This window comes from Sphingomonas sp. (genome assembly GCF_036731925.1).
In the GTDB taxonomy this organism is placed as follows: Bacteria; Pseudomonadota; Alphaproteobacteria; order Sphingomonadales; family Sphingomonadaceae; genus Sphingomonas.
Genome location: NZ_DAINDJ010000002.1, coordinates 1044982 through 1100192, shown reverse-complemented (window position 1 = coordinate 1100192; position 55211 = coordinate 1044982). Strand labels below are relative to the sequence as shown.

At 66.1% G+C, this 55211-nt stretch carries 58 protein-coding genes and 2 tRNA genes (2 of these 60 only partly in view); 35 read left to right on the top strand and 25 right to left on the bottom strand.

From position 1 onward, the window contains the following. On the top strand, positions 1-42 hold the 3' portion of the coding sequence (locus V7E00_RS14700) for a sensor histidine kinase (RefSeq protein ID WP_333573370.1). The gene continues 1104 nt to the left of window position 1, outside the view; only the last 42 of its 1146 coding nucleotides appear in the window; the start codon falls outside the window, past its left edge; the stop codon is at positions 40-42. Positions 43-45: 3 nt separating this feature from the next. Here V7E00_RS14700 and V7E00_RS14695 read toward each other — a convergent pair whose 3' ends face one another. Both V7E00_RS14695 and V7E00_RS14690 read right to left on the bottom strand, forming a co-directional pair. Beyond that, positions 46-690, bottom strand: a complete 645-nt coding sequence (locus V7E00_RS14695) for a DJ-1/PfpI family protein (RefSeq protein WP_333573369.1) — start codon at positions 688-690, stop codon at positions 46-48. 86 nt (positions 691-776) lie between these two features. Next, positions 777-1589 (bottom strand): cold-shock protein, encoded by an 813-nt coding sequence (locus V7E00_RS14690; protein WP_333573368.1) that lies wholly within the window; start codon positions 1587-1589, stop codon positions 777-779. A 345-nt stretch (positions 1590-1934) separates the two neighbouring features. Between V7E00_RS14690 and V7E00_RS14685 the strand changes: the two genes are divergently transcribed. The 6 genes from V7E00_RS14685 (at position 1935) to V7E00_RS14660 (ending at position 7059) form a co-directional block, all read left to right on the top strand. After that, positions 1935-2555 (top strand): ribonuclease D, encoded by a 621-nt coding sequence (locus V7E00_RS14685; protein WP_066721237.1) that lies wholly within the window; start codon positions 1935-1937, stop codon positions 2553-2555. A 53-nt stretch (positions 2556-2608) separates the two neighbouring features. Continuing rightward, entirely contained in the window at positions 2609-3253 is a 645-nt protein-coding gene (gene lptC / locus V7E00_RS14680; protein ID WP_333573367.1) for an LPS export ABC transporter periplasmic protein LptC, read from the top strand. Beyond that, positions 3253-3795 carry an LptA/OstA family protein gene (locus tag V7E00_RS14675; protein ID WP_333573366.1) on the top strand — a complete coding sequence of 181 codons (543 nt, stop codon included), beginning with the start codon at positions 3253-3255 and terminating at the stop codon, positions 3793-3795. The genes lptC and V7E00_RS14675 overlap by 1 nt, the downstream gene beginning before the upstream one ends. Before the next feature lie 125 nt (positions 3796-3920). After that, on the top strand, positions 3921-4703 hold the full coding sequence (lptB, locus tag V7E00_RS14670) for an LPS export ABC transporter ATP-binding protein (protein WP_168846492.1): 783 nt from the start codon (positions 3921-3923) through the stop codon (positions 4701-4703). A gap of 5 nt (positions 4704-4708) precedes the next feature. Further along, entirely contained in the window at positions 4709-6217 is a 1509-nt protein-coding gene (gene rpoN, locus V7E00_RS14665; RefSeq protein ID WP_333573365.1) for an RNA polymerase factor sigma-54, read from the top strand. Continuing rightward, on the top strand, positions 6217-7059 hold the full coding sequence (locus V7E00_RS14660) for an endonuclease/exonuclease/phosphatase family protein (RefSeq protein WP_333573364.1): 843 nt from the start codon (positions 6217-6219) through the stop codon (positions 7057-7059). Before rpoN ends, V7E00_RS14660 begins: the two co-directional genes overlap by 1 nt. 5 nt (positions 7060-7064) lie before the next feature. Here V7E00_RS14660 and V7E00_RS14655 read toward each other — a convergent pair whose 3' ends face one another. The 3 genes from V7E00_RS14655 to V7E00_RS14645 form a co-directional block, all read right to left on the bottom strand. Next, positions 7065-7532 (bottom strand): hypothetical protein, encoded by a 468-nt coding sequence (locus V7E00_RS14655; protein WP_333573363.1) that lies wholly within the window; start codon positions 7530-7532, stop codon positions 7065-7067. Between the two features lie 201 nt (positions 7533-7733). Further along, complete coding sequence (locus tag V7E00_RS14650; protein ID WP_333573362.1) at positions 7734-8339, bottom strand: SOUL family heme-binding protein; 606 nt, start codon at positions 8337-8339, stop codon at positions 7734-7736. Positions 8340-8352: 13 nt separating this feature from the next. After that, positions 8353-9348 carry a ligase-associated DNA damage response exonuclease gene (locus V7E00_RS14645; protein ID WP_333573361.1) on the bottom strand — a complete coding sequence of 332 codons (996 nt, stop codon included), beginning with the start codon at positions 9346-9348 and terminating at the stop codon, positions 8353-8355. Between the two features lie 76 nt (positions 9349-9424). On the opposite strand from V7E00_RS14645, the gene V7E00_RS14640 reads away from it, so the two are divergent. Next, on the top strand, positions 9425-9598 hold the full coding sequence (locus tag V7E00_RS14640) for a hypothetical protein (RefSeq protein WP_294251193.1): 174 nt from the start codon (positions 9425-9427) through the stop codon (positions 9596-9598). Positions 9599-9647: 49 nt separating this feature from the next. Beyond that, a complete protein-coding gene (gene gyrB, locus V7E00_RS14635) occupies positions 9648-12140 on the top strand; it encodes a DNA topoisomerase (ATP-hydrolyzing) subunit B (RefSeq protein ID WP_333573360.1) in 2493 nt (830 codons plus the stop codon). Positions 12141-12355: 215 nt separating this feature from the next. Here the strand turns inward: gyrB and V7E00_RS14630 are convergent, their stop codons facing one another. Further along, entirely contained in the window at positions 12356-12625 is a 270-nt protein-coding gene (locus tag V7E00_RS14630; RefSeq protein WP_333573359.1) for a hypothetical protein, read from the bottom strand. Continuing rightward, on the bottom strand, positions 12622-12909 hold the full coding sequence (locus tag V7E00_RS14625) for a DUF1488 family protein (protein ID WP_333573358.1): 288 nt from the start codon (positions 12907-12909) through the stop codon (positions 12622-12624). Before V7E00_RS14625 ends, V7E00_RS14630 begins: the two co-directional genes overlap by 4 nt. A 161-nt stretch (positions 12910-13070) precedes the next feature. On the opposite strand from V7E00_RS14625, the gene V7E00_RS14620 reads away from it, so the two are divergent. Both V7E00_RS14620 and V7E00_RS14615 read left to right on the top strand, forming a co-directional pair. After that, positions 13071-13805 (top strand): SDR family NAD(P)-dependent oxidoreductase, encoded by a 735-nt coding sequence (locus V7E00_RS14620; RefSeq protein ID WP_333573357.1) that lies wholly within the window; start codon positions 13071-13073, stop codon positions 13803-13805. A 37-nt stretch (positions 13806-13842) separates the two neighbouring features. Then, positions 13843-15105 carry a DUF445 domain-containing protein gene (locus V7E00_RS14615; RefSeq protein WP_333573356.1) on the top strand — a complete coding sequence of 421 codons (1263 nt, stop codon included), beginning with the start codon at positions 13843-13845 and terminating at the stop codon, positions 15103-15105. Positions 15106-15138: 33 nt separating this feature from the next. On the opposite strand, the gene V7E00_RS14610 is transcribed toward V7E00_RS14615, so the two are convergent. After that, positions 15139-15357, bottom strand: coding sequence for a hypothetical protein (locus V7E00_RS14610; RefSeq protein WP_333573355.1), 219 nt, complete (start codon positions 15355-15357; stop codon positions 15139-15141). A gap of 38 nt (positions 15358-15395) precedes the next feature. Beyond that, positions 15396-16382: an SDR family oxidoreductase gene (locus V7E00_RS14605; RefSeq protein WP_333573354.1), complete on the bottom strand. Its 987-nt coding sequence runs from the start codon at positions 16380-16382 to the stop codon at positions 15396-15398. Between the two features lie 149 nt (positions 16383-16531). Here V7E00_RS14605 and V7E00_RS14600 point away from each other — a divergent pair, with 149 nt between their 5' ends. Then, on the top strand, positions 16532-17362 hold the full coding sequence (locus V7E00_RS14600) for an amidohydrolase family protein (RefSeq protein ID WP_333573353.1): 831 nt from the start codon (positions 16532-16534) through the stop codon (positions 17360-17362). 60 nt (positions 17363-17422) lie between these two features. Continuing rightward, positions 17423-18430: a zinc-binding alcohol dehydrogenase family protein gene (locus V7E00_RS14595; protein ID WP_333573352.1), complete on the top strand. Its 1008-nt coding sequence runs from the start codon at positions 17423-17425 to the stop codon at positions 18428-18430. Between the two features lie 11 nt (positions 18431-18441). Here V7E00_RS14595 and V7E00_RS14590 read toward each other — a convergent pair whose 3' ends face one another. Next, positions 18442-18786, bottom strand: coding sequence for an L-rhamnose mutarotase (locus tag V7E00_RS14590; protein ID WP_333573351.1), 345 nt, complete (start codon positions 18784-18786; stop codon positions 18442-18444). Between the two features lie 106 nt (positions 18787-18892). Between V7E00_RS14590 and V7E00_RS14585 the strand changes: the two genes are divergently transcribed. Then, the gene (locus V7E00_RS14585; RefSeq protein WP_333573350.1) at positions 18893-19957 is read left to right on the top strand and encodes a LacI family DNA-binding transcriptional regulator; all 1065 of its coding nucleotides are present in this window, start codon (positions 18893-18895) and stop codon (positions 19955-19957) included. Positions 19958-20483: 526 nt separating this feature from the next. Here V7E00_RS14585 and V7E00_RS14580 read toward each other — a convergent pair. Next, a complete protein-coding gene (locus V7E00_RS14580; RefSeq protein WP_333573349.1) occupies positions 20484-21464 on the bottom strand; it encodes a DUF6236 family protein in 981 nt (326 codons plus the stop codon). Between the two features lie 299 nt (positions 21465-21763). Between V7E00_RS14580 and V7E00_RS14575 the strand changes: the two genes are divergently transcribed. Next, complete coding sequence (locus V7E00_RS14575) at positions 21764-22441, top strand: recombinase family protein (RefSeq protein ID WP_333573348.1); 678 nt, start codon at positions 21764-21766, stop codon at positions 22439-22441. Here V7E00_RS14575 and V7E00_RS20105 read toward each other — a convergent pair. Continuing rightward, complete coding sequence (locus V7E00_RS20105) at positions 22438-22629, bottom strand: KTSC domain-containing protein (RefSeq protein WP_443019202.1); 192 nt, start codon at positions 22627-22629, stop codon at positions 22438-22440. The two genes, V7E00_RS14575 and V7E00_RS20105, sit on opposite strands and share 4 nt — an antisense overlap. 855 nt (positions 22630-23484) lie before the next feature. Here V7E00_RS20105 and V7E00_RS14570 point away from each other — a divergent pair. The 3 genes from V7E00_RS14570 to V7E00_RS14560 all read left to right on the top strand — a co-directional run bounded on the left by V7E00_RS14570 (position 23485) and on the right by V7E00_RS14560 (position 25681). Then, complete coding sequence (locus tag V7E00_RS14570) at positions 23485-23748, top strand: hypothetical protein (protein ID WP_333573347.1); 264 nt, start codon at positions 23485-23487, stop codon at positions 23746-23748. Between the two features lie 26 nt (positions 23749-23774). Next, positions 23775-24284, top strand: coding sequence for a hypothetical protein (locus tag V7E00_RS14565; RefSeq protein WP_333573346.1), 510 nt, complete (start codon positions 23775-23777; stop codon positions 24282-24284). A 563-nt stretch (positions 24285-24847) separates the two neighbouring features. Further along, positions 24848-25681, top strand: coding sequence for a hypothetical protein (locus V7E00_RS14560; RefSeq protein WP_333573345.1), 834 nt, complete (start codon positions 24848-24850; stop codon positions 25679-25681). A gap of 119 nt (positions 25682-25800) precedes the next feature. Here the strand turns inward: V7E00_RS14560 and V7E00_RS14555 are convergent, their stop codons facing one another. From V7E00_RS14555 to V7E00_RS14545, 3 genes are all read right to left on the bottom strand, one after another. Next, positions 25801-26100, bottom strand: coding sequence for a hypothetical protein (locus tag V7E00_RS14555; RefSeq protein ID WP_333573344.1), 300 nt, complete (start codon positions 26098-26100; stop codon positions 25801-25803). 57 nt (positions 26101-26157) lie between these two features. After that, on the bottom strand, positions 26158-27699 hold the full coding sequence (locus V7E00_RS14550; RefSeq protein WP_333573343.1) for a site-specific integrase: 1542 nt from the start codon (positions 27697-27699) through the stop codon (positions 26158-26160). A 90-nt stretch (positions 27700-27789) separates the two neighbouring features. Continuing rightward, positions 27790-27876: transfer RNA gene (locus tag V7E00_RS14545), tRNA-Leu, on the bottom strand. 144 nt (positions 27877-28020) lie between these two features. Here V7E00_RS14545 and V7E00_RS14540 point away from each other — a divergent pair. The 6 genes from V7E00_RS14540 to gltB all read left to right on the top strand — a co-directional run bounded on the left by V7E00_RS14540 (position 28021) and on the right by gltB (position 37439). Then, on the top strand, positions 28021-28956 hold the full coding sequence (locus V7E00_RS14540; protein WP_333573342.1) for a complex I NDUFA9 subunit family protein: 936 nt from the start codon (positions 28021-28023) through the stop codon (positions 28954-28956). Between the two features lie 70 nt (positions 28957-29026). Then, the gene (locus V7E00_RS14535; RefSeq protein WP_333573341.1) at positions 29027-29833 is read left to right on the top strand and encodes an undecaprenyl-diphosphate phosphatase; all 807 of its coding nucleotides are present in this window, start codon (positions 29027-29029) and stop codon (positions 29831-29833) included. Positions 29834-29955: 122 nt separating this feature from the next. After that, the gene (locus V7E00_RS14530) at positions 29956-31416 is read left to right on the top strand and encodes an NAD(P)-dependent oxidoreductase (RefSeq protein WP_333573340.1); all 1461 of its coding nucleotides are present in this window, start codon (positions 29956-29958) and stop codon (positions 31414-31416) included. Further along, a complete protein-coding gene (locus V7E00_RS14525; protein ID WP_333573339.1) occupies positions 31413-32102 on the top strand; it encodes a hypothetical protein in 690 nt (229 codons plus the stop codon). The genes V7E00_RS14530 and V7E00_RS14525 overlap by 4 nt, the downstream gene beginning before the upstream one ends. After that, a complete protein-coding gene (locus tag V7E00_RS14520; RefSeq protein ID WP_333573338.1) occupies positions 32102-32872 on the top strand; it encodes a DUF2059 domain-containing protein in 771 nt (256 codons plus the stop codon). The genes V7E00_RS14525 and V7E00_RS14520 overlap by 1 nt, the downstream gene beginning before the upstream one ends. A gap of 46 nt (positions 32873-32918) precedes the next feature. Continuing rightward, positions 32919-37439 (top strand): glutamate synthase large subunit, encoded by a 4521-nt coding sequence (gene gltB / locus V7E00_RS14515; RefSeq protein WP_333573337.1) that lies wholly within the window; start codon positions 32919-32921, stop codon positions 37437-37439. A gap of 3 nt (positions 37440-37442) precedes the next feature. Here the strand turns inward: gltB and V7E00_RS14510 are convergent, their stop codons facing one another. Both V7E00_RS14510 and V7E00_RS14505 read right to left on the bottom strand, forming a co-directional pair. Then, complete coding sequence (locus V7E00_RS14510; protein ID WP_333573336.1) at positions 37443-37838, bottom strand: type II toxin-antitoxin system VapC family toxin; 396 nt, start codon at positions 37836-37838, stop codon at positions 37443-37445. Further along, entirely contained in the window at positions 37835-38080 is a 246-nt protein-coding gene (locus V7E00_RS14505; RefSeq protein WP_333573335.1) for a type II toxin-antitoxin system VapB family antitoxin, read from the bottom strand. Before V7E00_RS14505 ends, V7E00_RS14510 begins: the two co-directional genes overlap by 4 nt. Before the next feature lie 99 nt (positions 38081-38179). Between V7E00_RS14505 and V7E00_RS14500 the strand changes: the two genes are divergently transcribed. Both V7E00_RS14500 and V7E00_RS14495 read left to right on the top strand, forming a co-directional pair. Next, positions 38180-38851, top strand: coding sequence for a glutathione S-transferase family protein (locus V7E00_RS14500; protein WP_333573334.1), 672 nt, complete (start codon positions 38180-38182; stop codon positions 38849-38851). Between the two features lie 55 nt (positions 38852-38906). After that, on the top strand, positions 38907-39521 hold the full coding sequence (locus V7E00_RS14495) for a YbhB/YbcL family Raf kinase inhibitor-like protein (protein ID WP_333573333.1): 615 nt from the start codon (positions 38907-38909) through the stop codon (positions 39519-39521). A 17-nt stretch (positions 39522-39538) separates the two neighbouring features. Here the strand turns inward: V7E00_RS14495 and V7E00_RS14490 are convergent, their stop codons facing one another. The 5 genes from V7E00_RS14490 to V7E00_RS14470 all read right to left on the bottom strand — a co-directional run bounded on the left by V7E00_RS14490 (position 39539) and on the right by V7E00_RS14470 (position 43877). Continuing rightward, a complete protein-coding gene (locus V7E00_RS14490) occupies positions 39539-40396 on the bottom strand; it encodes an SDR family oxidoreductase (protein WP_333573332.1) in 858 nt (285 codons plus the stop codon). Between the two features lie 96 nt (positions 40397-40492). Further along, a complete protein-coding gene (locus V7E00_RS14485; RefSeq protein WP_333573331.1) occupies positions 40493-40621 on the bottom strand; it encodes a hypothetical protein in 129 nt (42 codons plus the stop codon). A gap of 270 nt (positions 40622-40891) precedes the next feature. Beyond that, complete coding sequence (locus tag V7E00_RS14480) at positions 40892-41953, bottom strand: GGDEF domain-containing protein (protein WP_333573330.1); 1062 nt, start codon at positions 41951-41953, stop codon at positions 40892-40894. 256 nt (positions 41954-42209) lie between these two features. Beyond that, positions 42210-42761, bottom strand: coding sequence for a peroxiredoxin (locus V7E00_RS14475; protein WP_333573329.1), 552 nt, complete (start codon positions 42759-42761; stop codon positions 42210-42212). 54 nt (positions 42762-42815) lie between these two features. Next, on the bottom strand, positions 42816-43877 hold the full coding sequence (locus V7E00_RS14470) for a phospholipase A (protein WP_333573328.1): 1062 nt from the start codon (positions 43875-43877) through the stop codon (positions 42816-42818). 70 nt (positions 43878-43947) lie between these two features. Here V7E00_RS14470 and hisN point away from each other — a divergent pair, with 70 nt between their 5' ends. Beyond that, the gene (gene hisN / locus V7E00_RS14465; RefSeq protein ID WP_333573327.1) at positions 43948-44730 is read left to right on the top strand and encodes a histidinol-phosphatase; all 783 of its coding nucleotides are present in this window, start codon (positions 43948-43950) and stop codon (positions 44728-44730) included. A 7-nt stretch (positions 44731-44737) separates the two neighbouring features. Here hisN and V7E00_RS14460 read toward each other — a convergent pair whose 3' ends face one another. Next, positions 44738-45853, bottom strand: a complete 1116-nt coding sequence (locus tag V7E00_RS14460; protein WP_333573326.1) for an acetylxylan esterase — start codon at positions 45851-45853, stop codon at positions 44738-44740. 43 nt (positions 45854-45896) lie between these two features. Then, a complete protein-coding gene (locus tag V7E00_RS14455) occupies positions 45897-48029 on the bottom strand; it encodes an AsmA family protein (protein ID WP_333573325.1) in 2133 nt (710 codons plus the stop codon). A 152-nt stretch (positions 48030-48181) separates the two neighbouring features. On the opposite strand from V7E00_RS14455, the gene rpmI reads away from it, so the two are divergent. The 7 genes from rpmI (at position 48182) to V7E00_RS14420 (ending at position 53617) form a co-directional block, all read left to right on the top strand. Continuing rightward, positions 48182-48385: a 50S ribosomal protein L35 gene (gene rpmI, locus V7E00_RS14450; RefSeq protein WP_010543145.1), complete on the top strand. Its 204-nt coding sequence runs from the start codon at positions 48182-48184 to the stop codon at positions 48383-48385. A gap of 14 nt (positions 48386-48399) precedes the next feature. Further along, on the top strand, positions 48400-48765 hold the full coding sequence (gene rplT / locus V7E00_RS14445) for a 50S ribosomal protein L20 (protein ID WP_010543146.1): 366 nt from the start codon (positions 48400-48402) through the stop codon (positions 48763-48765). A 90-nt stretch (positions 48766-48855) separates the two neighbouring features. Further along, positions 48856-49473, top strand: a complete 618-nt coding sequence (locus tag V7E00_RS14440) for a LysE family translocator (protein WP_443019201.1) — start codon at positions 48856-48858, stop codon at positions 49471-49473. Positions 49474-49544: 71 nt separating this feature from the next. Continuing rightward, on the top strand, positions 49545-50636 hold the full coding sequence (gene pheS, locus V7E00_RS14435) for a phenylalanine--tRNA ligase subunit alpha (RefSeq protein WP_333573323.1): 1092 nt from the start codon (positions 49545-49547) through the stop codon (positions 50634-50636). Further along, positions 50633-53056, top strand: coding sequence for a phenylalanine--tRNA ligase subunit beta (pheT, locus tag V7E00_RS14430; RefSeq protein ID WP_333573322.1), 2424 nt, complete (start codon positions 50633-50635; stop codon positions 53054-53056). Before pheS ends, pheT begins: the two co-directional genes overlap by 4 nt. 4 nt (positions 53057-53060) lie before the next feature. Next, positions 53061-53477, top strand: coding sequence for a hypothetical protein (locus V7E00_RS14425; RefSeq protein ID WP_333573321.1), 417 nt, complete (start codon positions 53061-53063; stop codon positions 53475-53477). 63 nt (positions 53478-53540) lie between these two features. After that, positions 53541-53617: transfer RNA gene (locus tag V7E00_RS14420), tRNA-Arg, on the top strand. Positions 53618-53718: 101 nt separating this feature from the next. On the opposite strand, the gene purD is transcribed toward V7E00_RS14420, so the two are convergent. After that, positions 53719-54984, bottom strand: coding sequence for a phosphoribosylamine--glycine ligase (gene purD / locus V7E00_RS14415; protein WP_333573320.1), 1266 nt, complete (start codon positions 54982-54984; stop codon positions 53719-53721). On the opposite strand from purD, the gene xseA reads away from it, so the two are divergent. Continuing rightward, positions 54983-55211 carry the start of an exodeoxyribonuclease VII large subunit gene (gene xseA, locus V7E00_RS14410; RefSeq protein ID WP_333573319.1) on the top strand. Its footprint extends 1280 nt past the window's final position, so the window shows 229 of its 1509 coding nt (coding positions 1-229); it begins with the start codon at positions 54983-54985; the stop codon falls past the right edge of the window. The genes purD and xseA overlap by 2 nt on opposite strands.

Below are 55211 nucleotides of genomic sequence, written 5' to 3'. Positions count from 1 at the left end.
GCGCCTGCGTTGTTCGAGGGCCCCGTTATACCCGCGCGATAGCGTTCAGGCTGCCTGCGGGCATGTCTGGCCGGGGACAGCGTTGCGCGTCGTCGGGAGGAAGGGCGCGATGACGCCGAGGACATGCGCCACCATGGCATCCTTCTCGCCTACCGGCGCGACATAGTGGAGTGCCTCCCGCGCCGCTTCCAGCCCGCCGCCGCGCGCGAGCATCCAGGCGGCGAGATATTGCGAGGCCATGCAGCCGCCCGCGGTCGCGACATTGCCATGCGCGACAAACGGCGCGTCGATTACCGCGACACCGGCGTCGATCACCCAGGGCTTGGTGGTGAGATCGGTGCAGGCAGGCAGCGCGCCGATCAGCCCCAGCTTCGCGAGCAGCAAGGTGCCCGAACACTGCGCGCCGATGAACTGGCGCTCGGGATCGAGCCGGATCTGGCCGAGCAGGTGCGGATCGGCGGCGATCGCGCGGGTCTTGCTGCCGCTGCCGAGGATGACGGCATCGGCTTCGGCGGCGAAGGCCAGCGGGCGCTGGCGCCGGATCGTCACGCCGTTGAGCGAGGTCACTTCCTCGCTGGGGGAGGTGATGTGCGCCGCCCAGCCACGCGCGTGCATCCGGTTGAGAATCGCAGCCGCGATGAAGCTGTCCAGCTCGTTGAAGCCATCGAAGGTCAGGACGGCGATCTGCACGGGGCATACTCCAGCGCGGGTTCTCCAAAAAGGAAAAGGCCGGACGTTGCCGCCCGGCCTCTCCAATTCGTCAGTACCCGTTCGGGTTACTGCTGCGGCGAAAGGTTCACCGCCGCGTACTTGCCGCGACGATCGACCTCCAGCTCGAACTCGAGCCGGTCGCCTTCGTTGAGCGTCGGCATGCCGGCGCGCTCAACAGCGGAGATGTGCACGAACGCATCGGGCTGTCCATCGTCGCGCTGAATGAAGCCGAAGCCCTTCATCGCGTTGAAGAACTTGACCGTGCCGGTCGCCTTCTCGCCGGTCAGCTGGCGCTGCGGGCCGCCACGCGGAGCACCGCGGTCGCCGCCGAAGCCGCCACCCTGCGAATCGTCGCGCGGTGCGCGCTCGGTGACCGCCATCGGCTCACCGTCGATCTTGAGCGTGGTGGCCGAGATGCGGCCGCCACGATCGACGAGGGTGAAGCCGAGCGGCTGACCTTCCGCCAGCGCGGTCAGGCCCGCCTGCTCCACGGCCGAGATGTGCACGAACACATCCTCGCCGCCGTCATCGCGAACGATGAAGCCGAAGCCCTTCTGCGCGTTGAAGAACTTTACGACGCCGGTGCCTTCGCCGATGACCTGGGGGGGCATGCCGCCACCGCCGCCGCCGCGGAAACCACCGCCGCCGCCGCCGCCGAAGCCGCCACCACCGCCGCCGCCGAAGCCGCCGCCGCTACGGAAGCCACCGCCGCCGCCGCCGCCGAAGCCGCCGCGATTGCCGCCACCGAAGCCGCCGCGATCTTCGAAGCCGCCGCCGCCGAAGCTGCTGCCGCCGCCGAAGTTATCGTCGCCGAAACCATCGCGCTTGTCTCTGCCGCGCCCACCGCGCTCGCCGCGACGTCCTCTATCGAAACTCATGCCCTGTTCGTCTTCCCGGTTCGCCCTCAAACTACCAATCAAAACCGAGCGCCGGACGAAAAACGCAGGTCTTACGGCACTAACGTAGTGCCACAGTGCAGGTCATACCCCAAAAAAATCGGGTGCGCGAACGAAAATCGCGCGCATGGCCGCTTTACGGCAGGAAAGTGTCCGCCACGACACGATATCGAGACCTGTCGTCGGTGAAGCGGGCGATTTTCGCGGCGGTTGGACCCAACCGGGCGCGGGACGACGGGGCTCTTAGTCCGCCGAATCGACAATTGCAAAGGCGTGCAGGCGCGGCAAAGCATTGAGGTACGGCGCCAACCTCGCTACGCGGACGCGATGACCGTCCATTTCCACGAAGAAGACCTGCCCGAGGGCGTGTTCGCACCCGGCGCCTCCATCGCCGTCGATACCGAGACGATGGGCCTGATCACGCCGCGCGACCGGCTGTGCCTGGTCCAGCTGTCGGACGGTTCCGGCGACGAGCATCTCGTGCGCTTCGGCCCGCAGTCCAACTATGCCGCGCCGAATCTCCGCGCCGTGCTCGCGGATCCCGAGCGGCTGAAGCTCTATCACTTCGCGCGATTCGATCTTGCGGCGATCCGCTTCTATCTCGGCGTCACCGCCGGGCCGGTCTACTGCACCAAGATCGCCTCGCGGCTGGTGCGCACCTACACCGATCGCCACGGCCTGAAGGACCTGGCGCGCGAGCTGGTCGGCGCGGAGATCTCCAAGCAGCAGCAGTCGTCGGACTGGGGCGGTCCGGATCTTTCGGACGCGCAGCGCGACTATGCCGCCTCCGACGTGCGCTTCCTCCATGCAATGAAGGTCGAGCTGGACAAGCGGCTCGAGCGCGAAGGCCGCGTGGAAATGGCACAGGCCTGTTTCGACTTCCTGCCCTGGCGCGCCGAGCTCGACATCGCCGGCTGGCCCGAGGTGGATATCTTCGCCCATGCGTGATTGCGCGGATCGAGTGGTTGTCTCGGCCGTTTCGGCTTCCCACAAGGAAGCCCATGTCTGAGATCGCCGCCCGATTGACCACGCAGAAGCGCGCCTGGGCCCATCCCGGGAGCAGCCATGATCGTGCCGTGCGCCTCGCGCTGGTGCTGTTGCCGATCCTGATCGGCGCGCTCGCCGCCTTTCTGGTGAGCGCACCGCTGTTCATGGGTGGCGACGTGAGCTTCGTGCTCGACAAGAACAAGGTGGCGATGTCGCCCGAGCGGCTGAAGATCGTCGCGGCGGACTATCGCGGCGAGGATGCCAAGGGCCGCCAGTTTGAACTGCATGCGGGTTCCGCGGTGCAGAAGAGCTCGGCCGAACCGGTGGTGCAGCTGAACGAGCTCAACGCACGGCTGAGCCTGACCGACGGCCCGGCCACGCTGGTGGCGAATCACGGGCGCTACAACCTCAATACCGACCAGATGATGATCGACGGGCCGATTCGCTTCCAGACGAGCGACGGCTATCTGCTCAACACCCATGACGCGACGATCGACCTGAAGACGCGGCAGCTGGAAAGCGGCGGGGCGGTGACCGGCAACACGCCCACCGGCACCTTCCGCGCCGATCGCCTGCGCGCCGATCTCGACAAGAGGCTGATCTCGCTCGAAGGCAATGCGCACTTGCGGATGACGCCGAAGCCGGCAAGGAGGCCCTGATGACCCGCGCTCTCGCCCCGTTCGCCCTTGGCCTGCCGCTGCTGCTCGCCGCTGTCCCCGCCGCGGCGCAGGCACGGCACGATTCCAATGCGCCGATCGATTTCGACGCGCGGAACATCCAGCTCGACGACAAGGCGAATCGCGCGATTCTGAGCGGTGGCGTGGTCATCAAGCAGTCGGACATGACGCTGCGCGCCGCGCGCGTGACGGTGGCGTACAGCGGCAGCGCGCTCAACGGCTCGCCCCAGGCCTCGCGGCTCGATGCGACCGGCGGCGTGACGGTGACGCGGCCCAACCAGACCGCGCGCTCCAGCTATGCGGTGTACGACGTCGACCGGCGGATCATCACGATGATCGGCAATGTCACGCTGCAGCAGGCAGGGTCGAACGTCGCCAACGCGGCGGGTCCGCGACTGACGATCAACCTCGACACCAGCCGCGCGACGTTCGGCGGCGCACCGGCCGGCCCGGCAACGCAGAACTCGGGCGGCCGCGTGACCGGCCGCTTCTCCGTTCCAAATCGCGACGCCTCGAAGCAATAGGCCGGGGCATTGCCACGGTACGCCGTGCAAAGCCTTTTCTTCGCGCGCGTTATCATGCAGGAACCTTGCCAAGCGACCACGCTTCGGGCGGGGACCAGACCAGCGTTCACCTAGCAGGAGCCGTCATGACCGACGTCGCCATCGCCGCCCCCGAAAGCTCCGCCCCGGATCCCGTGCCGCTGCCCGATCGGGGTCTTGCGGTCGTTTCGATCGCCAAGTCGTACGACAAGCGCACCGTCCTCACCGACGTGTCGGTTTCCGTCGGCCGCGGCGAGGTCGTCGGCCTGCTGGGCCCCAACGGCGCGGGCAAGACGACCTGCTTCTATTCGGTGATGGGCCTGGTGAAGCCCGACAGCGGCCGCATCATGCTGGACGGAGAGGACATCACCCGCCTGCCCATGTATCGCCGCGCGATTCTGGGCCTTGGCTACCTCCCGCAGGAAACCTCGATCTTTCGCGGTCTGAGTGTCGAGAAGAACATCTCGGCCGTACTCGAACTGGCCGAACCGGACCGCGACGCGCGCCAGGCCCGCCTCGACGAGCTGCTCGACGAATTCGGCCTCACCCGGCTGCGGACCTCGCCCGCCATGGCGCTTTCGGGCGGCGAGCGTCGCCGTGCCGAAATCGCCCGCGCGCTGGCGGCCAACCCGACGATCATCCTGCTCGACGAGCCGTTCGCCGGCATCGATCCGATCTCGATCGCCGACATTCGCGATCTGGTGAAGCAGCTCAAGCAGCGCGGCATCGGCGTGCTGATCACCGACCACAATGTGCGCGAGACGCTGGAAATCGTCGATCGCGGCTACATCATCTATGACGGCCGGGTGCTGTTCGCCGGTTCGCCCGACGATCTGGTCCGCGACGAGAATGTGCGCCGCCTCTATCTCGGCGAGAGCTTCTCGCTCTAAATGCGATGAGTCTCGCGCCTCGCCTCGATCTGCGCCAGTCGCAATCGCTGGTGATGACGCCGCAGCTCCAGCAGGCGATCAAGCTGCTGGCGCTGTCGAACCTCGAGATCGAGACGTTCATCGCCGAGGAGGTGGAGCGCAACCCGCTGCTCGATGCGCAGGGCGGGGACGACGGGCCGCCCGACCCGCCGGGCGAGGGCGGCGAGGACTTCGAGCCGCGCGACGGCCCGGCCGATGCCAGCGAACTGATCCTCGGTGGCGGCGAAGCGGCGGGCGAGGCGGCGCTCGACGTCGACCTTGCGACCGAAGCCTTCCACCATGATTCGGCCAGCGACATGATCGGCGGGCTCGACGGCAGCCTCGGCATGAACGGTGGCGCCGGCGGCGGATCGGAGGATGGACCCGATCTCGACAGCCTCGGCACCAGCGACCTCAGCCTGGCCGATCATCTGCTGGCCCAGGCGGGATCCACCGTTGCCGGGCCCGACCTGTTCATCGCCCAGCACCTGATCGATCAGATCGACGAATGCGGCTACCTTACCGTTCCGTTGCGCGAGATCGCCGAGCGGCTGGGCGTGCCGATCGCCCGGGTGGAGGCGGTGCTGATGGTGATCCAGACCTTCGATCCCACCGGCGTCGGCGCGCGGGATCTTGCCGAATGCCTCGCGCTCCAGGCCAAGGAAGCCGATCGCTACGATCCCTGCATGGCGCGGCTGATCGACAATCTCGAGCTCGTTGCGCGCGGCGACCTCGGCCGGCTGCGGCGGATCTGCAATGTCGACGACGAGGATCTCGCCGACATGATCCGCGAGCTGCGGAACTACGATCCCAAGCCCGGCTGCCGCTATGGCGGCGATCCGGTGCCGGCGGTGACACCGGACATTTTCGTCGCGCGGCGGGGCAGTGGCTGGGCGGTGGAAATCAACGCGGCCACCCTGCCGCGGCTGCTGGTCAACCGCGCTTATTATGCCGAGGTTTCCGGGGGCAAGCAGGACAAGGCGAGCAAGGCCTGGCTCACCGACATGCTCGCGAGCGCCAACTGGCTGGTCAAGGCGCTCGACCAGCGTCAGCGCACGATCATCAAGGTCGCCAGCGAGATCGTGAAGCAGCAGGAAGGCTTTTTTCTCAAGGGCGTCGCGCACCTCCGGCCGCTGACGCTGCGCCAGGTCGCCGATGCGATCGAGATGCACGAATCGACGGTCAGCCGTGTCACCAGCAACAAATATCTCAGCTGCGCGCGCGGACTCTTTGAACTGAAATATTTCTTCACTAGCGCGATCCAGTCGGCGGATGGCGGCGAGGCGGTGTCGGCCGAGGCGGTGAAGAGCGCGATCAAAGCGCTGATCGCCGCCGAGGATCCGAAGAAAATTCTTTCGGACGACACGCTCGTGGAAATGCTCAATGCGAAGGGCTTCGATATCGCCCGCCGCACGGTTGCGAAATATCGCGAGGCGATGGGCATTGGCAGCTCGGTGCAGCGCCGGCGCCAGAAGGCACTCGAAGGAGCGGGTTGATGCAGCGTATTTGGGGTTTGGTGGCGGCGCTTGCCGCGATGCTGGCGTGCGCGCCGGCACTGGCGCAGGGCGCGCCCGAACTGACGGTGATGAGCCTCAACATCCGCATGCCCAGCGACGGCGACGGCGCGAATCTGTGGGAAAAGCGCCGCGACCTCACCTTCGCGACGATCCGCGCGGCAAACCCGGACCTGATCGGCACGCAGGAGCTGTTCCAGCGCCAGGGCGACGACGTCGTCAAGGCGCTGCCGCAGTATAGCTGGTTCGGCACCGATCGCTATGGCGGCCATGCCAATGAGCACATGGGCATCTTCTACCGGCACGACCGGCTGAAGATCGTCGAGCAGGGCCAGTTCTGGTTGTCCGACACGCCCGAGGTGCCGGCCAGCATCAGCTGGGGCCACCCGCTGCCGCGCATGGTGAACTGGGCGACCTTCGAGACGCGCGAGGGACGCCGCTTCCGCTTCTACGACACGCATTTCCCCTATCGCGACGAGGATGAGGATGCGCGCACCCGCGGCGCGCAGCTGCTGTCCGATCGGATCGCAGCAGGGCCCAAGGATATGCCGGTCATTCTAACCGGCGACTTCAACACCACGGCCGACAAGCCCGCCCATGCGGTGCTGACCAAGACGCTTGCCGATGCCTGGGCGTCGCGGCCGGACCGGCAGGGCCCGGACTTCACCTTCCACGGCTTCACCGGCAAGGGCGACCGTCGCATCGACTGGATCCTGACGCGCGGCTTCAAGGTCGAGCGGGTCACCACCGTGGACAGCCATCGGGGCGAGGTCTACCCGAGCGACCATTATCCGGTGGTGGCGCGGGTTCGCTTCGAGCGCTGAGCGGCTCAACCGCCGGGGCGCAGGCCGCCTTCCATCAGCATCATCGTGATGCTGCCCATGTCGGTGTACTGGAGCACGCCGGCGAGCGTGCCGACCACGTTGGGGTCCTGCGCCAGGTCCATCAGCGCGACGCGGCCGAGCGCGGTGAAGCTGTTCTGCAGCGCGCCAGGGTCGCTTTTCATCCGGTCCATCGCCTGGGCGCGGCAGTCGCGGGTGACGAGGCGGGTGATCAGCTGGCCCGCCTGCTGGCTGGCCTGGACGCGGCGGCCCTCATCCACCTTCACCATGTCGCGCACCGCGGCGCTCTGCGCGACGGCGGCGAACACCCAGCGGATCAGCACGTCGCGATCGGCGCGGCTGGTGCGGGCACGCAGGCACTCGCCGAACGGGTCGCGCGCCTGGGCCTGCGCGGCGGCGGGGGCGAGGAAGGAGGCGAAGGCCGTAGCGGCGGCGAGGAGCGGGCGAATCGTCATGGGGGTTCGGTAGAGGACGTCCGCGGCAAGATCGCGGCACTTGTTGGACATCTCCGCCGTCCAACCATGCGTTCCCCTCCCGCTTGCGGGAGGGGCTAGGGGAGGGGGTGACGTGGAAGTTCTTGCTGTGTCGGTGGGACGCGCGACCAGCCCCTCCCCCGACCCCTCCCGCAAGCGGGAGGGGGGCGCAAAATCTCGACGTTACAGCGCGATCAGCACTTCGTTCCGCCGCAGCGGGCCTGGAATGAACGGCGAGTTGTAGAAGGCATATTCCACCGCGCCGCCGTTGATCCCCTTGGCCGCCAGCCAGCTGCGCAGCTCGGCCTCGCGCTTCTCCAGCGCAGCGTCGTCGGGCGAACCCGAGAAGCGCAGCACCGCGACGCGCCGCGCAGGGCGGGTCGCCAGATCGACATTGTCCGACGGCTTGGGCAGCGTCGCGAGCGTGAACTTGGAGGGCATCACGAACTGCGTGCGCCAGCTGGCATCCTGCTTGGTGCTCAGCACCGGGGCGGTCATCGAAATCTTCTCGCCGCCGCTGCCGCCATTATCGCCGCGCCGCTTCGCGAAGATATAGTCGGCCAGGCGCGAGAAGCCCGCGTTCAGCGCCGCTTCCCGCGTGCCGATCGCCCGCGTTTCCGCCACCACCAGCTCGGGATAGTCGCGGATCTCGAAGGCGCCGTCCTTTTCCACCAGCGTGAAGGGCGGCTGCTCGCTGGCCTTCTCGAACGCATAATAGGCCGCCGCACCCACGACCACCGTGCCGCCCAGCAGGCCGCCCACCCAGGCCCAGGTCTTGCCCTTTGCCATCGTCACATCTCCCTCAATCGTCTTCATCCTCGAACCCGGCGAGATCGAGCGCACGGGCGCGTATCTGCCGCAGCCTGCACCAATGTACCAGCGCATCCTCGCGGCCATGTGTCACCCACACTTCGCGCGGGGCCAGTTCCTCGATGGTGCGGGTCAGTTCGTCCCAATCGGCATGGTCGGACAGGATCAGCGGCAGCTCGACATTGCGCTGGCGGGCGCGCTGGCGCACCCGCATCCAGCCGCTCGCCATCGCGGTGATCGGATCGGGCAGCCGCCGCGACCAGCGATCGTTGAGCGCGCCGGGCGGGCAGAGGATGATCCGCCCCTCCAGCTCCTTCTTCGCGACGCCGGTGGCGGGGCGCAGTTCGCCCAGCGCCACGCCCTGCTCGGCATAGAGGTCGCACAGCGCCTGCAAGGCGCCATGGATGTAGATCGGATCGTCAAAGCCCATGGCGCGCAGCTCGGCGATCACGCGCTGCGCCTTGCCCAGCGCATAGGCGCCGACCAGCACGCAGCGCTCGGGCTCGGCGCGCAGGGCGGCCAGCAGCTTGTCGATCTCGTCGGTGGTTTCGGGGTGGCGGAACACCGGCAGGCCGAAGGTCGCCTCGGTGACGAATACGTCGCACTTCACCGGCTGGAACGGCGTGCAGGTCGGGTCCGGGCGGCGCTTGTAATCGCCCGAAACGACGATCCGCTCGCCGGCATGATCCAGCACCACCTGCGCGGAGCCAAGCACATGCCCGGCGGGCACGAAGCCCACCTCGATCGGTCCGAGCTGAATGCTCTGGCCATAGTCCACCGGCCGCCCGTTCTGCGGGCCATAGCGCGCCGCCATGATCGCCAGCGTGCCCGGCGTCGCCCACACCTCGCCATGCCCGCCGCGGGCATGATCGGCATGACCGTGCGTGATGATCGCCCGGGCGACGGGCTTGGAAGGATCGATCCACGCATCCGCTGCCGGAAGGTAGATCCCGCAAGGATCGGGGGTGAGCCAGCTGCCGAGCGTCATGGCGGCGATATGGGGGCGCGGGCACGGATCGAAAGGGGCGCAGGCTTCGTTGGTCCGGGCAAAACGGAGAGATGCCATGGACTTGTCGAGCATGCAGGGGCTGATGGTGATCGTCGGCCCGATCGTCCTCGCCGCGGCGCTGATCTGGGCGATCGCGCGCAACCGCACGTCGAAGCGGCAGCTGGACGAAACCGAGGATGCAACGCGGCGCAATTACGACGCGCACGACGAAGCCGACCGGAAGCGCTGAACCGCCCATTTTGCTTTCGTTCCGTGCCCTGAATCCCTATATCCTCGGCATGGCAGACACTCCCAAGACGAACGATCCCAACGCGAACGAATATGGCGCGGACTCGATCAAGGTCCTCAAGGGCCTGGATGCGGTCCGCAAGCGCCCCGGCATGTATATCGGCGACACCGACGACGGCTCGGGCCTGCACCACATGGTGTTCGAGGTTTCCGACAATGCGATCGACGAGGCGCTGGCCGGGCATTGCGACCTGATCCTGATCACGCTCAACGCCGACGGATCGGTTTCGGTCGAGGATAACGGCCGCGGCATCCCCACCGGCATCCACTCCGAAGAGGGCGTGTCCGCCGCCGAAGTGATCATGACCCAGCTTCATGCGGGCGGCAAGTTTGAGAACACCTCGGACAGCAATGCCTACAAGGTCTCGGGCGGTCTGCACGGCGTGGGCGTATCCGTGGTGAACGCGCTCAGCGAGTGGCTGGACCTCAACATCTGGCGCGACGGCGAGGAGCACTACATGCGCTTCCGCCACGGCGACGCCGAAGCGCCGCTCAAGGTGATCGGCCCGGCGAACGGCAAGAAGGGCACCCGCGTGACCTTCCTCGCCAGCCCGGAAACGTTCAAGATCACCGAATATGATTTCGAGAAGCTTGAGCATCGCTACCGCGAACTCGCCTTCCTCAATTCGGGCGTGCGCCTGAAGCTGCGCGACGCGCGGCACGAGGAGGTGAAGGAAATCGACCTGTTCTACGAAGGCGGCATCGCTGCGTTCGTCCAGTATCTCGATCGCAACAAGGTTGCGCTGATGCCCGAGCCGGTGGCGATCAGCGGCACCCGCGACGACGTGACGATCGACGTCGCGCTGGAGTGGAACGACAGCTATTACGAGAACGTCCTCGCCTTCACCAACAACATCCCGCAGCGCGACGGCGGCACCCACCTCGCGGCGTTCCGCGCGGCGCTGACCCGAACGCTGAACAATTATGCCGACAAGTCGGGGATGCTGAAGAAGGAGAAGGTCTCCCTTACCGGCGATGACATGCGCGAGGGCCTCACCGCGATCGTCTCGGTCAAGCTGCCGGACCCCAAGTTCAGCAGCCAGACCAAGGACAAGCTGGTTTCCTCCGAAGTCCGCCAGCCGCTCGAGAGCCTGATGGCCGACAAGCTGGCCGAGTGGCTGGAAGAGAATCCCGCCGTCGCGAAGCAGATCATCCAGAAGGTGATCGACGCCGCCGCCGCGCGCGAGGCCGCGAAGCGCGCCCGCGAGCTCACCCGCCGCAAGGGCGTGATGGATATCGCCTCGCTCCCCGGCAAGCTTGCCGACTGCCAGGAGCGCGATCCTGCCAAGTCCGAACTGTTCTTCGTCGAGGGTGACTCGGCCGGCGGATCGGCCAAGCAGGGCCGCGACCGTCACTTCCAGGCGATCCTGCCGCTGCGCGGCAAGATCCTCAACGTCGAGCGCGCCCGCTTCGACCGGATGCTCGCCAGCCGCGAAATCGGCACGATCATCACCGCGCTCGGCACCGGCATCCGCGACGATTTCAACATCGAGAAGCTGCGCTACCACAAGATCGTCATCATGACCGACGCAGACGTGGACGGCGCGCATATCCGCACGTTGCTGCTGACCTTCTTCTACCGCCAGATGCCCGAGATCATCACCAACGGGCACCTCTATATCGCCCAGCCGCCGCTCTATAAGGCGACCAAGGGCCGCTCCGAGGTGTATCTGAAGGACGATGCCGCGCTGGACCAGTATCTGGTCGATGCCGGGGTCGGCGGCACGGTGCTCGATACCGCGGGTGCGCAGCGCAGCGGCGAGGACCTCCGCACGCTGGTCGAACATGCCCGCCGCATGCGCACCCTGATGCGCTACGTGCCCCGCCGTTACGATCCGATGATCATCGAATCGCTGGCGCTGGGCGGCGCGCTCGATCCGTCGGTGAGCCGAGAGCGGCATGCCGAGGAGCTGAAGACGGTCGTCCACCGCCTCGATGCGGCCGACACCGAAGCCCGGTGGAGCGCGCGCATCACCGAGGATGGCGGCTATCATTTCGAGCGGCTGTGGCGCGGCGTGACCGACCACCACATCGTCGAGGCCAGCTTCCTCGTCTCGGCCGAGGCGCGCAAGCTGCACACGCTGGCGAGCGAGCAGGCGGCGGCCTATCTCACGCCGTCGAAGCTCGTCTCGAACAAGGGCCTGGCGACCGAGGTGGATGCGCCGGTGCCGGAGGAAGAAGCTCCCGTCGCGGTCGGCAAGGGCGAGGCGCTGGTCTCGCGCCCCTCCCAGCTGCTCGACGCGATCCTCGCCTTCGGGCGCAAGGGGCTGGCGATCCAGCGCTACAAGGGTCTGGGCGAGATGAATGCGGAGCAGCTGTGGGAGACCACGCTCGATCCGCAGAACCGCTCGATGCTGCAGGTGGCGATCGACCAGGCCGACGTGGCCGACGCGATCTTCACCCAGCTGATGGGCGACGTGGTCGAACCGCGCCGCGACTTCATCCAGGAGAATGCGCTCAGCGTGGCGAATCTCGACGTCTGATCGGAAGCGCGGAGGCTCGTCCCGGCCAGCATCTTATCCTCCCTCTGGCGGGGGAGGATCGGCCTTTCCCTCTCCCCCTGCGGGAGAGGGAGGGAGCCGCCGTCAGGCGGCGGAAGGGTGAGGGTGTGTGGGGCGAATGCGGCCCTCTCCTTCGCCCGACTCACCCTCACCCCGGCCCTCTCCCGACTGCGGGAGAGGGAGAGACGGATGCCGCTTTAGTCGGAAAGCCGCTCCGCGAGCGCCGCGATGCCTTCGCCTTCAAAGCGATTCACTGCTGCGCCGTCGAGGTGCACCGGATGGTCGAGGATCAGCACGGCGTGTGTCCGATGCTCGGGATCCAGGTCGCGCCATGCGCGAACCGCCGCGCCGAGATTGGTGACCTCAGCCACGTCCTCACCGCTGCGCACGACATTCTCCAGCGCCGCGCTCATCGTCCAGTCGATCGGCGGGTTTTTGGCGTCGTCGCCCCAGCGCGCTTCGGTCATGCCTGTGCCTCCTGGTCCAGGTCGTTCTCGCTGACCACAATGATCGGGCGGTCGGGGCCGTTGGCAAGCGCGGCGAGGGCGGCTTGCGCGATCGCGGCGCGATAGCGGCGGAAGCTTTCCTCCGCATCGCCGTCGGGCTGGCTGCCGCTCAGCGCCTCCAGGACGCTGTACTGCACCGCGAACTGATAGTCCTCGCCGTCAACCCGGCCGCCGAATTCGACCTGCCGATCGTCAAGATTGTCGAACAGGGTGGTGTCGTCGATTTCCAGCTGCTGTGCGGCCATTTCAAATCCTCCATCGCTCGGGGGATCGAAACCGCACGAGCATAGGCGCGGTTCCGCGCGGCTCGGCGTTCCGCCTCGGTTGCTGTGCCCCCCCGCAAAAAGCTGATCCAAACCACCCCGGCGCGCGTATAGACAGGCGAAACGTCATTCCAGGAGTTGCCATGCCTACCGTACTCATCACCGGCGCCACCGCCGGGATCGGCGAAGCTTCGGTCCGCGCCTTCGCCGATGCCGGCTGGCATGTGGTCGCCACCGGCCGCCGCGCCGATCGGCTGGAGAAGCTCGCAGGCGAGCGCGTCCACACCCTCGCCTTCGACATTCGCGACGATGCCGCGCGTGACGAAGCGCTGGCGAGCCTGCCTGCGCCCTTCGCCGACATCGACCTGCTGATCAACAATGCCGGCCTGGCGCTGGGCCTCGAGCCTGCGCAGAAGGCGTCGCTCGACAACTGGCAGACGATGATCGACACCAACATCACCGCCCTGGTCTCGATCACCCACAAGCTGCTGCCGGGCCTGGTTGCGCGCAAGGGCGGGATCATCAACCTGTCGTCGGTCGCGGCGACCTATCCCTATCCGGGCGGCAATGTGTACGGCGCGACCAAGGCGTTCGTCCGCCAGTTCACGCTCAACCTGCGCGCCGACCTGATCGGCACGGGCGTGCGCGTCACCTCGATCGAGCCGGGCATGGTCGAGACCGAGTTCACCCTGGTCCGCACCGGCAGCCAGGAAGCCTCGGACAAGGTCTATGCCGGCGTGAACCCGATGACCGCCGAGGACATTGCCGAGACGATGCTGTGGGTGGCGACGCTGCCGCCGCACTTCGCGGTCAACACGCTGGAACTGATGCCGGTGAACCAGGCGAACGGCCCGTTCGCGGTGCAGCGCGAAGGCTAAACGGAGCGCACGCGGCCTTCCCGGCGTTGCACCAGCCATGAGCCTTGCCCCCCGCTTCCGCAGCGACCCTCCGCCCGCCGCCCTGCGCCGGATGCGGATGGTCGCCACCGGCCTGTTGCTGGCGATGGCGGCGCTGTTCCTTGCGGCGCGCCATTTCCAGGGACTGCACCCGGCCTTGCCCTTCGTCCGCGCCTTTGCGGAGGCGGCGATGGTAGGCGGGCTGGCCGACTGGTTCGCGGTGACGGCGCTGTTTCGGCATCCGCTGCACCTGCCGATCCCGCACACCGCGATCATCCCGCGCAACAAGGATCGCATTGCCGATACGCTCGGCCAGTTCCTCCGCGCCAATTTCCTGATCCCGCGCGTGGTGGCGCGGCGGATGCAGCGGCTGGATGTGGCGGGGGCGGCGGGGCGCTGGCTGGCATCGCCCTCGCACGGCACCGGGCGGATCGGCGCGGGGGCCTCGCGGCTGGCGGCGAACATTCTCGAGTCGCTCGACCAGGAGCGGCTGGGCGGCATGGTGAAGGGCGCGATCGCCGGCCGGCTGCGCGCCATCGACGTGGCGCCGCTGTTCGGCCAGGCGCTGGCGGCGGCGATTGCCAATGGCCGGCACTTGCCGCTGCTCGACTCGATGATCCGCGGGGCCGCGCGCATCCTGGAGGCCAACGAGCATCTGATCCGCGAGATGGTCCATGCCCGCGCCGGTTCGGTGATGCGCTGGACCGGGCTCGACGAGACGCTGGCGACGAAGATCATCGAGGGGCTGAAGAAGCTGATCGACGAAATGGCCGAGGATCCCGAGCATCCCGTCCGCGCGAAGGTGGAGGAGGGGCTGGAGAGCCTCGCCGACCGGCTGCAGCATGATCCCGAGCTGCAGGCGCGGGTGGAGAGCTTCAAGCTCGAGATGCTGGAGAATGAAGGCTTCCAGCGCTGGGTGGAGGGGCTGTGGGAGCAGAGCCGTGCGGCGATGCTGCGGCTCGCGCGCGATCCCGAACGGGCGCTGGGCGGGCGAATGGGCGAGGCGCTGCGCCAGTTCGGCGGCACGCTGCAGACCGATGCCAGGCTCGCGCGGACGATCAACCGCTTCGTGCGCCGCTCGGCGGTGGGCGCCGCGTCCGACTATGGCGACGGCATCGTCCGGCTGGTCTCCGACACGATCCGCGGCTGGGATGCGCAGACCGTCACTTCGCGGCTGGAAAATGCCGTGGGCCGCGACCTGCAATATATCCGGATCAACGGCACCGTGGTCGGCGGGCTGGTCGGCGTGGCGATCCACGCGGTGGATGTGGTGCTTCGCTAAGCCCCTCTCCTGAAGGGGAGAGGCTTTAGATTTCTACGACGGGTGCGCTTCGGGCTCGGCCTGGGCGTCATCGCCCTCGGCCAACTGCTCCGTCTCGACAAACGGATCTTCCTCCCCGGTCATCGGGATGCCGTCCGGATCTTCTCCCGCCAGCGCATCCAGGCGCCCGTCGCGCGGTGGGGCGCCTTGCGCGTCGATTTCATGGGCGTGGCGTTCGGCTTCGGTGCGGTCGCGCGTCGGATTGGTGGTCATTGCTATTCCTCTCTCAACGCCGAGGCGACGAACCTGGCCTAGGTTGGTTCCGCTCGCGAGGTGTGCCGCCGAAGAAGCGCGGCACCGCCCAACGCTAGCAAGGTCCCGCCGGCCAGCAGCAACGGCAGCCGTCGCGTCACCGGCTTGCGAAAGCCGCCGTCCACCCGTGGCCGGTCGCCAGGCGGGTGAAAGAGGTTGCCGGAGGTGACCGCCGCCGGCCGCGCCTCAGCGAAATAGCTTTCGAACCAGCGGTCGATCAGCTTCAGGCTGAGCGTCGGCGCCAGCGCGTGGCCTATCCGCGCCGCCCAGTTCTGCGCGCCGACCAGCGTCGTCGGCCGCGGATGGTCGGCGAGGCGCACCACCGCTTCGGCCACGCGGCGCGGGTCCAGCAGCGGCGCCGGCGGGTGGATCGCCTTGCCGGTATAGTTGCCGGCATGCTCCAGCGCCGGCGTGTCGACCAGGGCCGGATAGACGTCGCAGATATGGATGCGCGGGTGCGGCGCCATCTCCGCGCGCAGAGCTTCGGAAAGCCCCTTGAGCCCGAACTTGCTCGCCGAATAGGCCGCGGCGAGCGGCGCGCCGGCGAAGCCGATCATCGAGATCATGTTGACGAACACGCCCTGGCCCTGGCGCAGGAAGATCGGCAGCACGGCATGCGCCTCGTACAGATGGCCAATAAGGTTCGATCGCAGCACCTGTTCGTGCGCCGCGATCGGCACTTCCTCGAATCGGCCGACGGCGCCGATCCCGACATTGGCGAACCACAGGTCGATCCTGCCGCCGAATGCCTGCGCCGCCTCGGCAAGCGCCAGCACTGCGGCATGGTCGCCGACATCCACTGGCACGGCCTGCACCGCCGCGCCGGTGGCGCGCAGGTCCCTTGCGAACGCCTCCAGCGCCTCGGCGTCGCGCGCGGCGAGGACCAGCCGCCATCCGCACCGGGCGAATGCCTCGGCCGTGGCCCGGCCGATGCCGCTCGATGCGCCGGTGATCACCGCGGTGCGGTGGGAAGTCTGCGTCGCCATGAACCATCCCCTGGCAGCAGGCGCGGGAGAGCGCCGTGTCACTGGACCAACCGGATTGTGGAGCAGGGGTTGCAAGCCGTTCAAAACAAAGCCTCGCCCGCGACTACGGGTCGCTTTCCGAGGCGCACCGCGTTCGGCTATGCAGGGGCATGCGGATCGATGCCCACCATCACCTCTGGCACTACACCCCCGAAGCATTTGGCTGGATCGCGCCCGGCAGCGCCATTGCGCGCGACTTCGATGCCGAGGATCTCGTCCGCGAGATGCAGGCCGCCGGCGTGGACCATGCGATCGCGGTCCAGGCGCGGCAAAGCGAGGCGGAGACGGACTTCCTGCTGGCCTGCGCCGCGCGCCAGCCGCGGATTGCCGGCGTGGTCGGCTGGATCGACCTCCGCGCGCCCGGCGTCGCCGAGCGGATCGCCGCCCGGCCGGCGGGGCCGATCCTCGGCTATCGCCACATCGTGCAGGACGAGCCCGATGCGGATTTCCTGCTCGACGCGCAGTTCGTGGCGGGAGTGCGCGCGGTGCTTGCGGCCGGACTCAGCTACGACGTGCTGGTCAATGCCGCACAACTCGGCGGCCTGCCGATTTTTCTCGATCGCTGCGGCGCAGGACGCCTGATCCTCGACCATGCCGCCAAGCCCAATATCGCCGACGGCGCGTGGCAGCCCTGGGCAGACCAGATCGCCGACGCGGCGCAGCAGGAATCGCTGTTCTGCAAGGTCTCCGGCCTCGTCACCGAAGCAGCACGCGATTGGCGGCCCGGCGACTTCGAGCGCTATCTCGACCATGTCTTCACCTGCTTCGGTGCCGAGCGCATCCTGTGGGGATCGGATTGGCCGGTCTGCGCGCTCGCCGGAAGCTATGGCGACACCCGCGACATCGTGCTGCGCTATGTGGAGCGCCATTGCCCTGCGGCCGAAGCGGCGGTGTTTGGCGGCAATGCCGTCCGCGCCTATGCGCTGGACGTTCGCGCCTAGGAAACCTGGCTTGCGCACGCGCGCTCGGCGGTGGCAGGGCTGGCACGGGAGATCCATGCCATGCGTACCATCCTCTGCAACGCGCCGTTCGAGCTGACCCAGATCCAGCGTGAGGCGCCGAGCCCCGGCCCGGGCGAGGTGCTGGTCCGTATCCACCGCGTTGGCCTGTGCGGCACCGATTATCACATCTTCGCCGGCCGCCACCCGTTCCTGCAATATCCGCGCGTGATGGGGCACGAACTGGGCGGCGAAGTGGTCGCGCTGGGTGCCGGCGCCGTGCTCCCGCTAGGCCGGACGGTGGCGATCAACCCGTACCTCGCCTGCGGCCACTGCGTCGCCTGTCGCAAGGGAAAACCGAACGCCTGCGTCAACATCCGCGTGCTTGGCGTGCACAGCGACGGCGGCATGGCCGAGTTGCTGGTGGTGCCTGCCAGCGCGGTCCTCGATGCCGAAGGTCTGAGTGTCGACCAGGCGGCGATGATCGAGTTCCTGGCGATCGGTGCCCATGCCGTGTCGCGTGCGCCGAAGGACGGCGAGGGACGGATGCTGGTAGTGGGCGCGGGGCCGATCGGCATCGCCAGTGCGCTGTTCGCCCGGCTCGACGGGTTCGACGTGACGCTGGTCGATCAGCGCGCCCAGCGCCTCGCCTATGCGCGCGATCAGCTCGACCTCGACGGAGTCGTCGCCGATGAGGCGCTCGGCGAAACGCTGGCAGCGCGGACCAACGGCGACGGCTTCGACGTGGTGATCGACGCTACCGGCTCGCTGCCCGCGATGCGCCGCAGCCTCGATTTCGTCGGCCATGGCGGTGCGCTGCTGCTGGTGGGCGTGGCGCCGGGCGACCTCAGCTTCGCCGATCCGGAGTTCCACAAGCGCGAGGCGGTGCTGATCGCCAGCCGAAACGCATGCGCTGTCGATTTTGAGCGGGTGATCGCCGCGATCCGATCCGGCGCGATCCCCACGGACAGGCTGCACACCCATAGTGTGGCTGCCGAGGCGCTGCCGGAGCGGCTGCCGGCGCTGATCGAGGAAGCGGACCAGGTGCTGAAGGCAATCGTCGCCTTCTGACCCTCGGCCGCTCAGGGCTGGTCGGCGAGGGCGAAGATCTGCACGGTCGGCACCCATTTCACGCCCGGCTCGGCGAAGGGGAGCCGGCGCTGGAAGCTGTCCATCAGCGTCTCCCAGGCCCGGATCTCTGGATCCGTGGCATCGCGCATGCGCTTGGCCTCGGGATCAAAGCCGGGGCCGGTTTCCATCACCATCACCAGCCGGTCCCCGGCATGCCAGATCTCCATCGCCTCGATGCCTGCCTCGCGGATCGAGCGGATGACAGCGGGCGGCGGGCCGCCCGGCCGGTGCCAGTGCGCATAGGCGGCGACTGCCTCCGGATCGTCGTTGAGGTCGAGCAGCAGGACGTGGCGCATAGGGGTCTCTCTCCTTCGCGCCCTGCATAGCCGCCGCCGGCGACCGCACAAGCCGATGGCGCATCACTGCTTTTCCGATCCCGCCGCATCGCGTAGGTCCTGCGGCATGCGGGGAAGGAAGAACGAGGGCGTGACGAGGGCGGGCCGGTCGGCGCAGGGAGCGACCGTGATCGACGTGGCGGCGAGGGCGGGGGTCTCCGCCATGACCGTCTCGCGCGTGATCAACGGCCGCAGCGGAGTCAGTGCCGCGACCCGCGAGGCGGTGGAGCGCGCCATCGCGGAACTCCATTACGTGCCCAATGTCGCGGCGCGCAGCCTGGTGACCTCGGCGGAACTGCGCATCGGCATCCTCTATTCCAATCCCAGCGCCGCCTTCATGAGCGAACTGCTGACCGGCGTGTTCGAGGAAGCCTCCACCCGCGGCGCGCGGCTGGTGCTGCTGAAGGGGGAGGGCGGGCGCGCGCCTGCGGAGCAGGACCTGCTCCGTTTCGTCAACGCCGGCCTGTCCGGCATCCTGCTCGCGCCGCCGCTGGCGGAGGCGCCGGTGGTGCTGCGCACGCTGCGCGGGCTGGGGGTGCCGATCGCGGCGATCGGCGCCTATCACGTGCCGGGCGCCACCTGTGTGCGGATCGACGACCGGCGCGCCGCATTCGAGATGACGCGCCACCTGCTCGAACTGGGCCATCGCCGGCTCGGCTTCGTGCTGGGCAATCCCGACCAGACCGCGAGCGCGGAGCGCCGCGCCGGGATGGAAGATGCGATGCGCGACGTGCCCGACGCGGGGGTGCAGCTGGTGCAAGGGGATTTCAGCTATGCCTCCGGCCTCGCTGCGGGCGAGCAGCTGCTGGACGGGCCCTCCCCGCCCACGGCGGTGTTCGCGAGCAACGATGACATGGCCGCCGCCATTGTCTCGGTCGCGCACCGCCGCCAGCTGGACGTGCCGCGGCAGCTCACCGTGGTCGGGTTTGATGACACCACGGCGGCGGTGACCTTGTGGCCGCCGCTCACCACAGTCCATCAGCCGGTCCGGCGTCTGGCCGCCGAGGCGCTGGCGCTGCTCGCGGACGAAGCGCGTGGGAGCGGTTCGAAAGCCCGGCCGCGCCGGGATCGCGTGTTGGAGCACGAGATCGTCAAGCGCAGCTCCACGGCGGCGCCGCCCGAGGACGGCTGACCCCACGCCCCGCGCGCTCTCCTCCAGCGCCCTCTGCCCGCCATACCGCGCCACCAGGTCGCGGACGATGGCAAGGCCGAAGCCACCGCCTGCCGGACCCGATCGATGGCCAGCGGCTGGAGCTCGGCGGGCTGATCTGCCTCGGCCGTGGCGCGCTCACCGCGCCGGATGGCACCGATCCCCGGTGCAGCCATCCCGCCCGGTGTCTGCCAGCAGCGGCACACGCTGAGCATCGTCTCGGCCCTGGCATCTGCGACATGCGGGGCCGTTTCGTCGTCTGGACGTGGAACGCAACGAGGCGCTGCCGGTCAAAGACCGGAGCGCCAAGACGTTGAGATGTTAGGAATTTTGTCTTTCCGCCCCGGCAGGGGGGAAGTGGTGCCCAGAAGAGGATTTTACGGTTGGCACCAAAAATGACGGATTACCGCGGTTTTCCGAGAGAGCGTCGGGGCGTTTGTATTAGGCCTTTGTACTAGCTGAGGCAAGGGGCTGGCCAATGTGAGTCGCATTAGGGACTCGAACCGGATCATTCCCCGAACTCCCTCTCGATCCGCGCAAGGTATCGAAAGGGCGAAGGGCCATTCTTCACACCGGCTACGCTCTTGACGGAGAGGCCAGCCAGAACGCCACCACCGATTGCAGCAGCAGACGCAGTAAGGGATAAGCTTTGAGCGGCGGCGATAAGACCACCACTGCCGCCACCCATGACACTGCGGATAGCGGCAGCCCAATCTAGCTCTGTGGTAAGGCTGGCTATTGCCTTCCTCACGTTCGACTGCTGAGCCTTCTTTAGGTAGTCAGACAGCGAGGCATCAAACCTCTCGACTTCTAGATTAACTGCCCTCGCATCGCCTTCTTTAGATAGCTTGATAGCTAATTCTTCGAGGTGATGCCTAAGCGAGATTAGCTCGTCGCGATGGCGTTGCTTGAAGCTAATGACGTCCTCATATGGAGTGCTAGGGCTTGGTACGATTAGCCCGCTCGCTAGATTGAGCTGAAAGGCTAGGTCGGGCGCTAATTCATCGCTAGGTATTATCGGGGTATTATATTGCTGCCACAGTGACCATCTACCCGGTTCCCGCTTATCTAGCTCCTTATATATCTCCCACACAAAGCCTGCATACTGTCGAGGATCCAAGCCCGCATTGAATATTGCCTTGGACTGAGAGCCAAGCCCTACGGCTGTTACGTCCTTACTGTCATCTATTGTATTAATGAGATTTGTTGAAGGCTTATCTATCTTGTCGACAAGAAGCAGGGCAACCTTTACAACGTTCTCGTCCGTATCTCGCTGAGAAAACGTCATTCCATTATCATTGGGCTTCATATCAGTCGCTACACCTATGATGCCGCCGCGCTCACCTTTCTTTAGCGGAGGGGATAACTCCACTTGTGAGGGAACTAGAGGTAGTTGCTCCTGCGTTGGTGTTAAGCGTGGCGTTACGATGGGTGGGCGCAAGCTCGCACCGTAAACCGATCCCAAGAGCCTATGCTTCCCCTTAGCCATCACAATCCCCTTATGCCGCCCAGACAGGTGCAAACTGCCTATGACCTATATTTGGTGAAGATGTGCGAAAGGGCAATCAAACAGTCCTGAGCGACCGTTTCCCCCGTATACCCGGGCTGCCCGGTACTACGATTATGACACGCCTGCCCGACCTGCATTATCGCGCATAGTCTTCATCCCTGCATGACGTGTCACACTAGCAGGATCGTAGCTCGATTGGTGCTGTCCAGAATAACCAAACGAGCGTTTGACAATTATGGACAACGGTCGTACGTAGGCTTGGCGAAAGGGATCATGCCATGCGGACCGTCACCTACTACCGTGTATCGACTGCCAAGCAGGGACGTAGCGGCTTGGGCCTAGAGGCTCAGCAAGCGGCTATCGCTGCATTCTGCGCATCACGGGACTGCCAGCCCCTTGGCGAATACGTCGAGGTGGAGAGCGGCAAGCGGGATGACCGGCCTGAGCTTACCAAGGCGTTGCATCATGCGAAGGTGACAGGGGCCACACTGGTCATAGCCAAGCTGGATCGCCTCAGCCGGAATCTGGCCTTTCTCGCTCAGCTACAGGATGCCGGTACTAGGTTCATCGCTGCTGACATGCCTGAGGCGAATGAGCTTACCATTCACATCATGGCAGCAATGGCCCAGGCCGAACGTAAGGCGATAAGCAAGCGGACCAAGGAAGCCCTTGCTGCTGCTAAGGCTCGTGGCACCAAACTAGGCAATCCAATGGGCGCGAAGGCGTTCGGGGATAGCAAGGGCAACGGTGCCGCCGTCGATGCGATCAAGGCCAAGGCTCAGGCGTTCGCTACCGATATTGCCCCGATCATTGAGGCTATCAAGGCCGAGGGTCATATCAGCCTGAGGGCTATCGCAGGGGAGCTTAATGCCCGTGGTATCATCACAGCACGGGGCGGGAAGTGGGCGGCTCAGTCAGTCAGCGACCTGATACGGCTGCACTCTACAGGCTGCTAGCATTGATATCGGTCGCGGATATAGTCGCTGTAATAAGTGCCTTTAGATGATGCATGTAAAAGTCCCTGCCATATGTGCATTGGGACTCTGCAAAAGTCGTAGTGGCCATTGGGAAACCACAGCCTCAACCTCATAGTTTGTTCGTCATACTCGGCGCGCTTAACGGCAGATGAATTGAAGTAGGGCATGGCTCGCTCCCCGACTGATCGGCATGAGGATTGATCCGTTCGCCAGCGCTGTCAAATCTGCCCGGAAACGACCCGCCAGACTCGATTCGGGGTGCAAGGTGTCGATCTAGCTGCGATGCCGGGGCGGCCTCGTACGGAGCTGTGAGGAGCTGTGCGAGGCTGGAGGAATTTCCGGCTGAATTTGGGACCGTACAACATAAGGACACCGCCACTCCCGTTTAGGCCGGGGGGAACGTAAGCCGCGAAAGCGGTGGGGCATACGCAACTGCTAAGATACTGAGGGCCGCGAGGCCTAGCTTAAGAGCGACGGGCTGTGCCATCTACAATGATGATACAGGGTATCGGACCACGGGCACTACAATCTACGCTAATCGAACTCAACGATCATGCTGATGTAAGTGCGTCCCTAAAGCGAGAAGGGCGGAGTTTAGCAATCTCCAATCTATCTCCGGGGGGACCACGGGATACATCTACATCTATCAAATCTAACGATCATACTATCATAGTATGTATCCTTGGTAATCTACGGCTTCCCACCGTGGGTGCCACGCTCGATCGTTCATTCTTCCAATGTAGGCTCAGATAGTTATCACCCTTTCCTGTTGGGGTGGTTGCTATGTCAGCCTGAGCCTACATTTGAGGAATGATCCTCCCACTACGCATTGCTCATCATCCAATGTTGCCCATCGGCCCTGAGCAATTGCTAGCCTGCTGACTGTAGCATTGCCCATAGTTGGCAGTCAGCAGGCCAACCCTCCATAGCTGTAATTTTCCCGTTCTCGTTTGCTTATGCGCAAGCGGGGAATCTCTCTGTTGCTTTTGACAATATTGTTCCACCCAATTGAAGGACACGACATGAACCCTCAGCCTGTTAACCTTAGTCGTCTTGATGATCCGCGCGTTGCTGCCCACATCGAGAAAGTGGATAGCCGCGTACGCGGTGGCTTCCGCCTTTGTCTGGATATCCTAGGTATCCCGCTTCCCGACTATGCAAAGACTAAGCCCGCTGGCCGCCCGTCTATTGCTAAGTTGATGGCCGATGCTGATGCAGATAGCGGCACAATTCGTACCTATCGACACGAGAAGCTTGGCATCGGTGCTTTCGCACCCCGTCGATAATCAACCAATCCATTGAAGGAAAAGCCATGACTGACAAAGAAAAACTTGCTACTATCGCGGATGAGATTGAAACGCTCAGCGCCGAATTGCTCAGGGTCAACAGCTACATCGATATCCTTGGCAAGCCCGCCATCGATAAGGCGAATAAGATCGATAAGTCATTGAAGGATGCAAAGGATCGCTTCGCCACTGCCCTTGCTGACGAGCAGGAAGAGGCGCGCACTCTACGGCTTAGCCGCTTCTCCGATATCCGCGTCGAGGTGACGCCCGCCGATAATCTGATCAGCACCGGGTTTGTCATCAAGTATATGCAGGATACTTGGGACATGCGAGCTAACGCCAGCATTCCGAAGCAGCATGAATGCAATGGTTTCGCTAATCTCACTGATGACGCTTACGAGTATCTGCTGACCAAGAAGCCCCAAGCGATCCCTGCAATCATTATGGCCCTAGCTCCGGGTAAGCCCCATGAGGCGATGGAGATCTATTTCCAGGGTAAGAGGCGGGGGTATTTCCGCGACGCTCTGGCGGCTTAATGCCTGATCTGCATGACTGGGGAACGGGAGAGGTGCCAAAGCCTCCCCGCTCATTCCCAGCCGATCCCCGGCCCAAGTGGCATATCGACCCCACGAATCTCCCCGATCTGCTCAAGCGAGCAGGCCCCTACGCTGAGGCTGCCAAGGCCTATGTTGAATGGGGTGCTGTCACTGCATGGCACATGCACGGCGCTGCTAAAGAGGCTCTCGCTGCCGCGTTTATCTCTGGCGCTGCCGCCAGCCTTTCCGTTCTGCTCACACGGCAAGCCATCGAGCATGAAACGGGCTGGCCGTGTCTGTCAGATTCCGCCGTAAGGCCTGCACTCTACGACCTTCCAGAGGATGCCCAAGGCATAGCCCGCTCTATGGCCGCTGAGGTTTACGCCCTGTGGGAGGCTGCTGGCCGTCCTTACCTCAACCGCAAGGCCTGCGAGATGACTCACCGCTACCTTGTCGCCTGTGTCCGCAAAGGGACAATTCCGCCGGTGCTCACGATTGGCGATGTTCCCCCGCGTGCGGCTCCGCATCCCAACAAGCTCCCAAGACACCCCTGAGGAAATCACATGACCGCATTAACTCCCCGGCAGGCCATTAAGGTCAAGGCGGCTCTTTCGTTGATCGCTGTGCACGGTCACAATCCACGCACTGTGCAGAAGCAGGCTCAAGATGAATTGGCTAAAGGCTATCCTGCCAACATCGCTTACAAGAACGCTATCGACGGCTTCATTGCTCGTGTCCCTGCTATGGGAAACACGCTGCATCTTGCCGTTGATCTAATTCACAATAGCGATGATGCTACCGTTGCACTCTATGACAAGGTGCTGACGGACTACAATAACAGTGGTGACGAGGGCCATCTTGATAGTCTCGCCCCTATGATCCTTGAGGATGCCAAGGCGCTGGCAATCAGCAAGGGCGAGGTGACGGAGGCTGATGCAGCCAATTGGACTATCGAGGATGCTCTCGGCAGCACGGCAGAAGCATTTGCTGAGACGCCCGACGTTCCCGATGCCGCTACGCTCCCACCGGGCCAGACGGCGAACAGCTCGTTCGGCTTCAATGGCCCTCCTAGCCATGCCCCACAGGCTCCCGCAGCCGCCGCTCAGGCCCCGGCAACGGGCCCGCAGTGGGTACAGGGGCCGACCGGCTATACCCTCGTCAGTCAGCCTCCTAGCGGTCCACAGGTGGGTCAGAGCATGACGGGCTACGATCCGTTCAAGGGCGGGCAGGGGCCGACCGGCATCCGGGTAGCTCAGACCGGGGAGGCTGGCCGTCGCTCGCATGGCACGCCGGTAGGCGACGTGGCCTATATGCAGACGGAATATGGCATCCGTGTCGCCCCGACTGGGGAAGCTGCCCGTCGTGAGGCTGGCGTGCCGCTCGGGCCGAATGCCTGAAATCCCGCCTAGGAGAGTCGCTGAGAGGCGATAGCTTGTCCCGGCCTACAGATACCCGACCGTTCCCAATCGACTCCTGACGGGGCTGAGCGGGGCGATTTCGGGTATCTGTATGTTCGTCAAATGTACGATTTGGCAAAGTCATCCATAGGGAGGGCCAAGCCATCGTGTATTAGTATGCCGATCAGCCGATCTATCGCCTGCATTCGATCACTGCGGCGAAGTCGCTCGTTCAATAGGTAATTTTTACAAAGCTCCCGGGTCACTTCATGGCGCGGCCATTTTCTGAGCTTCTCTTTGTTTTGCTCAAAATCAACTTGCCGCTTGAAAGGAAGGCTATCAAGTCCTCCACCAGCGCCTATTGGCAGCAAGGTTCTACTGGCCTCGACCTCAACCATGATATTCGTCAATGTGGTCAAGATGCGCCCAAAGGCGATATCCCGAAATATGCCCACACAGCCTCCCCCGATTACCTGCTATATAGCTAACCCTGGCACCCGATAGGTTGCAATAGCCGCTACCATTACCCGCATAGATGGGGCCGCACCGTACTTGTCAGCAGCGTCCTTTCCTTCGTGTCCTTGGAACTGACGGCAAACCCGCTCGGGGATACCCGCGTCAACGGCATGAGTTTTCCATGTGTGACGGAAAGAGTGAAAGACCTTTGCCTTATCCACTATTCCGCACTCTTGCTTGTACCGGCTAAACCACTGACCAATCTTGTCTGTGAGCTTTTTGCCGATGCCTACGGCCTTCAAGCCGGGAAATACGCGGCCCGCCTGATCTGGCAGGTTGGTCACATATTCGATGAATCCTAGCTCGATCAGCTTCGGATGCAGCGGGACAAGCCTATTGCTAGCCTCGTTCTTGATCTGATTGGGCAGGGCATCGTCATCGGGAGTATCTGTAATGTCGATACACCAGACCTCTTGTCGGTTATCGTCGTCGTCTATGTAGGCAACAGGCTTCACGTCCTGCACCCGTAGCTGGCCTATCTCTTCACGGCGGGCACCCATGAACAGGGCTAACAGGGGGAGCCAATAGACGGCTTCACCGTAGCCGCCCTTGGGACGCTCGCCCTTGGCATGAACCGGGCCAGCGAACAGTGCGTTCAGGTCATCAACAGAGAAGTCTTTTCGCTTCTCTCCCCGCTCCGTCACAGCCATCTTCACGTCACGGGCTACGTTGACGGGGACGATATCCTCTTGCGCCGCCCATTCGAGCAGGGTCCGCAGATAGGCCAGTCGATCCCGTACATTGACCTGTGACCGGGCAGGGTCCGCTATCAGCTTGCGCTTGTAAGCCATCACATCGGCCTTGGTGATAAGCTCGACGGACTTACGGCCCATCATGGAATAGAATAGCTTGGCATCCCGCCAATAGGCATCCTTGCCACGGGGCGACGGCTTTCGCTCAGCGGCCCACCCGTCGAGGATATCTGTATCCAGGAATTTCCCTTTGCCCTCATTGGCTTTGGCATCGGGGCTGTACTCAACGGCATAATTTTGGATTTCGGATGCGCGGGCAGGCTTTCCGTAGCGAGCTTGCATGGACGCGATCAGCGCCCCGGCAGTCTCTCGTTCGTGCTCGACTAGCAGCTTGCCAGCCCTAGCCACGTCAGCCGGGGAGGCGTCAGACTCCATCCCTGCTGCCAATGCGTCCATGATCGGCTCTAGCCGCTCAATCTCGCTGTCAGATGCAAACAGGTCATCGGCCACTAGCTCAGCCTGTAGCTGGTCCCCTTCCCATTGCCTCCGCTCCCGTTCGGTCTGGGAGGCAGGCTTAGGAGCAATGGCAGGGGCGGGCTTGGCAGCGGCCCTATCCCGCTCTGCTTGTTTAAGCATAGCATGGGCCGTCTTGGTCATGTCAGGGATGAGAGCCTTAGCCGCTTCCCGATCCTTTAGACCTAGGGACCGCTTTATCTCCCGCTTGCCAGCCATGAAGGGGCGCAGGTCCGCAGGTATCCCCATGCGGAAATAATAGACCCCGTTAGGAGCGCGATGGAGGTATGAACACATTGGCTGTCGTCCTCGTACCTTTGTACTAGACGCTCGTAAAAAACCTAGGTTTTCCGCCAAACCCTAGGCTTTCTCAGCCTTAGGGGAAAATGGTGCCCAGAAGAGGACTCGAACCTCCACGACCTTGCGATCGCCAGCACCTGAAGCTGGTGCGTCTACCAATTCCGCCATCTGGGCACGGGGTAGGCCGGCGCCTCTAGGGGAGGTTTGCGGGGGGTGTCAACGACTTTTTGCGAAAAATGTTGGACTTCGCGTCGCGCTTGCCGTTTAGCCCTTCGCACGGCATTGGGGCCGCACGTTCGCGAGGCAATGAGGCGCAAGATGAAGGATCGGCTGGTAACCCTGATCGGCGGCGGTGGCTTTCTGGGCCGCTACGTGGCGCAGGAGCTGCTCGCCGCCGGCGCGCGCGTCCGCGTCGTCGAGCGCAAGCCGCGCGACGCGTGGTTTCTGAAGACGCAGGGTGGCCTCGGCCAGACCCAGCTCGTCGTGGGCGACATCACTAAGCCTGAGACGCTTGCCCGCGCATTGCAGGGCAGCGACGCGGTGGTGAACTTCGTCGGCATCCTCGCCGGCGATTTCGACAAGGTGCATGTCGCCGGCGCGCGCAACGTCGCCGAAGCGGCGGCGGCTGCCGGTGCCGCGGCGCTGGTCCATATCTCGGCGCTCGGTGCCGATGCCGGTTCGCCTTCCGCCTATGGCCGCAGCAAGGCGGCCGGGGAGCAGGCGGTGCTCGCCGCCTTCCCGGGCGCGACGATCCTGCGGCCTTCGATCGTGTTCGGTCGCGAGGATGCGTTCGTGAACCGCTTCGCCGGCATGATTGCGGGTGCCCCGCTGAACATCGTGCCGGTGGTGCGCGGTGAAACCAGGTTCCAGCCGGTGTTCGTCACGGACGTGGCGCAGGCGGTGACCGCGGCGCTGGCCGATCCGGCCGCGCATGGCGGCAAGACCTACACGCTCGGCGGCCCGGACGTGCTGAGCATGTCGGCGCTGCTCCGCTGGATCGCCGGCGCGATCGGGCGCAAGCCGCACTTCGTCGAACTGCCTGATTCGCTCGCCAGCCTGGTTGCGTCGCTGCCGGGTACGCCGATCACGCGCGACCAGTTCGCGATGCTGCGGGCCGACAATGTCGTGCCGGCCGGCGCCGAGGGCCTCGCGGCGCTGGGCGTGACGCCGACGCCGATGGCATCGGTGGCGCCGAGCTGGCTGGTGCGTTTCCGTCAGGCCGGCCGCTTCAGCCGCTTCCGCACGGCCGCCTGATTCCATTCCCCCTGCCGGGCGGCGCCTTGCAGGGGGTCGCCAGGCGCGACCCCCTTGAAGGAGCCTTTTCATGACCACGCTGCTGGTGGCGATCCTGCTCGGCATCGTCGAGGGCGTTAGCGAGTTCCTGCCGGTCTCCTCGACCGGGCACCTGATTCTCGCCAGCGAGCTGATGGGCTATGATTCGGCGCGCTGGGCGATGTTCAACATCGTCATCCAGCTGGGCGCGATCCTGGCGGTGGTGGTGCTCTACTGGCGCACCTTCTGGGCGGTGCTCGACGGGCTGATCAAGCTGAACCCGGTCTCGTTGCGCTTCGTGCGCAACCTGCTGATCGCCTTCATTCCCGCCGCGGTGATCGGCCTTGCGCTCCACAAGCATATCGAGGCGCTGCTCGGTGCGCCCAAGGTGGTCGCCTGGGCGCTGATCGTCGGCGGCGTCGCGATCCTGGTGATCGAGCGGCTGGTCAAGTCCGCGACGATCCACGGCATTGCCGAGATCCCGGTGGTGCGCGTGCTCGGCATCGGCTTCGTTCAGTGCCTCGCGATGGTGCCCGGCGTCAGCCGCTCGGGCGCGACGATCATGGGCGCGCTGTCGCTCGGAGTCGAGCGCCGCACTGCCGCGGAGTTCAGCTTCTTCCTGGCGATCCCGACGATGCTGGGTGCGACCGTGCTGGAATTGGCGAAGAACCGCGAGATGCTGGCGACCAGCGGGGTGGGCTGGGGCGAGATCGGCATCGGCTTCGTCGTGGCCTTCATCGTTGCGCTTGCCGTCATCAAGTGGTTCGTGGGGATCGTGAGCAAACATGGCTTCACGCCCTTCGCTATCTATCGGATTGTTGCCGGGGCGGCAGCGCTGATTTGGCTATCCATGCGGTAGGGCCGTTTCGGGCCTATCCCGCGACAAAAAGTTAGCTGCGGGTCAACTATTTAGGCTTCGGCAGCCATATAGGTCAGTATTGCTGTCTTTATCGTTCCGCTGCTCTCCTGTACGGGGGCGGCATGGCTGACGATCCCATGCTCAAATTCGTCGGGCGGCCGCAGGCCTACCCGTCCAAGCGCCCCGCTGAACTGCGCGCGGAGGATTTCCGCGAGATCGCGGAGCGCTATGCGGTGCCCGATGCGGAAGCGCAGGCGGGCCGGTGCAGCCAGTGCGGCGTGCCCTATTGTTCGGTGCACTGCCCGCTCCACAACCATATCCCGGACTGGCTGCGCCTGACCGCCGAAGGGCGGCTGCAGGAAGCCTATCAGCTGTCCAACGCCACCTCGACCATGCCCGAGATCTGCGGCCGAATCTGCCCGCAGGATCGGCTGTGCGAAGGCAATTGCGTGATCGAATTCTCCGGCCATGGATCGGTGACGATCGGTTCGGTCGAGAAGTTCATCACCGACACCGCGTGGGCCGAAGGCTGGGTGGAGCCGGTGCAGGTCGGGCGCGCTCGCGGCCAGTCGGTCGGGATCATCGGCGCAGGGCCGGCGGGGCTTTCCGCTGCCGAATATCTGCGCGGCTATGGCTATGACGTGCACGTCTACGACCGGTACGATCGCTCGGGCGGTCTGCTCACCTATGGCATCCCCGGCTTCAAGCTGGAGAAGGACGTGGTGATGCGCCGCGTGGCACGGCTGGAGGAGGGCGGCATCGTCTTCCACCGCAATTTTGAAGTCGGCCGCGACGCGACGCTGGGCGAGCTTCGCCAGCGCCATGATTCGATCCTGATCGCCACCGGCGTCTACAAGGCGCGTGCGATCAAGGCGCCCGGCGTCGGCGCCAGGGGCGTGGTCGACGCGCTCGACTATCTGACCGCCTCCAACCGCAAGAATTTCGGCGACGCGGTGCCGGCCTATGACGATGGCAGCCTCAACGCGCTCGGCAAGCATGTCGTTGTCGTCGGCGGCGGCGATACCGCGATGGACTGCGTGCGCACCGCGATCCGCCAGGGTGCTGCCTCGGTGAAGTGCCTCTACCGCCGCGACCGGGCGAACATGCCGGGCTCGCAGCGCGAAGTCGCCAATGCCGAGGAGGAAGGCGTCGAGTTCGTCTGGCTCTCCGCGCCGGAAGCGTTCGAGGGCAGCGAGCAGGTCAGCGGCGTGCGCGCGTCGAAGATGCGCCTCGGCGCGCCGGATGCGTCCGGCCGCCGTGCGCCGGAAGTCGATCCGGGCGGGGCGCTGCAGATGCCGGCCGACCTCGTCATCAAGGCGCTGGGCTTCGAGCCCGAGGATTTGCCCAAGCTGTTCGGCGCCGAGGAACTGGGCGTCACCCGCTGGGGTACGCTGCGCACCGACGGCAAGACGATGATGACCAGCATGGACGGCGTGTTCGCCGCCGGCGACATCGTGCGTGGCGCAAGCTTGGTCGTATGGGCGATCCGCGACGGCCGCGACGTGGCGGCGCACATGCATGCGTGGATGAAGGCGCATGCCAAGGCGCCGGCATCGGCCGTACGCGAAGCGAGCCTGGCATGAAGCTGCTCGCTGCCGCGCTGCTGATGGCAGTGGCTGTGCCCGGCATCGCCCTCGCGCAGACCGCCCCGACCACGCGCGCACCCCAGGAAGCGGACGCGGCGCGGCTTGCGAGCCTGATGGTTCCCGAAGCGCAGATGCCGGCGCTGATCGGCATCGGCTTCCGCCAGGGCTTCGGCCCGAGCCTCGCGGCCAATCCTGCGGGCAAGGCGCTGTATGACGCGCATCCGGGCATGCAGGACTTCGTTGCCGATAGCGTCTCGAAAGAGCTCGCGCGGCTCGCGGTCGCGGATCTGCAGAGCCTGCGCGACCAGCTCGCCCAGGTCGTGCGCGACGAGCTCGAGCCGGAGGAGATCGTCGATACGATCACCTTCTTCGAAAGCGCCACCGGCGTGAAGATGCGTGCGCGTGCGACTGCCGCGCTCAAGGAAAAGGGCGCGACCAGTGCCGAGGACGGTCAGAAGACGGCAGTCCAGGCGGCGGTGGCCGAGCTGACCGAGGACGACTACCCCGCGATCACGGCGTTTGGCGCAAGCTCTGCGGCGAAAAAGATGCAGCTGGTCAACACCAAGATCATGGAAGTTAGCAAGGCGTGGGGAATGCAGCTCGGCACCGGCAACCGTGCGGTGCTGGAGAAGGCACGCGCCACGGCCGAGGCCGAGTTCCTCGCGCGGGAGAAGAAGAAGTGATGCGCTCGAAGCACGTCGGGTTCCTGTTCGTTCTGGCCGGCGCGGCGCTCACGGCATCGGCCGCGTCCGCCCAGACGGCGAAGGTCGTGGCTGTGCCCGTGCCGGCAGCTCCTGCCCCGAAGGCGCAGGTGTCGGAACCCGATCCCGCGCGCCTCGCCGTCGCCCGCGAGCTGGCCGACAAGCTGATCCCGCAGGGCATGTACCAGCGGATGATGGGCGAGAACTTGAATCGCATGATGGAGACGATGCTGGGCTCCGCCGGCGAGCTTCCGCTGCGCGATTTTGCGCAAATGGGAGGCCTCACGGAAGAGGACGTCGCTGCGCTCGGCCAGACCACGCTGCGCGAGGTGATGGAGATCTACGATCCCTATTGGAAGGAACGCCAGCAGCGGATGATGCGGTTGATGATGGCCGAGATGGGCAAGCTGATGTCCACGCTCGAACCCAAGGTCCGCGTCGCGATCGCCCGTGCCTATGCACGCGAATATACGCTGCCCGAGCTGCAGGATTTCCAGCGCTTCTTCGCCACGCCGGCGGGCACGCATTATGCGCGCAGCTCGATGGAGCTGATGATGGGACCGGACATGGCGCAGACCATGGCCGAGGCGATGCCCGAGATCATGAAGCAGATGCCGGCGCTGGTGCAGGCTGCCCAGGCAGGCACCAAGGACCTGCCGCCGCCGCGCAAGCCCGAGGATCTGACGCCCGAACAGCGCGAGAAGATCCTGAAGCTGCTGGGAACCAAGGCCGAGCAGCCCGCCAAGAAGTAAGCACCGCATCCTTACGAGGACGCGCGAACGAAGATCGAGGAAGACCATGGACGACATCAAGCTGGCCGCCGAGCGCGAACGCCTCGCCCGCGAGGGCATGTACCGCCCCGAATATGAAGGCGATGCCTGCGGCGTGGGGCTCGTCGCCGCGACCGATGGCCAGTCGTCGCGCCGGGTCGTCCAGTCGGCGATCGATGCGCTGAAGGCGGTGTGGCACCGCGGCGCGGTGGATGCGGACGGCAAGACCGGCGACGGCGCCGGCCTGCATGTCGATCTCCCCTTGCGCTTCTTCGACGAGCAGATCGTCGGCAGCGGCCACCGCGTGCTGCCGAACCGCCTCGCCGTCGGCATGATCTTCCTGCCGCGCACCGACCTCGGCGCGCAGGAAACCTGCCGGACCATCGTCGAGAGCGAGATCATCGAGGCGGGCTACACCATCTATGGCTGGCGCCAGGTGCCGGTCGACGTCTCCGTCATCGGCATGAAGGCGCAGGCGACGCGCCCCGAGATCGAGCAGATCATGATCGCCGGTCCCGAGCCCGAGGCGATGGACGCCGCCGAGTTCGAACGGCAGCTGTACCTGATCCGCCGCCGCATCGAAAAGCGGGTGATCGCGGCGCAGGTGGGCGGATTCTACATCTGCTCGCTGTCGTGCCGCTCGATCATCTACAAGGGGCTGTTCCTCGCGGAGTCGCTGTCCGACTTCTATCCGGACCTCAAGGATTCGCGCTTCGAGAGCCGCGTCGCGATCTTCCATCAGCGCTATTCCACCAATACCTTCCCGCAATGGTGGCTGGCGCAGCCGTTCCGCTGCCTGGCGCATAACGGTGAGATCAACACGATCCGCGGCAACCAAAACTGGATGCGCAGCCACGAGATCAAGATGGCGAGCATCGCGTTCGGCGAGCAGAGCGAGGACATCAAGCCGGTGATCCCGGCCGGCGCATCGGACACGGCGGCGCTGGATGCGGTGTTCGAGGCGATCTGCCGCTCGGGCCGCGACGCGCCGACCGCCAAGCTGATGCTGGTCCCCGAGGCCTGGCAGCAGGACGAGGATACGCCGCCCGCGCACGCGGCGATGTACCAGTATCTCGCCTCCGTCATGGAGCCGTGGGACGGCCCCGCGGCACTGGCGATGACGGACGGCCGCTGGGCGGTTGCCGGCATGGACCGCAATGCGCTGCGTCCCTTGCGCTACACCCAGACTTCGGACGGCCTGCTGATCGTCGGCTCGGAAACCGGCATGGTGCCGGTGCCGGAGGCGAATGTCGTTGCCAAGGGCCGGCTCGGGCCGGGCGAGATGATCGCGGTCGACCTGGACGAAGGCAAGCTGCTCCACGATCGCGCGATCAAGGACCAGATCGCCGGGGAGGCGGATTATGCCTCGATGGTGCAGGGCTTCCTGTCGATCGACGACCTGCCCGCAGCACCCGCCGAGACCTATTACGACCGCGCCGAGCTGTCGCGCCGTCAGGTTGCCGCCGGGCAGACGCTGGAGGACATGGAGCTGATCCTCGCGCCGATGGTCGAAACCTCGAAGGAGGCGATCGGCTCGATGGGCGACGACACGCCGCTGGCGGTGATCTCGTACAAGTCGCGGCTGATCAGCCAGTTCTTCCGCCAGAACTTCAGCCAGGTGACCAACCCGCCGATCGATCCGCTGCGCGAGCGCTATGTGATGTCGCTCAAGACGCGCTTCGGCAACCTCGCCAACATCCTCGATACCGAAGGCGCGGGCAGCCCGGTGCTGGTGCTCGACAGCCCGGTGCTGACCAATGCCGACTGGCACCGGCTGCGCGCGCATTTCGGCGCCAACGCGGCCGAAATCGACTGCACCTTCGCGGCGGACGGCGATCCGGAGTCGCTCAAGCTCGCGATCAAGCGCATCCGCCACGAGGCGGAGCAGGCGGTCCGCGCCGGCTGCACCGAACTGTTCCTCACCGACGAGCATAGCGGCCCCGACAAGGCCGCCATCGCCGGCGTGCTGGCGGCAGCGGCGGTGCACACGCACCTCGTGCGGCGAGGCCTGCGCTCCTATGCCAGCGTCAACGTCCGCACCGCCGAGTGCCTCGATACGCATTATTATGCGGTGCTGATCGGCGTCGGCGCGACGACGGTGAACGCCTATCTGGCCGAAGCCGCGATCGCCGACCGCCACGCGCGCGGCCTGTTCGGCGACATCAGCCTCGCCGACTGCCTCAAGCGCCACCGCAAGGCGATCGACGAGGGGCTGCTCAAGATCCTGTCGAAGATGGGCATCGCGGTGATCAGCTCCTATCGCGGCGGCTATAATTTCGAGGCGGTGGGTCTCAGCCGGGCGCTGGTGAACGATCTGTTCCCCGGCATGCCGGCCAAGATCTCGGGCGAAGGCTATGCCTCGCTCCACCTCTCGGCGATGATGCGGCACGAGGCGGCCTATGATGCGGGCGTGGCGACGCTGCCGGTCGGCGGCTTCTATCGTCAGCGCGCGGGCGGCGAGGCGCATGCCTATTCGGCGCAGCTGATGCACCAGCTGCAGACCGCGGTCTCGAACGACAGCTATTCGAGCTACCTCGCCTTCTCGCGCGGGGTGCGCGATCTGCCGCCGGTTTATCTGCGCGATCTGCTCGAGTTCAACTTCCCCGAAACCGGCGTGCCGATCGATCAGGTCGAGGCGATCACCGAAATCCGCAAGCGCTTCGTGACGCCGGGCATGTCGCTCGGCGCGCTCAGCCCGGAGGCGCACGAGACGCTGGCGATCGCGATGAACCGGATCGGCGCACGTGCCGTGTCCGGCGAAGGCGGCGAGGATTCGGCGCGCTACAAGCCCTATGAGAATGGCGACAACGCCAACTCCTCGATCAAGCAGGTCGCCTCGGGCCGCTTCGGCGTGACCGCGGAATATCTCAACGCCTGCGACGAGATCGAGATCAAGGTGGCGCAGGGTGCCAAGCCCGGCGAGGGCGGGCAGCTGCCCGGCTTCAAGGTGACCGAGTTCATCGCCAGGCTGCGCCATGCGACGCCGGGCGTGACGCTGATCTCGCCGCCGCCGCACCACGACATCTATTCGATCGAGGATCTGGCGCAGCTGATCTACGATCTGAAGCAGATCAATCCGCGCGCGCGGGTGTGCGTGAAGCTGGTCAGTTCGGCTGGCATCGGCACCGTCGCGGCGGGCGTGGCGAAGGCCCATGCGGACGTGATCCTCGTCGCCGGGCATAATGGCGGCACCGGCGCCTCGCCGTTCACCTCGATCAAGTACGCCGGCACGCCCTGGGAAATGGGCCTGTCCGAGGTGAACCAGACACTGACGCTCAACGGCCTGCGCGGCCGCATCAAGCTGCGCACCGATGGCGGGCTCAAGACCGGGCGGGACATCGTCATCGCCGCGATTCTGGGGGCCGAGGAATTCGGCATCGGTACGCTCAGCCTGGTGGCGATGGGCTGCATCATGGTCCGCCAGTGCCATTCGAACACCTGCCCGGTGGGCGTCTGCACCCAGGACGAGAAGCTGCGCGCCAAGTTCGTCGGCACGCCGGAAAAGGTCATCAACCTGATGACCTTCATCGCCGAGGAAGTGCGCGAGATCCTCGCCAAGCTCGGCTTCAAGAGCCTGGACGAAGTGATCGGCCGCACCGAACTGCTCCGCCAGGTCAGCCGCGGCGCCGAGCATCTCGACGATCTCGACCTCAATCCGATCCTCGCCAAGGTGGATGCGGACGATGCCGAGCGCCGGTTCAGTCTCAGCACCTTCCGCAACGACGTGCCGGACAGCCTCGACGCGCAGATGATCAAGGATGCCGCTCCGGTGTTCGCGCGCGGCGAGAAGATGCAGCTCACCTATTCGGTGCGGAATACCCACCGCGCGGTGGGCACGCGGCTCTCGTCCGAGGTGACCAACCGGTTCGGCATGTCGGCGCTGCAGGATGGGCACGTCCATGTCCGGCTGCGCGGCTCGGCCGGCCAGTCGCTCGGCGCGTTCCTGTGCAAGGGGATTACGCTGGAGGTTTTCGGCGACGCGAACGACTATGTCGGCAAGGGGCTTTCGGGCGGCGTGATCGTGGTGCGGCCGCTGGTCAGCTCGCCGATCGAATCGTGGAACAACACGATCATCGGCAACACCGTGCTCTACGGCGCGACCTCGGGCCGGCTGTTCGCCGCCGGTCAGGCGGGCGAGCGCTTCGCGGTGCGCAACTCGGGTGCCGATGTGGTGGTCGAAGGCTGCGGCGCGAATGGCTGCGAATACATGACCGGCGGCACCGCGGTGGTGCTGGGCCGCGTCGGCATGAACTTCGGCGCGGGCATGACCGGCGGCATGGCGTTCGTGTATGACGTGGACGGCAGCTTCGAACGCCACGCCAATCCGGAGAACATCACTTGGGCCCGGCTCGCCTCCAGCCATTGGGAAGCCAAGCTCCGCGCGCTGGTGGAGGCGCATGCCGAGGAGACCGACAGCAAATGGTCGAAGGGCCTGCTCGAGGACTGGGACCGCGAAGTGGGCAAGTTTTGGCAGGTGGTGCCGAAGGAAATGCTCACCCGCCTGCCGCATCCGCTCAACGACACCGTCGAGGCGGTGGCAGCGGAGTAACGCTCAATCGAGGGCGACGACGACGTCGGTTTGGCGGAAGTCGTCGCCCTTGAAGAGCAGCGGGCAGTCCGCAAGCGCGGCGACCGCATAGGCCATGCAGTCGCCGTAGTTCAGGCGCGCGGGGTGGCGGCCCTTGCCGAAGCGGTCAAACGCGTCGGCGGCGACCTGCAGGTGGTCCTCGCCGAACGGGACGATCACGAACGGCGGCTTGGCGATCAGTGCCGAGCCAGCATCCGCGGCGTTGCGGGTCGATTGCCCGAGCACGACCATGCGAAACTCCAGCGCCGTCGGTGCGCCGATCAGCACCGTGTCGTTCTCGTCCAGTAGCGCCGCGATCCGGTCCGCTTCGGGCTCACCGAAGAGCAGGGCGACCAGTGCCGAGGTGTCGATCGCGATCACTGCGGCAAGCCGTGCTCGTCATACCCCAGAATGTCATCGGCGCCGCGATCGTTGCGCGGCTCACCGGCCGCGACTGCCTGCGCACGCTTGAGCCGATCGACAAAGCTGTCCGTGCTCGTGCGATCACGATCCATCGCCTCGCGCACCGCCATACGGACCGCGGTGGTATAGCTAACCCCCTTTGCGCGGGCATAGCGGCGGACCAGCCGGTCGGTTTCTTCGTCCTTGATGCTGAGCGCCATGGTGCGGCTCCGTTCTAGAATGCTGCTAGAAATATAGAAACGCGGGCGTCGGCACAACGGCTCTTCCCCGTCCCATTTCCGCTGCTTATGGCTTTCCCCATGTGGCAGCTCCTTCAATTCCCGCTCTGTCCCTTCTCGCGCAAGGTCCGGCTCCTGCTCGGCGAGAAGGGCATCGCCTATGAGCCGGTGCGCGAATCGCCCTGGCTGCGGCGCGACGAGTTTCTCGATCTCAATCCCACCGGCCAGACGCCGGTGATGATCGATGCCGAGCGCCATGTGACGCTGATCGACTCCACCGTGATCTGCGAGTTCTTCGAGGAGACGGCGACCAAGAACGCGCTGCTCAACGGCTCGGCGGTGGATCGCGCCGAGATCCGCCGGCTGGTGGTGTGGTTCGACAATAATTTCTACAGCGACATCACCGCGCCGCTGCTCCACGAGCGGATGATCAAGCGGATCGTCTATCGCCAGCCGCCCGACGCCAAGGTGCTGCGCGACGCGATGAAGGCCGCGGTCGGCCATCTCGATTATATCGACTATCTGCTCGATCACCGCACCTGGCTGGCAGGGGCCACGATGAGCCTTGCCGACATCACCGCAGCGGCGCAGATTTCGGTCGCCGATTATCTGGGCGGGATCGACTGGAAGAGCCATGAGCTCGCCAAGCGCTGGTATATCGGGATGAAGAGCCGCCCGAGCTTCCGCCAGCTGCTCGCCGAGCGGATGGAGGGAATCACGCCGCCGGCCGATTACGAGAAGCTGGACCTCTGATCGCGGGATAATCGCGGGGTCAGGCGCGTTTGGCTGCCAAACGGGAGAGACCGCGATGCTCGAACACATACCGCACTGGCTGGGAAGCGCGCTGAAGGGCCTGCGCGCCGGCGCCAACAAGCTGGCGATCGTCCAGCCGGAACTCGGCAGTTTCGAGGTGCTGCACCTCGCCAGCCCCGCCTTTGCCAATGGCGGGCGATTGCCGGAGCGGTTCACCGCCGACGGCGAGGGGGTTTCTCCGCCCCTGTTCTGGACGGGCGTGCCCGAGGGCACCGAATGCCTGGCACTGATCGTCGAGGATCCCGATGCGCCTGCCCCGCAGCCGCTGGTGCACGCGGTTATCTGGGGCCTTCCCATGGACGGCGACCTTAAGGAAGGCGCCATCCGCGCCGACGGCGCCGGCGATGCTGCCGGCAAGGACGTCGGCCGCAACAGCTTTCTCGGCGAAGGCTGGCTCCCGCCTGACCCGCCGACCGGCCATGGCCCGCACAACTACGCCTTCCAGCTCTTTGCTCTCGGCGGCGGCTGTGAGATCGGCGAGAATCCCGGCCGCAGCGCGCTGGTAAAGGCGATGGCGGGGCATGTGCTCGCCGCGGGCCTGCTCACGGGCGTCTATTCGCGCGGCGAGGAGGCTCCGACCGGGCTGGTGGGCGAAACCGCGCCGGTGTGAGACCGGCGCGGGGGCGTTCAGCCGTTGACGACAGTGCCGCCGTTCGGGTGCAGCACCTGGCCGGACATGTAGCTGGAGTCCTCGCAGGCGAGGAACAGGAAGGCGGGCGCGACTTCGTTGGGCTGGCCCGGCCGGCCCATCGGCACACTCTCGCCGAAGTGCTCGAGCTTTTCCGGGCTCGCGCCGCCGCTGGGGTTGAGCGGTGTCCAGATCGGGCCCGGCGCCACGGCATTCACCCGAATGCCCTTCTCGATCAGGTTCATCGACAGGCTGCGGGTGAAGGCGGTGATCGCGCCCTTGGTGGAGCTATAGTCCAGCAGCTCGGGCTCGCCCTGGTACATCGTCACCGAGGTGCAGTTCACGATCGCGGCGCCTTCCTCAAGGTGCGGCGAGGCTGCCTGCACCATGAAGAACATCCCGAAGATGTTGGTCTGGAAGGTTCGGCGGAGCTGCTGCTCGGTGATGTCGGTGATGTCCTTGTCGGGGTGCTGCTCGCCGGCATTGTTGACAAGGATATCGATGCGGCCGAACTCGGCGATTACCTTCTGGACGGCTTCCTCGCAAAACGCCTTTTCACCGACATCGCCGGGAATCGTGATCGCGCGACGGCCTTCGGCGCGGACTGCCTCGGCGGTATCCTCGGCATCCTGATGTTCGTTCAGATAGACGATCGCGACATCGGCGCCTTCGCGAGCATAGAGCGCGGCGACCGCGCGGCCGATGCCGCTATCGGCACCGGTGACGATGGCGACCTTGTCCTTAAGTCGATCCGATCCGCGATACCGCGGCTGCCACTCGGGCTTGGGATCGAGGGAGCGCTCCTCGCCGGGGAGCGCATCCTCGTGAACGCGGTCAATGGTGTGTTGGTCAGACATCGGCACGGCTCCGAAAGCGGTGGGAGGGGTGCCGAACAAGCGGGCGTACCCGCGGTAAGTTCCTGAAGATCGGGGCCGTCGGAGCGGCCTTCGGGGTCAGCCGAAAAAGCTGGAACCCTGCAGGCCGCTGCCGAGGATCATCACGTTGGTGATGCCGAACGACGCGATGCCGATGAGGACGCTGCGAAACATGCTGATCTTCTCCTGCTCTGCGAGAGGGTTCATGCGACCGGGATCACCGGGGTGGAGAACAGGACCAGCGCAGCGGTGAGCAGGACGGCGGCGCTGACGGCAACGGTCTGATGCAGCGAAGCGAGACGAGCGGTCATGGTAGTTACTCCCTGATAAGTCGGCTGGCGGACCATCCGGCGGCCGATGCCAACTACTTTGCAGGGAGCGTGCCAAAACGCTAAGTGACTGTAATCACTAGAACTGGCGAACACTCAATTCAGCGATACGGTGTTAAGCGCCACAAAGGGTGGCGCAGTTTGCTACTCAGCGGCAAAAATCGCTATAGCTTGCGCTGCCAGTCTTGACCTGATTGCGGCCTTGGTTCTTCGCCAGATACAGGAGGCGATCGGCACGATGGAAAGCGGTCTGGTGCATCTCGCCGGCCTCGACCGGGGTGAGGCCCGCCGAAAAGGTGATCTCGCCGAGCGGTGCATCATTGTCGCGCAGCTTGTACCGCTTGGTCTGCACCGTGCCGCGAGCATGTTCGAGTACCGCATGCGCCCTGTCGAGCGGCACGTTGGTGAACAGGATCGCGAACTCCTCGCCGCCATAGCGCGTGACGAGATGGCCGCGGCAGCACTGGCTCAGCGCATCGGCGATTACCCGCAGCACGCGATCGCCCACCGCATGGCCGAAGCGATCGTTGACCGACTTGAAATGATCAATGTCGCACACCGCGATGCACATCTGGCCGCCCGCCGCTTCCTGTGCCGCGAAGGCTTCCTCGAACGCACGGCGATTGGGCAGCTGCGTCAGCGGATCGCGTCGGGCATTGTCGCGTGCCTCCTCCAGCTTCTCGCGCAGCTCGTTGGCTTCGCGGGTAGCGGACTCCAGCTTGTCCTCGGCAACGCGAATGCGATCGAGCATCGCCGCGGTGATCCGAACCACATCGTCGACTGCCTGGGGGGCGTCGTCGCCGGTCGAGATCGCTTCGGCGCTCGCGACCAGGTCGCGGCCGAAGTCGGCAGTCTCGGCACGCATAGCCGTCACCATATCGGCAAAGCCTTCGACCTGCATCTGGGTACGGGCGACCAACCCCTCGGTATGCGCCTTCAACTCGGCAGGCGACGGTTCCCGGCCCTCGGGCGCATGATCCTCGGTAAGCGTCTGGATGTCGCGCGGCGTGATCCGTACGCCGCGTTCGGTGATCAGCTCCACGGCGCGGGCGAGCGTGTCGTCGGGTTCGGTGAACAGCCGGTGGACGAAGGCATAGTTGGTCGGCGTCGGCGCAAGCCGTTGATCGACGAGAAACGCACCGATCCGCTCGAAGAGCGCGCGGCCTTCCTCTCCCTCTGCATCTGAACGAACGGCACGCGCGATGCGCATACGCTCCTAACCCCCGTGCAAATCACGGCATGACGGCCGCTATATGGCCCAGAAGCAATAAGCGGAGAGTGCTAATATCTGGTTGCTGATCAGTTTATCCTGAACAGCGCACCGAGGGGCGTTGGCAAGCATCAGTGCACATTATAGCCGAAACTCAACATGTTGAGATCGGCTCCGGCGGATATGCACCGATCCGGAGGATTAATGCCTCCGGATCGGCGCCACGTCTGCCGGTCACTGGCCGGCTCGATTCGGGTCAGCTGCGGTGAGTCGCGCGGTACTTCTGTACCGCAGCGAGCGTGAGTCGGATGTGATCGGCCGGGTTCGAATCCGAATGCACGAACAGCACCTTGCCGTCGGGTGCGATCACATAGCTGGTGCGGCTGGTGAACTTGGCGACGGTGCCGTCGGGCTTCTTGGGCGCGACGTCATAGCCCTGCGCCACCTCGGGCGAGGCGGCGGCGACGGCGAACTTGCCCGCGCAATACTGGCTGCTGAACTGCTCCAGCTGATCGACATTGCCGGCGGTCATGCCGATCACGGTCGCGCCGGCCTTGGTGAAGTCGGGCAGGGCTTCGGCGAAGGCATGGGCCTCGGCATTGCAGCCGGAAGTGAACGCCGCCGGGAAGAAATAGAGGACGACCGGACCCTTCTTCAGTGCAGCCTTCAGGTCGACGGTGATCGGCTTGCCGGCCACCGCGCCCTTGGCGGTGAACAGCGGCACCTTTGCACCGGGGGTGAGCGCCGCATCGGCCGGCATCATTGCGAACGGCAGGGCAAGGGCGGCAAGGGCGAGCTTCAGGCGCATATCGATCTCCCTGATCTGGTTGGTGTCGTTTCTACGTCAGTGTTCGTGCGGCGACTAGCGGGTGAAGGCGATGCCGATCCGCGCGTGCGTGTCGTTGACGTTGTACCGGTCTAGCGCCTCGCCATAGCCGGTGAATGCCTGTCCGAAGAGGTAGATGCCGAACCCGCCGCCCAGCCGCCGCAGGGGATAGGAGACGAACGCCTCGCCCGCGCCGCGCCCGGTCTTCACACTGCCGCGCGCGCTGAGCGCCAGCTTGATACCGTCCTTCTGCTGGATCGATGCGGCGAGACCGGTATAGCCGAAATAATCCTTCATGTCGTGGAAGGTGCCGCTGTTGCCGACATAGAGCCAGGCCTGCGGCGCGACATCGAGCCGCCAGTCGCTGCCCAGGTCGAACGTCTTCTCGCCGCGCACGAAGATGCGGTTGATATCCACCGAGTCGGTAATGCCGCGGCCGTTCGAATCGTGCCGCCAGCCGAGCGCTACCCGCGTCGTCGCATCCACCGGCACATCCGCATAGAGTTCGGGGCTGTAGTTGGTGGAGCGGAACGGGCCGGAGGGTTCGTTCAGCGCCCAGAACATCGTCTGCGTATAGGCGAAGCGCAGGTTGCCGAGCTGGAGCGGCGCATCCTCGGCAAAGGGGCGGAAGGCGAAGCTGACCTGCAGCTTCCCGCCGGCGTCGTCTAGGCCGAAGGCGCCATAGATGGGCTCGTGCGGCTCGAACCGGGCGAGCACACCGGCGGAGCTGCCGGTCGCGCTCTGTACCACCGTCTCCTGCTCGGGGATCTCGGCCGGCAGATGCTGCGCGGCAGGAGGCACGGCGAGCCCGGCCACGCCCACCGGCACGTAGCGTGCCTTGGCGAATGCGTGGGGGGCGATGGTCGGCGTCGGGCCCGGCGTGCGCTCCAGCATCAGCCGTGTGCCGTCGGTAGCGGTCACTTCGATCTGGCGCGGGCCCGCATCGGCGAGCGGGGCGTCGGTTTCGTTGACGAGGAACACTTCGACGCCGCGTAGCGCCGCCTGTTCGGAGGCCGGCTGTGCCGGCACTGCACGCACCTGCGCCAGCGCGGGGGCTGCAACGAACAACGGGCCGGACACGAGAAGAGCGGCGATCACACGCATAATCCGCGAAGTGACAGGCGTTTGTGACCTTGGCGAGTCAAATTCCGCCCGGTAGGGCAGGGGCATGGCCGTTTCCGAAACCGACATCGCGCTTGCCGCCCGCCTCGCCGACGCCGCCGGCGCTGCGATCCGCCCCTATTTCCGCGCCGAACACGGCGTCGAGGCGAAGGAGGACCAGTCGCCGGTCACCCTTGCGGATCGCGCCGGCGAGGAGGCGATGCGCAAGCTGCTGATCGCCGAGCGGCCGATGGACGGCATTATTGGCGAGGAATTCGGCGTCCGCGAAGGCACCAGCGGGCGGCAATGGGTGCTCGACCCGATCGACGGCACGCGCGCCTTCATCGCCGGGCGCCCGGTGTTCGGGACCCTCATCGCACTGGTCGACAATGGCTGGCCGGTGCTGGGCGTGATCGACCAGCCGATCATCGGCGAGCGCTGGCTGGGCGTGACCGGCCGCAAGACGCTGTTCAACGGCAAACCCGCCAGCACCCGCATCTGCCGCGAGTTGAACCAGGCGATTCTCGGCACGACCTCGCCGGCGCTGTTCGACGACGGCCAGCTTCACGCCTTCGAGCATCTCGATGCCCAGGTGATGAGCACGGTGCTGGGCGGCGACTGCTACAATTACGGCTGCGTGGCGAGCGGCTGGCTCGACATCGTAGTCGAGGCGGGCCTCAAGCTGCACGACTTCGCCGCGTTGGTGCCGGTGATCGAGGGCGCGGGCGGGCGGATGTGCGACTGGCAGGGCGATCCGCTCCATGCCGGCAGCAACGGCGAGGTGATCGCCGCGGGCGATCCGGCGCGGATCGACGACATTCTCGAAGCGATGGACTGCCGGGGGCATTGAGCCGGGCCTAGCGCTCGTCCCAGAACCCCGGATGCGCGTCGATCGCGCGGACCAGCCAGTCGGCGATCCGGCGCTGTTCCTCCAGCCCGTAATGGCCATGGCAGGCGGTGGCGCGGAAATCGCCGGCGGGGAAGGGCAGGAACAGAACGTCGCGGGCGCCCGCGGCCCGCGCGGCGCCGCTGATCTGCGTCTCGGCCGAGCGTAGCATCGCGGCCTGCTCCGGCGGTGCGCCGCTGGTGTCGAACCACCAGAGGAGGAAGGCGGCGCGCGGATAGCGGCCATGCAGCCCGGCGAGGAACGCGCCGTAACGCCTGGCATAGTCGGTGGCGAGCGCTTCCAGCGTGGGCCAGCGCGCATCGGGGCGGAAGCCTACAAAATCGGCCTGCAGCTTCAGCATCACGATTTGCGGCCGCCAGGCGGGATCCTCGAACGGTGCCGGTTCGGCGGGCAGGCGCCGCGGCCATAGCTGCTCCATCGTACCTTGTGGCGCGGTGCCGCCGAAATTGCGGATCAGCCCCCGGCCGGATACCGCGTTCACCTGATAGTCGGCCCCGAAATGCTGCGCAGCAAGTGCTGCGAAGGCGTCGGGTGTGTCGGTGGTGGCGCGCACCTGTTCGGGCGTGCAATCGCGCCGGTCGGCGCGCGCGCCATAGCCGGTCATCGAGGAATCGCCGATGAATTCGATCTGGCGCCGCCGCGGCGGCGGGGCGGGCAGCGCATTGCCTGCGTCGACGAACATGCCATCGAAGCGTGCCGGGGCGGCGCTTTCGGTGACCTTGTCGAGGCGGATGCGGTGGCTGCCGCGGCCAAGGCCGTCGATCGTCACATCGGCGCGGCCGGGGCGGTCGATCGACAGGGGCGGCCCGCCGTCCACGCTGGCCCGCCATTCGTTGATCGCGTCCTCGAAGCGGAACGTGACGCGATCGCCTCGGAACGCGGACTCGAAATAGATGCCGGGCCATTGGTGCCGGAAGCCGCCAGCGACGCGCGCCACCCGCCCGCCGACATGCACCGCCAGGGCCGTTCCCGCCGCGGCAGAGGGCGCGGCGAGCGTCACGCGCTGCTCCGATGGAGCATCGGCTCCCATCGCCAGCGCAGCGGACAGGATCAGGAAGCGCAGCATCGGCGGGGATCCTGCGCCTGCCCTCGGGGCTTGCGCAAGCGGATCAGAAGATGCCGAGAAACTTCTTGCGCTGCCTTTTCTCTTCGCCGGCGCTGGCCTTGCCGCTTTCGGACTTGGCGGTCGTACCGCGGCCGACATCGTCGCGCGGGCGGCCCTTCGCGTCGCGCTGGCTGGCAGCAGTGGCGCCGGAAAGCACCGGACCGCAATCGGCGGCCTTGGCGTCGCCGAAATCCACGAAGGCGAGCACCGCTGCGAGCGGCGACGCGGCGATGCCCAGCCCCAGCCCGGTGCCGGCGCGGCCGACCAGCTCGGGGCTGATCACGCTGATCGCCGGTTTCGCGAAGTATCCGCCGATCCCTACCGGCGATTGGCCGGAGAACAGGCTGAACCGCTTGGAATCGGCGCGGAAGGCAAGGTCGACCGTCTCGTTCTTGAAGCTGAACCCGCCGCGGCCGAGCATCACATTTTTCTGCGTGTCGATCAGGATCGGGTCGGCTGCCGCCACGCCGTCGCGCACGGTGAAGCCGATCAGGCCGCAATTGATCTGCACCGGCTCCTTCAGCTTCTTCTCAAACATTTTCTGGACGAAGGTGCCGATGTCGAACTCGGCGAGCTCGGTGTTGCGCGTCCAGAAATCGCCCTTGGGCAGGATCACGGCGATGCGGCCGTTCGCGCTGCCAAGCGAATCGCGCACGCTGTTGCCGCTGCCGTTCATTTGGATGCGCGCCTTGAGCATGCCGGTGGTGCCTGATTGCTCGGCACCGAAACCGGCGAGCAGCACCCCCATCGGCGTTGGCGAAAGGCGGATGTCGTAGGTGGTGAACACCGGCGATTTCCGGGCATTGATGCTGATGTCCGAGGTGACGGTGCCGCGGGCGAGGCTGAAGTTGAGCGGGCTCAGCTTGAGCAGCCGGTTGTTCAGGTCGAGGCCCAGTTCGATATTCGACACCGGCAGGTTCGGCGCGCGAACGGTGCGCACCTGCCAATGGACCCGGGCGTCGAAATTCTTGAGCGCGTCGATCCGGAGCGGTGCGTCCGGCAGCAGCCGCGGGGTTCCAGAGACCTGCGTTACCGCCGCCTGCGCACCCTGGGCGGCAAGCGCGTTGGGGTTGTAGCCGATAAAGGGGCCGGCATCGACGATGTCGAGGACATGGGTGAACAGGTCCGCCGTCACCAGCATCCGCGGCTGGCGCAGCGCGACGGTGAACTTGCCGGCAAGGTCGCTGTCGCCGAAGCGGCTTTTCATCCCGGTGAATCGCCACTCGTCTCCCTGTTTGGTGACGACCGAGGTCAGGCGATAGGTGCGGGTATCCGGCACGGCGATCCCGGCGAGCAGGAACACGTCGGCCAGGTTCTGCCCGCGCAGGTCCATATGGAGCTTGGCACCTTCCAGCACCGTCGCGCCGGGCAGGGTGCCCGCAATGTCGACCTGGCTACGCACCCCCTCGGCATGGAGGCGCAGGCGATTCTCGCCGCCGGCCAGCGTCTTGTTGGAGGAGAGCAGCGCCCCCGCCAGCGTGAAGCGGGCACCGCGCGCAGTGCCGTTGCCGTCGAAGCGGATCGTGTCTGCGAAGCGATTGTCCTCCGCTGCCACCGTGTCGACGCGAATCGCTGCGTCGAGCTGGTGGCGCGGATCGAGATAGCGGATCTGCGTGCCGGCGATTCGGGCGCGCTGGATCAGCGGCATCTGCAGCGGTTTCCCGCCGCCGTTGCCGAAGGTCCATGTATTCTGCTTGCCGTCGCGATCCCATTGCAGATCGATTCGCCCGTCGGTGAGACCGAGCCACTGGAATCGCTTCTGGTCCGCGAGCAGCGACAGGGTGGCGACCCGCGCGTCGATTCGCGCGGCGCTGAAGAAGGGGCTGGTGCCCGCCCAGTCCGGGTTCTCGACGCTCAGCCCTTCGGCCACGAACTTCAGGTTGAACGGCGCGAAATAGAGCTGGAAATCGCCCGCGACGCGTACCTTGCGGTCGGCGCTGCTGCTCGCGATCGATTCGAACGTGCCCTTGAGAAACCGCCCCTTGGTGACGAACAGCACCGCCCAGGCGAGCACCATCAGGCCGATCAGGCTGGTGGCGACGGCGATCGTCGCGGCAAGCGGGGTGCCCATGGCGCGGGCCGGCCGGGGCGGCGGCGCCTGCTCGGCAGCGATTGCGGGGGCATCCAGATCGGCCATTGTCCTCAAAATCCCTTGCGCTCCCGCGGTTCCCCGGTGGTTGCATATCGCCGAGCCTTCCGCTAAGGGCCCCGCTTTCCGCGATCGAGGGACCGTCCGGCTAATAGGGCTGCCGCGGCTGTCTGCAATCGTCGAACCAAAAGGAGACGAAAATGCCCAAGCTCAAGACCAAGAGCGGTGTGAAGAAGCGCTTCAAGTTCACCGCCACGGGCAAGGTGAAGCACGGCGTCGCCGGCAAGCGCCACCGCCTGATTTCGCACAATTCGAAGTATATCCGTACCAACCGCGGCACCAGCGTGCTGGCCGACGCCGACGTGGCACACGTCAAGGCGTGGGCGCCGTACGGCCTGAAGTAAGGGAGTCCTGAAAAATGGCACGAGTGAAGCGTGGTACGACCACCAAGGCGAAGCATAAGCGGATTTTGGATCAGGCGAAGGGCTATTATGGCCGTCGCAAGAACACCATCCGCATCGCGCGCCAGGCCGTCGAAAAGGCCGGCCAGTACGCCTATCGCGACCGCAAGGTAAAGAAGCGCAGCTTCCGCGCCCTGTGGATCCAGCGCATCAACGCCGGCGTTCGCGCCGAAGGCCTGACCTATTCGCAGTTCATGCACGGCCTCAAGCTGGCCGGTATCGAACTCGACCGGAAGGTCCTGGCCGACATCGCGATGCACGAAGGTGAGGCCTTTACCGCCATCATCGCGCAGGCGAAGGCGGCACTGCCCCAGGCCGCCTGAGCGGACCTGCGCGCAAGCTGAACAAGGGGCGTCGAGGCTGCGGCTTCGGCGCCCTTTTTCATTCCAACCGGGAGGGACGATCCCGTGGCGATGAAGACCTGGTGGCTCTACGTCACCGCCGTGTTTTTCGTGTCGATGACGCCGGGGCCGAACATGCTCCACGTGATGGTGCAGAGCATCCGCGAGGGCGCACGCAGCGTGCTGCCGACCACCGCAGGGCTGATGAGCGCGAATATGTTCTGCCTGATCGCCTCGGCGGCGGGGCTGGGGGCGCTGCTCAAGGCGTCGCCCGGGCTGTACGACGTGCTGCGCTATGCGGGTGTCGCCTACCTCGTATGGCTGGGCATCAAGGCGTCGCGCGCCCCGGTGGCGGAGGCGCATGCCGATGCACCGGTACCGGTGCGCCAGTCGGTGCGGGCGCGGTATCTCACCGGGCTCGGTACGGGGCTGTCCAACCCCAAGCTGATCGTCTTCGCCGCGGCGCTGTTCCCGCAGTTCCTCGACGTGAGCCGGCCCTTCCTGCCGCAGCTGGCGATCCTGATTGCCACCTTTGCGGTGATCGAGGCTTTCTGGTTCTCGGTCTATGCGCTGGGCGGCCGCTCGCTCGCGGCATGGCTGGCACCGGCGGCGCGGCAGCGGATGTTCAACCGGGTGACCGGCGGCGTGTTCGTGGCGTTCGGCGCCGCGCTGCTCGGCAGCCGGGTGTAGCGGACCCTCAAACGCCTTGACCTAGGGGCCCGTCTGGGGTTCCAGCCATCTCGCACAGTGAACGGAAAACGATGACCACCGATCTCGATACCCTGCGCGGCGAGCTGCTTGCCGCGATTGACGCCGCCACCGCGCTCGATGCGCTGGAGGCGGTGCGCGTCCAGGCGCTCGGCAAGCAGGGCGCGATCACCGGCCTGCTCAAGACGCTCGGCAAGCTCACCCCCGAAGAGCGCCAGGAACAGGGGCCCCGGATCCACAGCCTGCGCGAAGCCGTCACCGAGGCGCTTGCGAGCCGAAAGGCCGCGATGGAACAGGCCGCGCTCGACGCCCGCCTCGCCAGCGAGACGGTGGACATGACGCTGCCAGTCGACGGCGTCGCCCCCGGCTCGGTCCACCCGGTCAGCCAGGTGATGGACGAACTGGCCGAGATCTTCGCCGATCTCGGCTTCGCGGTCGCCACCGGCCCCGAGGTCGAGGACGACTGGCACAATTTCACCGCGCTCAACATTCCGGAGACGCATCCGGCGCGCGCGATGCACGATACCTTCTATATCGCCGGCGAGCACGAACGGCCGATGGTGCTGCGCACGCACACCAGCCCCGTGCAGATCCGTACGATGACCAGCAGCAAGCCCCCCATCCGCATCATCGCGCCGGGCCGCGTCTATCGTTCGGATTCGGACGCGACGCACACGCCGATGTTCCACCAGATCGAAGGCCTGGTGATCGACAAGGGCATCACGCTCGGTCACCTCAAATGGACGCTGGAGACCTTCCTCAAGGCCTTCTTCGAGCGCGACGACATCGTGCTGCGCCTGCGCCCCAGCTATTTCCCCTTCACCGAGCCTTCGGCCGAGGTCGATGTCGGCTTCACCTGGAAGGACGGCAAGCGCGTGATCGGCGGCAGCGGCGACGCGCCCGGCGGCGGCTGGATGGAAGTGCTGGGCAGCGGCATGGTGCACCGGCGGGTGATCGAGGCCTGCGGGCTCGATCCGGAGGAATGGCAGGGCTTCGCCTTCGGCACCGGCGTAGACCGGCTGGCGATGCTCAAATATGGGATGGACGACTTGCGCCCCTTCTTCGACGGCGATTTGCGCTGGCTCAAGCATTACGGCTTCTCGGCCCTCGACGTGCCCACGCTGAGCGGGGGAGTCGGCGCATGAAGTTCACCCTGAGCTGGCTCAAGGAGCATCTGGAAACCGAGGCCTCGCTGACCGAGATCCTCGAGGCGCTGACCCGTGTCGGCCTCGAAGTCGAGGGCGTCGAGAACCCCGCCGAGCGGCTGACCGGATTCCGCGTTGCCCGCGTGCTGACCGCCGAGCGTCACCCCCAGGCCGACAAGCTGCAGGTCCTCAGCGTCGACTTCGGCGAAGGCCCGCTGCAGGTGGTGTGCGGCGCGCCGAACGCGCGCGCGGGCCTCGTTGGCGTGCTCGGCCTGCCCGGTGCGGTGGTGCCGGCGAACGGCATGACGCTGAAGCTCTCCGCCATTCGCGGCGTCGAGTCGAACGGCATGATGTGCTCGACGCGCGAGCTGGAGCTCGGTGAGGATCATGACGGCATCATCGAACTGCCCGAGGACGCGCCGATCGGCACGGCGTTCGCGGACTATGCCGGTCTCGACGATCCGGTGATCGACGTTTCGATCACGCCGAACCGGCAGGACTGCATGGGCGTGCGCGGCATCGCGCGCGACCTCGCTGCGGCGGGGATGGGCACGCTCAAGCCGCTCGATGCGGTGGTCGCGGACCTGCCGACGATCACGCCGCAGGGGGCGGGTCCGGACGTGCGTACCGACGATGCGGCGGGCTGCCCGGCCTTCTACGGCCAGATCGTGCGCGGCGTGAAGAACGGCCCGTCGCCGGACTGGCTGCAGCAGCGCCTCAAGGCGGTGGGGCAGAAGCCCATCTCCGCACTCGTCGACATCACCAACTTCGTGATGTTCGGGCTCGGCCGTCCGCTCCATGCGTACGACATGGCGAAGCTTTCGGGCGGGCTGGTCGCGCGCAAGGCGCAGGACGGCGAGACCGTGCTGGCGCTGAATGGCAAGAGCTACACGCTGACGGATGCGATGACCGTGATCGCCGACGATTCGGCGGTGCACGACATCGGCGGCATCATGGGTGGCGAGCATTCCGGCTGTTCCGACGAAACCACCGATGTGCTGATCGAATGCGCCTATTTCGATCCCGAGCATATCGCCCGCACCGGGCAGAAGCTGCTGCTGACCAGCGACGCGCGCACCCGCTTCGAGCGCGGCGTCGATCCGGCGTTCCTCGACGAGGGGCTGGCGATCGCCACCCGGCTGGTGCTGGCGCTGTGCGGCGGCACCCCCAGCGACGTCACTCGCAGCGGCACGCCGCCCAAGGTGGGCGCGGTGGTCGGCTATGATCCTGCGCTCGCCGAAACGCTCGGCGGCCTCGCCGTGCCGGCCGATCAGCAGGTCGAGATTCTGGAGAGCCTCGGCTTCGTCGTCCAGCCGCTCGACGGCAATGGCGATCCGGTGGACCTGGGCGGCGACTTCGAGGCGTTCCGCGTCACCGCGCCGAGCTGGCGCCGCGACGTCGACGGCCCGGCGGACATCGTCGAGGAAGTGATCCGCATCGCCGGCATCGACAACGTGCCCTCGGTTCCGCTCCCGCGCACCCCCGGTGTCGCGACGCCCACCGCCACGCCCGAGCAGAAGCTCGAGCGCCGGATGCGCCGTACCGCCGCCGCGCGCGGGCTGAACGAGGCGATCACCTGGAGCTTCCTGCCCGAAGCGCAGGCGGCCGTGTTCGGCGGCGGCGCCTGGACGCTCGCCAACCCGATCAGCGAGGACATGAAGGTCATGCGCCCCTCGCTGCTGCCCGGCCTGCTCGCCGCGGCGGAGCGCAACCTCAAGCGCGGCGCCACCAGCGTCCGCCTGTTCGAGGTCGGCCGCCGCTATCTGGCGGACAAGGAGCGACTGACGCTCGGCGTGGTGCTGGCGGGATCGAAGGCGGCGCGCGGCTGGCAGGCCGGCAAGGCCCAGCCGTTCGACGCGTTCGACGCCAAGGCAGAGGCGCTGGCGCTCCTGGAGGCCGCAGGGGCCCCGGTCGCCAACCTGCAGGTGATGGGGGAGGCGGGTGCCGCCTACCATCCCGGCCAGTCGGCGACGCTGCGGCTGGGGCCGAAGAACGTGCTGGCCAGCTTCGGCATGGTGCACCCTTCCGTCCTCAAGGCGTTCGACCTCGACGGCGCGGTGGCTGCGGTGGAGATCCACCTTGACGCGCTGCCCGCGAAGAAGGCGACCGGCTTCACCCGTCCGGCCTTCACGCCGCCGGCGCTGCAGGCGGTGACGCGCGACTTCGCCTTCCTGGTGCCGACCGCGCTTGCGGCAGGCGATCTCGTCCGCACCGTGAAGGGCGCGGACAAGGGCATTATCGTCGACGCGCGGCTGTTCGACCTGTTCACCGGCCAAGGCGTGCCGGAGGGGCAGAAGAGCCTCGCGGTTGAAGTTACGCTGCAACCGGGCGAAAAGAGCTTCACCGACGCGGACCTGAAGGCCGTGGCCGACAAGGTCGTCGCGGCGGCGGCGAAGCTGGGCGCAACCTTGCGAGGATGATGCGATGATCGAGCGGTTCCTTCCCGGGCTCGACGCCCTTCTGGCGGAGCCGCTCGACACGCATTCGGTGTCGGTCGCCTTTCCCGGCGACATGGATCCGCACGAGCGCGAGGGCCGCTACGGCGTGTTCCTCGATGCCGAGTTGCGCATCGCCGGGCTCGGCACCTGCGGCGGCGGCACGATGATCGAGACGCTGGACGATGCCGGCCAGTGGCGGCCCGCCTGCGCGATCCTGGATGTCGACCTTGTCGACCTCGATCGGGGCCGGGCCTTTTGCCGCGACGAGCTGGTCGCGCTGGGCTGCCCGGAAGGCACGCTCATCCAGTATGATGACCGGGAAGACCGGTGGGACGGCGCAACCTGGCACTGCAACGAACCGCGCTCGTTCGACGAGGATATGCTGCCCTATCGCGATAATTGATGCAGGGATGCAAAAAGGGGTTGCGCTACCCCGGATCCTCGTTTAGGCGCCGCACCTCACCGCGCGCCCGTAGCTCAGCTGGATAGAGCATCAGACTACGAATCTGAGGGTCGGACGTTCGAATCGTTCCGGGCGCGCCAATTTCTTCCGACATCGCTGGATGACCAGTCGCGCCGACAAGTGGCTGCGATGGTTTTTGCCGTCGGGAGACGGCTGCGGATGCAGCCGCCTCCCCGGTTCGTCAGCCGCGGCTGCGTGCGAGTTCGCGCCAGCCGATGTCGCGTCGGCAGAAGCCCGTGGGAAAGGCGATCGCGTCCACGCCCCGATAGGCGGCCGCCTGCGCCGTCGCGATGTCCGGTCCCATCGCTGTCACGTTGAGCACGCGGCCGCCGCTTGCCACCAGCGCATCGCCCTGGCGCCTGGTGCCCGCATGGAACACCTGCACGCCGCCGGCCTCGGCCGCGTCGATCCCTTCGATGCTGCCGCCGGTCTCCGGCGTACCGGGATAGCCGCGTGCCGCCATCACCACCGTTAGCGCGGTGTCCGCGCGGAAGCGGGGCGCCGGGCGCCCGGCCAGTTCGCCGCGCGCCGTCGCCAGCAGCAACTCGAGAAGGTCGTCCTCCAGCCGCAGCATCAGCACCTGGCATTCGGGATCGCCGAAGCGCGCATTATATTCGATCAGCTTGGGGCCATGCTTGGTGAGCATCAGCCCGGCATAGAGCACGCCCGAATAGGGGATGCCCTCGGCCGCGAGCGCGGCGATGGTCGGCTGGACAATGCGCTCGATCGCCTCGCGCTCCAGCGCGGGCGTGAGTACCGGCGCCGGGCTGTACGCCCCCATGCCGCCGGTGTTCGGGCCGACATCGCCTTCGCCGACGCGCTTGTGATCCTGCGCCGATCCGAACGGAACGGCGCTCGTCCCGTCGGTGATGACGAACAGGCTGGCTTCCTCGCCGTCGAGGAATTCCTCGATCACCGCGCTGGCGCCCGCATCGGCGAAGATCGCGGTGAGCGCGCCTACTGCCTCCTCGCGCGTCATCGCCACGGTCACGCCCTTGCCGGCGGCAAGGCCGTCCGCCTTGACGACCACGGGCAGGCCGAACGGCTCCAGCGCCGCCAGCGCTTCGTCCAGCCCGTGCACACGGACATAGCCGGCGGTGGGGATGCCCGCGCGCGCGCAGAGATCCTTGGTGAAGCCCTTCGAGCCTTCCAGCTGTGCAGGCAGGCGATTGGGCCCGAACACCGGAATTCCCGCATCGCGCAGCGCGTCGCCGACGCCCGCCACCAGCGGCGCTTCGGGGCCCACGACGACCAGCCCGATGGCATGCGACTGTGCAAAGGCGAGCACTGCCGCCGGATCGGTGGCTGCGAGGTCGACGAGCGTGGCATGCGCCGCTATGCCCGGATTGCCCGGTGCGGCGAAAAGCTGCGTCAGCAGCGGCGATTGCGCGAGCTTCCAGGCGAGCGCATGTTCGCGCCCCCCCGAACCCAGTAGCAGGACGTTCATGGCCGACCCCCTTTTCGAGACTTCATCGACGCGGCTCGTAGCCGAGGCGGTGCCCGGGGACAACGCGGCGCCGATGAGCGTCAGCGAACTCTCGGGCCGGCTGAAGCGAATGGTGGAAGGCGAGTTCGGCCATGTCCGCCTGCGCGGCGAGATTTCGGGTTGGAAGCGCGCCGCCTCCGGCCACGCCTATCTGGCGCTGAAGGACATGGACGCGGTGATCGACGGGG

Bases quoted from the DNA above. Each gene is read 5' to 3' on its own strand.
- V7E00_RS14690 (WP_333573368.1), bottom strand. From the start codon at position 1,589: ATGAGTTTCGATAGAGGACGTCGCGGCGAGCGCGGTGGGCGCGGCAGA.
- V7E00_RS14685 (WP_066721237.1), top strand. From the start codon at position 1,935: ATGACCGTCCATTTCCACGAAGAAGACCTGCCCGAGGGCGTGTTCGCA.
- lptC (WP_333573367.1), top strand. From the start codon at position 2,609: ATGTCTGAGATCGCCGCCCGATTGACCACGCAGAAGCGCGCCTGGGCC.
- V7E00_RS14675 (WP_333573366.1), top strand. From the start codon at position 3,253: ATGACCCGCGCTCTCGCCCCGTTCGCCCTTGGCCTGCCGCTGCTGCTC.
- lptB (WP_168846492.1), top strand. From the start codon at position 3,921: ATGACCGACGTCGCCATCGCCGCCCCCGAAAGCTCCGCCCCGGATCCC.
- rpoN (WP_333573365.1), top strand. From the start codon at position 4,709: ATGAGTCTCGCGCCTCGCCTCGATCTGCGCCAGTCGCAATCGCTGGTG.
- V7E00_RS14660 (WP_333573364.1), top strand. From the start codon at position 6,217: ATGCAGCGTATTTGGGGTTTGGTGGCGGCGCTTGCCGCGATGCTGGCG.
- V7E00_RS14655 (WP_333573363.1), bottom strand. From the start codon at position 7,532: ATGACGATTCGCCCGCTCCTCGCCGCCGCTACGGCCTTCGCCTCCTTC.
- V7E00_RS14650 (WP_333573362.1), bottom strand. From the start codon at position 8,339: ATGGCAAAGGGCAAGACCTGGGCCTGGGTGGGCGGCCTGCTGGGCGGC.
- V7E00_RS14645 (WP_333573361.1), bottom strand. From the start codon at position 9,348: ATGACGCTCGGCAGCTGGCTCACCCCCGATCCTTGCGGGATCTACCTT.
- V7E00_RS14640 (WP_294251193.1), top strand. From the start codon at position 9,425: ATGGACTTGTCGAGCATGCAGGGGCTGATGGTGATCGTCGGCCCGATC.
- gyrB (WP_333573360.1), top strand. From the start codon at position 9,648: ATGGCAGACACTCCCAAGACGAACGATCCCAACGCGAACGAATATGGC.
- V7E00_RS14630 (WP_333573359.1), bottom strand. From the start codon at position 12,625: ATGACCGAAGCGCGCTGGGGCGACGACGCCAAAAACCCGCCGATCGAC.
- V7E00_RS14625 (WP_333573358.1), bottom strand. From the start codon at position 12,909: ATGGCCGCACAGCAGCTGGAAATCGACGACACCACCCTGTTCGACAAT.
- V7E00_RS14620 (WP_333573357.1), top strand. From the start codon at position 13,071: ATGCCTACCGTACTCATCACCGGCGCCACCGCCGGGATCGGCGAAGCT.
- V7E00_RS14615 (WP_333573356.1), top strand. From the start codon at position 13,843: ATGAGCCTTGCCCCCCGCTTCCGCAGCGACCCTCCGCCCGCCGCCCTG.
- V7E00_RS14610 (WP_333573355.1), bottom strand. From the start codon at position 15,357: ATGACCACCAATCCGACGCGCGACCGCACCGAAGCCGAACGCCACGCC.
- V7E00_RS14605 (WP_333573354.1), bottom strand. From the start codon at position 16,382: ATGGCGACGCAGACTTCCCACCGCACCGCGGTGATCACCGGCGCATCG.
- V7E00_RS14600 (WP_333573353.1), top strand. From the start codon at position 16,532: ATGCGGATCGATGCCCACCATCACCTCTGGCACTACACCCCCGAAGCA.
- V7E00_RS14595 (WP_333573352.1), top strand. From the start codon at position 17,423: ATGCGTACCATCCTCTGCAACGCGCCGTTCGAGCTGACCCAGATCCAG.
- V7E00_RS14590 (WP_333573351.1), bottom strand. From the start codon at position 18,786: ATGCGCCACGTCCTGCTGCTCGACCTCAACGACGATCCGGAGGCAGTC.
- V7E00_RS14585 (WP_333573350.1), top strand. From the start codon at position 18,893: ATGCGGGGAAGGAAGAACGAGGGCGTGACGAGGGCGGGCCGGTCGGCG.
- V7E00_RS14580 (WP_333573349.1), bottom strand. From the start codon at position 21,464: ATGGCTAAGGGGAAGCATAGGCTCTTGGGATCGGTTTACGGTGCGAGC.
- V7E00_RS14575 (WP_333573348.1), top strand. From the start codon at position 21,764: ATGCGGACCGTCACCTACTACCGTGTATCGACTGCCAAGCAGGGACGT.
- V7E00_RS20105 (WP_443019202.1), bottom strand. From the start codon at position 22,629: ATGCCCTACTTCAATTCATCTGCCGTTAAGCGCGCCGAGTATGACGAA.
- V7E00_RS14570 (WP_333573347.1), top strand. From the start codon at position 23,485: ATGAACCCTCAGCCTGTTAACCTTAGTCGTCTTGATGATCCGCGCGTT.
- V7E00_RS14565 (WP_333573346.1), top strand. From the start codon at position 23,775: ATGACTGACAAAGAAAAACTTGCTACTATCGCGGATGAGATTGAAACG.
- V7E00_RS14560 (WP_333573345.1), top strand. From the start codon at position 24,848: ATGACCGCATTAACTCCCCGGCAGGCCATTAAGGTCAAGGCGGCTCTT.
- V7E00_RS14550 (WP_333573343.1), bottom strand. From the start codon at position 27,699: ATGTGTTCATACCTCCATCGCGCTCCTAACGGGGTCTATTATTTCCGC.
- V7E00_RS14540 (WP_333573342.1), top strand. From the start codon at position 28,021: ATGAAGGATCGGCTGGTAACCCTGATCGGCGGCGGTGGCTTTCTGGGC.
- V7E00_RS14535 (WP_333573341.1), top strand. From the start codon at position 29,027: ATGACCACGCTGCTGGTGGCGATCCTGCTCGGCATCGTCGAGGGCGTT.
- V7E00_RS14530 (WP_333573340.1), top strand. From the start codon at position 29,956: ATGGCTGACGATCCCATGCTCAAATTCGTCGGGCGGCCGCAGGCCTAC.
- V7E00_RS14525 (WP_333573339.1), top strand. From the start codon at position 31,413: ATGAAGCTGCTCGCTGCCGCGCTGCTGATGGCAGTGGCTGTGCCCGGC.
- V7E00_RS14520 (WP_333573338.1), top strand. From the start codon at position 32,102: ATGCGCTCGAAGCACGTCGGGTTCCTGTTCGTTCTGGCCGGCGCGGCG.
- gltB (WP_333573337.1), top strand. From the start codon at position 32,919: ATGGACGACATCAAGCTGGCCGCCGAGCGCGAACGCCTCGCCCGCGAG.
- V7E00_RS14505 (WP_333573335.1), bottom strand. From the start codon at position 38,080: ATGGCGCTCAGCATCAAGGACGAAGAAACCGACCGGCTGGTCCGCCGC.
- V7E00_RS14500 (WP_333573334.1), top strand. From the start codon at position 38,180: ATGTGGCAGCTCCTTCAATTCCCGCTCTGTCCCTTCTCGCGCAAGGTC.
- V7E00_RS14495 (WP_333573333.1), top strand. From the start codon at position 38,907: ATGCTCGAACACATACCGCACTGGCTGGGAAGCGCGCTGAAGGGCCTG.
- V7E00_RS14490 (WP_333573332.1), bottom strand. From the start codon at position 40,396: ATGTCTGACCAACACACCATTGACCGCGTTCACGAGGATGCGCTCCCC.
- V7E00_RS14485 (WP_333573331.1), bottom strand. From the start codon at position 40,621: ATGAACCCTCTCGCAGAGCAGGAGAAGATCAGCATGTTTCGCAGCGTC.
- V7E00_RS14480 (WP_333573330.1), bottom strand. From the start codon at position 41,953: ATGCGCATCGCGCGTGCCGTTCGTTCAGATGCAGAGGGAGAGGAAGGC.
- V7E00_RS14475 (WP_333573329.1), bottom strand. From the start codon at position 42,761: ATGCGCCTGAAGCTCGCCCTTGCCGCCCTTGCCCTGCCGTTCGCAATG.
- hisN (WP_333573327.1), top strand. From the start codon at position 43,948: ATGGCCGTTTCCGAAACCGACATCGCGCTTGCCGCCCGCCTCGCCGAC.
- V7E00_RS14460 (WP_333573326.1), bottom strand. From the start codon at position 45,853: ATGCTGCGCTTCCTGATCCTGTCCGCTGCGCTGGCGATGGGAGCCGAT.
- V7E00_RS14455 (WP_333573325.1), bottom strand. From the start codon at position 48,029: ATGGCCGATCTGGATGCCCCCGCAATCGCTGCCGAGCAGGCGCCGCCG.
- rpmI (WP_010543145.1), top strand. From the start codon at position 48,182: ATGCCCAAGCTCAAGACCAAGAGCGGTGTGAAGAAGCGCTTCAAGTTC.
- rplT (WP_010543146.1), top strand. From the start codon at position 48,400: ATGGCACGAGTGAAGCGTGGTACGACCACCAAGGCGAAGCATAAGCGG.
- V7E00_RS14440 (WP_443019201.1), top strand. From the start codon at position 48,856: ATGAAGACCTGGTGGCTCTACGTCACCGCCGTGTTTTTCGTGTCGATG.
- pheS (WP_333573323.1), top strand. From the start codon at position 49,545: ATGACCACCGATCTCGATACCCTGCGCGGCGAGCTGCTTGCCGCGATT.
- pheT (WP_333573322.1), top strand. From the start codon at position 50,633: ATGAAGTTCACCCTGAGCTGGCTCAAGGAGCATCTGGAAACCGAGGCC.
- V7E00_RS14425 (WP_333573321.1), top strand. From the start codon at position 53,061: ATGATCGAGCGGTTCCTTCCCGGGCTCGACGCCCTTCTGGCGGAGCCG.
- purD (WP_333573320.1), bottom strand. From the start codon at position 54,984: ATGAACGTCCTGCTACTGGGTTCGGGGGGGCGCGAACATGCGCTCGCC.